This window comes from Xanthomonas sp. CFBP 8151 (genome assembly GCF_011761885.1).
GTDB lineage: Bacteria > Pseudomonadota > Gammaproteobacteria > Xanthomonadales > Xanthomonadaceae > Xanthomonas > Xanthomonas arboricola_B.
The window spans coordinates 1-57,671 of record NZ_JAASQZ010000005.1 but is presented as its reverse complement, the minus strand read 5'-3'; the positions used below and the strand labels follow the sequence as shown (position 1 = coordinate 57,671).

General features: G+C 62.7%; 46 protein-coding genes (1 of these 46 running past the window's edge). 26 read left to right on the top strand and 20 right to left on the bottom strand.

Translation table 11 applies throughout. The annotated features are described in order from the left end of the window. Positions 1-1,469, bottom strand: partial view of an EAL domain-containing protein gene (locus tag FHT08_RS18720; RefSeq protein ID WP_166776325.1) — the 5' portion only. 343 nt of this gene lie to the left of the window's left edge; the window shows 1,469 of its 1,812 coding nt (coding positions 1-1,469); the start codon lies at positions 1,467-1,469; its stop codon lies off the left edge, out of view. A gap of 690 nt (positions 1,470-2,159) precedes the next feature. Between FHT08_RS18720 and FHT08_RS18715 the strand changes: the two genes are divergently transcribed. Further along, entirely contained in the window at positions 2,160-2,435 is a 276-nt protein-coding gene (locus FHT08_RS18715) for a hypothetical protein (RefSeq protein WP_166776323.1), read from the top strand. A gap of 73 nt (positions 2,436-2,508) precedes the next feature. On the opposite strand, the gene FHT08_RS20160 is transcribed toward FHT08_RS18715, so the two are convergent. Next, positions 2,509-2,634, bottom strand: coding sequence for a hypothetical protein (locus FHT08_RS20160; RefSeq protein ID WP_276568212.1), 126 nt, complete (start codon positions 2,632-2,634; stop codon positions 2,509-2,511). Positions 2,635-3,314: 680 nt separating this feature from the next. On the opposite strand from FHT08_RS20160, the gene FHT08_RS18705 reads away from it, so the two are divergent. The 3 genes from FHT08_RS18705 (at position 3,315) to FHT08_RS18695 (ending at position 6,159) form a co-directional block, all read left to right on the top strand. Beyond that, positions 3,315-3,731 carry a hypothetical protein gene (locus FHT08_RS18705; RefSeq protein WP_104537898.1) on the top strand — a complete coding sequence of 139 codons (417 nt, stop codon included), beginning with the start codon at positions 3,315-3,317 and terminating at the stop codon, positions 3,729-3,731. Further along, positions 3,728-5,053, top strand: coding sequence for a sorbosone dehydrogenase family protein (locus FHT08_RS18700; protein WP_166776321.1), 1,326 nt, complete (start codon positions 3,728-3,730; stop codon positions 5,051-5,053). The genes FHT08_RS18705 and FHT08_RS18700 overlap by 4 nt, the downstream gene beginning before the upstream one ends. A 419-nt stretch (positions 5,054-5,472) precedes the next feature. After that, a complete protein-coding gene (locus FHT08_RS18695) occupies positions 5,473-6,159 on the top strand; it encodes a thermonuclease family protein (RefSeq protein ID WP_166776318.1) in 687 nt (228 codons plus the stop codon). A gap of 147 nt (positions 6,160-6,306) precedes the next feature. Here FHT08_RS18695 and FHT08_RS18690 read toward each other — a convergent pair whose 3' ends face one another. The 5 genes from FHT08_RS18690 to FHT08_RS18670 form a co-directional block, all read right to left on the bottom strand. Further along, the gene (locus FHT08_RS18690) at positions 6,307-6,675 is read right to left on the bottom strand and encodes a response regulator (protein WP_166776316.1); all 369 of its coding nucleotides are present in this window, start codon (positions 6,673-6,675) and stop codon (positions 6,307-6,309) included. A gap of 904 nt (positions 6,676-7,579) precedes the next feature. Continuing rightward, positions 7,580-8,266: a glycosyltransferase family 2 protein gene (locus FHT08_RS18685; RefSeq protein WP_166776314.1), complete on the bottom strand. Its 687-nt coding sequence runs from the start codon at positions 8,264-8,266 to the stop codon at positions 7,580-7,582. Beyond that, complete coding sequence (locus FHT08_RS18680) at positions 8,263-8,859, bottom strand: class I SAM-dependent methyltransferase (RefSeq protein ID WP_166776312.1); 597 nt, start codon at positions 8,857-8,859, stop codon at positions 8,263-8,265. The genes FHT08_RS18685 and FHT08_RS18680 overlap by 4 nt, the downstream gene beginning before the upstream one ends. Beyond that, positions 8,856-9,617: a PIG-L deacetylase family protein gene (locus FHT08_RS18675; protein ID WP_208409140.1), complete on the bottom strand. Its 762-nt coding sequence runs from the start codon at positions 9,615-9,617 to the stop codon at positions 8,856-8,858. Before FHT08_RS18675 ends, FHT08_RS18680 begins: the two co-directional genes overlap by 4 nt. Next, positions 9,605-10,600, bottom strand: a complete 996-nt coding sequence (locus FHT08_RS18670; RefSeq protein WP_166776310.1) for an acyl-CoA dehydrogenase — start codon at positions 10,598-10,600, stop codon at positions 9,605-9,607. The genes FHT08_RS18675 and FHT08_RS18670 overlap by 13 nt, the downstream gene beginning before the upstream one ends. A 325-nt stretch (positions 10,601-10,925) precedes the next feature. Between FHT08_RS18670 and FHT08_RS18665 the strand changes: the two genes are divergently transcribed. Next, complete coding sequence (locus tag FHT08_RS18665) at positions 10,926-11,975, top strand: Gfo/Idh/MocA family oxidoreductase (RefSeq protein ID WP_166776308.1); 1,050 nt, start codon at positions 10,926-10,928, stop codon at positions 11,973-11,975. A gap of 192 nt (positions 11,976-12,167) precedes the next feature. On the opposite strand, the gene FHT08_RS18660 is transcribed toward FHT08_RS18665, so the two are convergent. Together FHT08_RS18660 and FHT08_RS18655 are read right to left on the bottom strand one after the other, a co-directional pair. Then, positions 12,168-14,426 (bottom strand): methyl-accepting chemotaxis protein, encoded by a 2,259-nt coding sequence (locus FHT08_RS18660; protein WP_166776306.1) that lies wholly within the window; start codon positions 14,424-14,426, stop codon positions 12,168-12,170. Positions 14,427-14,751: 325 nt separating this feature from the next. After that, positions 14,752-15,684, bottom strand: coding sequence for a LysR family transcriptional regulator (locus FHT08_RS18655; RefSeq protein ID WP_208409147.1), 933 nt, complete (start codon positions 15,682-15,684; stop codon positions 14,752-14,754). A gap of 172 nt (positions 15,685-15,856) precedes the next feature. On the opposite strand from FHT08_RS18655, the gene FHT08_RS18650 reads away from it, so the two are divergent. From FHT08_RS18650 to FHT08_RS18640, 3 genes are all read left to right on the top strand, one after another. Next, positions 15,857-16,978, top strand: a complete 1,122-nt coding sequence (locus FHT08_RS18650; protein WP_343204166.1) for a serine hydrolase domain-containing protein — start codon at positions 15,857-15,859, stop codon at positions 16,976-16,978. Further along, positions 16,975-18,171 carry an MFS transporter gene (locus tag FHT08_RS18645; protein ID WP_343204165.1) on the top strand — a complete coding sequence of 399 codons (1,197 nt, stop codon included), beginning with the start codon at positions 16,975-16,977 and terminating at the stop codon, positions 18,169-18,171. Before FHT08_RS18650 ends, FHT08_RS18645 begins: the two co-directional genes overlap by 4 nt. Positions 18,172-18,397: 226 nt before the next feature. Next, entirely contained in the window at positions 18,398-18,706 is a 309-nt protein-coding gene (locus tag FHT08_RS18640) for a hypothetical protein (RefSeq protein WP_166776454.1), read from the top strand. Positions 18,707-18,847: 141 nt separating this feature from the next. Here the strand turns inward: FHT08_RS18640 and FHT08_RS18635 are convergent, their stop codons facing one another. Both FHT08_RS18635 and FHT08_RS18630 read right to left on the bottom strand, forming a co-directional pair. Continuing rightward, positions 18,848-19,294 (bottom strand): GNAT family N-acetyltransferase, encoded by a 447-nt coding sequence (locus tag FHT08_RS18635; protein WP_208409139.1) that lies wholly within the window; start codon positions 19,292-19,294, stop codon positions 18,848-18,850. A gap of 132 nt (positions 19,295-19,426) precedes the next feature. Continuing rightward, entirely contained in the window at positions 19,427-20,296 is an 870-nt protein-coding gene (locus tag FHT08_RS18630) for an NmrA/HSCARG family protein (protein ID WP_166776300.1), read from the bottom strand. 141 nt (positions 20,297-20,437) lie between these two features. Between FHT08_RS18630 and FHT08_RS18625 the strand changes: the two genes are divergently transcribed. After that, the gene (locus tag FHT08_RS18625; RefSeq protein WP_166776450.1) at positions 20,438-21,313 is read left to right on the top strand and encodes a LysR family transcriptional regulator; all 876 of its coding nucleotides are present in this window, start codon (positions 20,438-20,440) and stop codon (positions 21,311-21,313) included. Between the two features lie 303 nt (positions 21,314-21,616). Here the strand turns inward: FHT08_RS18625 and FHT08_RS18620 are convergent, their stop codons facing one another. Further along, a complete protein-coding gene (locus FHT08_RS18620) occupies positions 21,617-22,531 on the bottom strand; it encodes a universal stress protein (protein WP_166776298.1) in 915 nt (304 codons plus the stop codon). A gap of 14 nt (positions 22,532-22,545) precedes the next feature. After that, positions 22,546-23,454, bottom strand: a complete 909-nt coding sequence (locus FHT08_RS18615) for a bestrophin family ion channel (RefSeq protein WP_166776296.1) — start codon at positions 23,452-23,454, stop codon at positions 22,546-22,548. A gap of 217 nt (positions 23,455-23,671) precedes the next feature. On the opposite strand from FHT08_RS18615, the gene FHT08_RS18610 reads away from it, so the two are divergent. From FHT08_RS18610 to FHT08_RS18560, 11 genes are all read left to right on the top strand, one after another. Beyond that, a complete protein-coding gene (locus FHT08_RS18610; protein WP_166776294.1) occupies positions 23,672-25,111 on the top strand; it encodes a PAS domain-containing sensor histidine kinase in 1,440 nt (479 codons plus the stop codon). Further along, the gene (locus FHT08_RS18605) at positions 25,104-25,748 is read left to right on the top strand and encodes a response regulator transcription factor (protein WP_166776292.1); all 645 of its coding nucleotides are present in this window, start codon (positions 25,104-25,106) and stop codon (positions 25,746-25,748) included. The genes FHT08_RS18610 and FHT08_RS18605 overlap by 8 nt, the downstream gene beginning before the upstream one ends. A 282-nt stretch (positions 25,749-26,030) precedes the next feature. After that, entirely contained in the window at positions 26,031-27,389 is a 1,359-nt protein-coding gene (locus FHT08_RS18600) for an alpha/beta fold hydrolase (protein WP_166776290.1), read from the top strand. Beyond that, a complete protein-coding gene (locus tag FHT08_RS18595; protein ID WP_166776288.1) occupies positions 27,386-28,915 on the top strand; it encodes a GMC family oxidoreductase in 1,530 nt (509 codons plus the stop codon). The genes FHT08_RS18600 and FHT08_RS18595 overlap by 4 nt, the downstream gene beginning before the upstream one ends. Positions 28,916-28,958: 43 nt before the next feature. Next, entirely contained in the window at positions 28,959-29,762 is an 804-nt protein-coding gene (locus FHT08_RS18590; RefSeq protein ID WP_166776286.1) for an SDR family oxidoreductase, read from the top strand. A gap of 382 nt (positions 29,763-30,144) precedes the next feature. Then, positions 30,145-33,261: a TonB-dependent receptor gene (locus FHT08_RS18585; RefSeq protein ID WP_208409138.1), complete on the top strand. Its 3,117-nt coding sequence runs from the start codon at positions 30,145-30,147 to the stop codon at positions 33,259-33,261. Between the two features lie 25 nt (positions 33,262-33,286). Next, complete coding sequence (gene ggt / locus FHT08_RS18580) at positions 33,287-35,035, top strand: gamma-glutamyltransferase (RefSeq protein ID WP_166776284.1); 1,749 nt, start codon at positions 33,287-33,289, stop codon at positions 35,033-35,035. Between the two features lie 333 nt (positions 35,036-35,368). Next, a complete protein-coding gene (locus FHT08_RS18575; protein ID WP_104537365.1) occupies positions 35,369-37,510 on the top strand; it encodes a TonB-dependent siderophore receptor in 2,142 nt (713 codons plus the stop codon). A gap of 29 nt (positions 37,511-37,539) precedes the next feature. Continuing rightward, the gene (locus FHT08_RS18570; RefSeq protein WP_166776282.1) at positions 37,540-38,283 is read left to right on the top strand and encodes a hypothetical protein; all 744 of its coding nucleotides are present in this window, start codon (positions 37,540-37,542) and stop codon (positions 38,281-38,283) included. Positions 38,284-38,302: 19 nt separating this feature from the next. Beyond that, positions 38,303-38,548: a hypothetical protein gene (locus tag FHT08_RS18565; protein ID WP_166776269.1), complete on the top strand. Its 246-nt coding sequence runs from the start codon at positions 38,303-38,305 to the stop codon at positions 38,546-38,548. A 264-nt stretch (positions 38,549-38,812) separates the two neighbouring features. Beyond that, complete coding sequence (locus FHT08_RS18560) at positions 38,813-39,094, top strand: hypothetical protein (protein WP_146096314.1); 282 nt, start codon at positions 38,813-38,815, stop codon at positions 39,092-39,094. Positions 39,095-39,337: 243 nt separating this feature from the next. On the opposite strand, the gene FHT08_RS18555 is transcribed toward FHT08_RS18560, so the two are convergent. Beyond that, positions 39,338-40,591 (bottom strand): LysR family transcriptional regulator, encoded by a 1,254-nt coding sequence (locus FHT08_RS18555; RefSeq protein WP_166776280.1) that lies wholly within the window; start codon positions 40,589-40,591, stop codon positions 39,338-39,340. Positions 40,592-40,694: 103 nt separating this feature from the next. Between FHT08_RS18555 and FHT08_RS18550 the strand changes: the two genes are divergently transcribed. The 6 genes from FHT08_RS18550 to FHT08_RS18525 all read left to right on the top strand — a co-directional run bounded on the left by FHT08_RS18550 (position 40,695) and on the right by FHT08_RS18525 (position 47,100). Beyond that, the gene (locus FHT08_RS18550) at positions 40,695-41,366 is read left to right on the top strand and encodes a 4-carboxy-4-hydroxy-2-oxoadipate aldolase/oxaloacetate decarboxylase (RefSeq protein ID WP_104537891.1); all 672 of its coding nucleotides are present in this window, start codon (positions 40,695-40,697) and stop codon (positions 41,364-41,366) included. Next, on the top strand, positions 41,359-42,414 hold the full coding sequence (locus tag FHT08_RS18545; RefSeq protein WP_104606583.1) for a 4-oxalomesaconate tautomerase: 1,056 nt from the start codon (positions 41,359-41,361) through the stop codon (positions 42,412-42,414). Before FHT08_RS18550 ends, FHT08_RS18545 begins: the two co-directional genes overlap by 8 nt. 42 nt (positions 42,415-42,456) lie before the next feature. Then, positions 42,457-43,767, top strand: coding sequence for a C4-dicarboxylate transporter DctA (dctA, locus tag FHT08_RS18540; protein WP_166776278.1), 1,311 nt, complete (start codon positions 42,457-42,459; stop codon positions 43,765-43,767). Positions 43,768-43,842: 75 nt separating this feature from the next. Next, positions 43,843-45,156 carry a carbohydrate porin gene (locus tag FHT08_RS18535; protein WP_104537359.1) on the top strand — a complete coding sequence of 438 codons (1,314 nt, stop codon included), beginning with the start codon at positions 43,843-43,845 and terminating at the stop codon, positions 45,154-45,156. 34 nt (positions 45,157-45,190) lie between these two features. Continuing rightward, positions 45,191-46,213 (top strand): amidohydrolase family protein, encoded by a 1,023-nt coding sequence (locus FHT08_RS18530; protein ID WP_166776276.1) that lies wholly within the window; start codon positions 45,191-45,193, stop codon positions 46,211-46,213. Next, positions 46,213-47,100, top strand: coding sequence for an amidohydrolase family protein (locus tag FHT08_RS18525; protein WP_166776275.1), 888 nt, complete (start codon positions 46,213-46,215; stop codon positions 47,098-47,100). The genes FHT08_RS18530 and FHT08_RS18525 overlap by 1 nt, the downstream gene beginning before the upstream one ends. A gap of 1,111 nt (positions 47,101-48,211) precedes the next feature. Here FHT08_RS18525 and FHT08_RS18520 read toward each other — a convergent pair. The 6 genes from FHT08_RS18520 to FHT08_RS18495 form a co-directional block, all read right to left on the bottom strand. After that, positions 48,212-50,371 carry an ATP-binding protein gene (locus FHT08_RS18520; protein ID WP_166776273.1) on the bottom strand — a complete coding sequence of 720 codons (2,160 nt, stop codon included), beginning with the start codon at positions 50,369-50,371 and terminating at the stop codon, positions 48,212-48,214. After that, on the bottom strand, positions 50,368-51,780 hold the full coding sequence (locus FHT08_RS18515; RefSeq protein ID WP_029819457.1) for an SIR2 family protein: 1,413 nt from the start codon (positions 51,778-51,780) through the stop codon (positions 50,368-50,370). The genes FHT08_RS18520 and FHT08_RS18515 overlap by 4 nt, the downstream gene beginning before the upstream one ends. Before the next feature lie 70 nt (positions 51,781-51,850). Then, positions 51,851-54,445 (bottom strand): DEAD/DEAH box helicase family protein, encoded by a 2,595-nt coding sequence (locus tag FHT08_RS18510; RefSeq protein WP_166776271.1) that lies wholly within the window; start codon positions 54,443-54,445, stop codon positions 51,851-51,853. A gap of 3 nt (positions 54,446-54,448) precedes the next feature. Continuing rightward, a complete protein-coding gene (locus tag FHT08_RS18505) occupies positions 54,449-56,578 on the bottom strand; it encodes a DNA methyltransferase (protein ID WP_029819459.1) in 2,130 nt (709 codons plus the stop codon). 19 nt (positions 56,579-56,597) lie between these two features. After that, positions 56,598-57,086, bottom strand: coding sequence for a GNAT family N-acetyltransferase (locus FHT08_RS18500; RefSeq protein WP_029819460.1), 489 nt, complete (start codon positions 57,084-57,086; stop codon positions 56,598-56,600). A gap of 3 nt (positions 57,087-57,089) precedes the next feature. Then, a complete protein-coding gene (locus FHT08_RS18495) occupies positions 57,090-57,353 on the bottom strand; it encodes a DUF1778 domain-containing protein (RefSeq protein ID WP_029819461.1) in 264 nt (87 codons plus the stop codon). Between the last annotated feature and the right edge of the window lie 318 nt (positions 57,354-57,671).

Genomic DNA, 57,671 nt, shown 5'->3' with positions numbered 1-57,671 from the left:
CGCAGGGTGCGCAGCCGTGGCACTGCCTCCACATTGCTGCGCAGCCAGCGGCCCTCGGTGATTTCCAGCTCGATCCGGCAAGTGGGAATGGCCAGTTCCTTGCAGCGATGGATGACGTCTGCGGCGAGATTGCGGTTGCCGAAATCGCGCGAAGACAGATTGATCGACATGGAGAAGTCCAGCCCCTGCGCACGCCACCCGGCCAATTGCACCAACGCGTTTTCGATCACCCAGTTGGTGACGGTGCACATCAAGGCGGTCTTTTCGAACAGCGGGATGAATTCATCCGGACCGATCGGGCCGAGGCTGGCATGACGCCAGCGCAACAGCGCCTCGAATCCGGTCACCGACAAGTCTTCAAGATTGATCCGGGGCTGGAAAACCAAACGGAAATCGCCCGCGTCCAGGGCCTTTTCGGCATCCAGCGCCAATCGATACGAACGTTGGATCGCGTCGTCATGAGATGCGCTGTACCAGCACACGATGGCGTGATTGCTGATCGCATCGCCCAGCGCCACCAGTCCCTTGCGCATGACATCGTTGGTGTCCGGCTGCTGTGGTGCAAAGCGGACGACTCCGGCATGAAAGGTCAACGCCATGGGGATGCCGGCCGCATCCATCGGCGCATGCAACATGTCACGCAGGTCGAGCAGCAAGTCCTCCATCTCGTCGGGCGCGGAATTCAATAGGAAAAACGCAAAGCGCATTGGCGCCACGTGATAGACGGTGGCCTTGCCGCGCAGCGCGCGGGTCAGCACATAGCTGGCGTGGCGCACCAGTTCTTCCAGCGGCTGCATGCCCAGCGCCTGACGCGCCTCATTCGCCGCCTGGGTGTCGTAGACCTCGATGAAGGCAGCAATGGTCGGTACGCAATGGCTGCCGAAGGCGAGGGCATCCAGGTCCGATTGCAGCTGGCGTGCATTGAGCAAGCCGCTATGCGGTTCGCGCCGCCCGGCGCCGAATTGCAGTTCCAGCTGCGCCGCAGCCACATTGGCGAACATCAGCAGCTGCTGGTGTTCCTGGCTGGCCAGGCGCCGCTCACGCGTATCGATCACGCACAGGGTGCCGGATACACCGGTCTGCGGTGCGCCTACAGGAACGCAGGCAATGAAACGCGCCGGCAAGCCCGGGAAGGCGGCGTCGCCCAGCTGGATTGGGGCAAGGGCGGCAGGTTCAATCAGCTCTGTCACGCCATTGGGCGCAGCAGAAACATGCAGGCACAATTCGATGGCCTGCTGGACATGGGCGGCGCTGATGCCACGCGCTGCCAGCACGCGCACGCGACCGCCCTCGATGATGGTCAATGCGGCCGCAGGCGCAACCAGTGCATGGCACAGCAGACGCGCGATCTGATCGAGCGGCTCCATGCCACCCAGGTCGATCGGCACCCCCGACCAGTCGGAGTGCTGTTCCTGCCGTTTGGTATCCAAAGCAAGCGTCATGTCGTCATATTCCGTGTTGAAGATCACACACTGCACGGCTACTAGAAACAAACCGAGGTCGTCGACAGGTGACGATCATTTTGCGGTGCCGCCTTTTCGAATAAACCGGCCCATTCCGATGAAAACCCCGCGCCACCATCGAGCACGACAATAAACTGGACTGGCGGCCCGGCTGCAGACGAATACCGTAATCAGTGACGCGCGTCGACAGGTGGCACTGGTTTCAATGGTAAAGGTATTAAACGTGCTCATCCGTATCCGATGTCGTTTGCCGCGGTCCGAGCCGTTTTGAACCAACGCGACAGCAATGGCCCTGCTGCTTTCTCAAAACGCGTGCGTGTATACGTGAGTTTCTGCAGGGCCATACAGGGGGAACAAAATGAGTCGTGCAATTGCGTTTGTCCGGATGGCGCCACTTCCGTGTTCAACTGAAGCGATACGATCGATCCGTCCGTGCTTGGCTTGCTGTGGGTATTGAGCACAAGCGACATTCAAAAATGCGGTGTGCTCCTACAGCAGATCGCTGATGCCTGCCTCGTCGGTGGCGCGACGTGCGCCACGCAGGGCGGAACATCGGTGCCATCTCGGCACGGCGCGGCTTGGTCAGGTCGCATCCGTGACATCGGGGGTGCGCTGCAGTCGCAGCGCTAGCGCCTGTCTAAATTGTTCAAGTTCCGTTGCCACCGAATTTGGGCATCACAGCTATGCTCGAATCCGATGAGCACTTCTTGCACCGACAGAATGTCCACGGAAGGCACCGACCGGGGCCTGCCATACCGCGTGGTCGCTCGACAGCTCGGGCACCGGCGCATCGTGCTTGAGACCTTGCACGTCTGTGGTCATCCTGTTCCGCTGCCGGCTGCGCCTACCTTTGGCTCGCTGCAGACCGCGCTGGAGATCGGCACCAGGCTGGCCGAGCAGTACATCGGCCAGTTGATCGTCAAGCAGGTCGGCGTGCGGTCTGCGCTGGCGGCTGGCCCGACGCCGCTTTAGCGGGGTCCAATCGGTTTCGACCTGGTGCCGCCATCGGCAGCCGCATGCGCACCGGCAGCATGCGCCGCGGTCATCAAGCCTTGTCCAGGCTTATTGGGCCCTGGCTTTGGCCGGTGCCGCCCTTGGCGCGTGTGCCCGCGGCCGCACCGACGCGCTTGTCCAGCACCTGGGCCAGTTCGTGAAGCAGCGCCTCGGTCACACCGACGTCCAAGCCGATCTTTCAAATGCGATTGCAGCTGCGCCTCCACGCTTTCCAGTACGGCGAGCACGTTGATCGTGGCCAGTTCACGGCTCACCCAGTCCAGGTCGTCATGGACATGACCTCGGAAGGATGTGCTGCGGGGGAGGGACAACAGAGAGCAGGACAGCTGCGCCCAACCGCATCCGACGCCAAGCTTTGCAGCGCTGATGACGCCCCGGCTGCGCGTATACCATGCGGAGTCGGACGCATTGAGGCTGCGCTTCCCATCGCTGTCTCCTTGTCATGAAGACAGGCAACGAGCATGAGACGGATGCAGCGCCGCTCCATCCATCCAGATTGCATGATCCTATGACCGGTGCTCGTCACTGCAGATGCGCATTGGAACTCAAGCTCTCAAGGATGCGTGCTGCTGACGACACCGGCGGGTCGGGGAGCCGACGCTGATCCTGGCCACGCAGCTCGTGCAGTCGCACCGGTGCGGTCCTATTCTGTGCCCTGCTTGGAGCGGCATTCGCTGTGGCCATGGCGGCGGTCCAGCGGTCGCTCGGCAGGATGAGTGGGGTTCCGACTCTTGCCGGCCAGTCCATCGCGCGGAAACGACCCAGCATCACCGCGCTCATCACGTGGCAGCTGGCAGCATCGGGGCACGTTTCACCAACGCGCCCAATGAGTCCGCCATGAATCCGACTGCCATGCCCGCCCGATCCTGGGCCATCCATCCGTTCCACGCAGCCGTGCTCGGCGGTGTGTGGCCGCTGTTCCTCGGTGCCTTGCTGAGCGACTACGCGTACTGGAGCAGTCATCAGATCCAGTGGGCCAACTTTGCCGCGTGGTTGTTGATCGGCGCGATGGTGTTGGCGACCATTGCATTGCTTTGCGCGATCGTCGGCTTCGCTCGCGGAAGCCGCAATGTCATCTATGTGATCGCACTGGGTGCGGCATGGATCGTCGGCTTCTTCGACGCCTTGCATCATGCCCGCGATGCCTGGGCGATCATGCCGGCAGCGTTGGTGTTTTCAGCCATTGCGACTGCATTCGCGCTGGTTGCGACATGGTCGGGATTATCCAGTCTGCGTGTGGGAGGTGCCCGATGAAACGTCATGCCCTTACTGTCGTGTCGGTTTCGGTGCTCGCTGCCGCGCTCGCTTCCTGCGGCAAGGCACCGGAGCTCAAACAACACGGGGCCGGCCCCGAGCTGCCAGCGCCCGATCGGGGCCTGTTGCCCGACATGACCATCGCCAAGCCGGCAGCGTGGGGCGAGCGCAAGCCCACTGTGCCTGCGGGTTACCGGATCACCGCGATCGCCACCGGTCTGGGCATTCCACGCCAGACGCTGGTGTTGCCCAACGGCGACATCCTGGTTGCCGAAGGCCGCGGCGGCAGCGCGCCCAACCTCAAACCCAAGGACGTGATTGCCGGCGCGATCAAGGCCAAGGGCAACACCTCGGTCAAAAGTGGCAACCGTCTGACGCTGCTGCGCGATGCCGATGGCGACGGCACGTATGAGCTGAAGACCGTCTTTGCCGACAAGCTCAACGCACCGTATGGCTTGGCGCTGATCGGCAACGCCTTGTACGTGGCAAATCAGGACGCACTGGTGCGATTTGACTATCAGCAAGGGCAGACCAAGGCCAGTGCTGCGCCCAGCAAGGTCACCGACTTGCCGTCAGCGATCAACCATCACTGGACCAAGGCTCTTACCGCCAGTGCCGACGGGCGTTATCTGTATGTTGCGATCGGCTCCAATAGCAACATCACCGAGCGCGGCATGATTGCCGAGGTTGACCGCGCGCAGGTCTGGCAGGTGGATCCGGCCACCGGCGCCCACAAGAGCTACGCCACCGGCCTGCGCAATCCCACTGCATTGGCGATCCAGCCCGGCAATGGCGCCCTGTGGGCGGTGGTGAACGAGCGCGACGAGATCGGCCCGAACCTGGTGCCCGATTACCTCACGTCTGTGCGCGAAGGTGGCTTCTACGGCTGGCCGTACAGCTACTGGGGCAAGAATGTGGACACGCGGGTCATGCCGCAGGATCCGCAGAAGGTCGCCTCGGCCATCGTTCCGGATTACGCGCTGGGCTCGCATGTGGCCGCACTCGGTGTCGCGTTTTCGTCCACCGCGATGGGGACGCGGTTCGCCGACGGCGTGTTCGTCGGTGAGCACGGCAGCTGGAATCGTGATCCGCCGGTGGGCTACAAGGTGGTGTTCGTGCCGTTTCGCGATGGCCGCCCGGCGGGCGACCCCATCGACTTCGTCGCCGGCTTCCACGGCGACGATGGCCTGACCCGCGGTCGTCCGGTCGGCGTCACGCTCGACCCGCGTGGCGCGTTGATCGTGGCGGACGATCTGGCCAATACGATCTGGCGAGTGACGCCGGATGCGGCGCCTGTCGCGCCGCAAGCGGCTGCGCAGTAAGCCTGCCTCCATGCCCGGTTCTGCAAAGAACCGGGCAGTATGTGGGGGGTTACTTGCGCCGGTGTGCAATGGGGCAGGGGCCGCCTGTAGGTCTCATCAGGAATAATCCAAGTTTTCATAGGCGCCAGTCTTCAAGGCACGCGCCTTTAGTTGGCCGTCTATCAATACCGCGATTGATCGGCCCCCAATGCAGCCGTGGTGACTGTGCGTCGATGAACACCGAGCGCAACACCGTCTTCGCGGACCACCGCAAGGGATAGGCATTGCCGTCCCGTTGGCATACAGTGCCGGCCCCGCGTCTGCCCTGGCTGACGCAGGCATCGGTGCGATGGATCTCTGGTGAGCCAATCGGCTAGACGCTATCACCAAGGCAAGAACAGACGGACCACGCTCTGCCGATCATCCGAGGCTTGTTGTTGATGTTGTTCAGATGTTCGGTGGTTGTTGTCGTCGCGCTGTTCGCCTCACCCCTTGTCGCAGCAGAGCTGGTCGGCCGCGCAACCGTGACCGATGGCGACACCATCACTGTCGCGCACAAACGCATCCGCCTGTGGGGCGTCGATGCACCCGAAAGTGCGCAGCAATGCACCAGCAACGCGGGTAGCGCGTGGCCGTGCGGCCGACGTTCCGCCGCAGCACTGGATGGCTACCTGCGCGACAAGACGGTTCGCTGCCAACCCAAGGACACCGACCGCTACGGACGGATCGTTGCCGAGTGCTACGTGCAGGGGCAGTCGGTCAACCGCTGGATGGTGCAATCCGGTTGGGCAGTGGCCTACCGCGAGTACGCCACCGCATTCGTCGCCGACGAACGCAACGCGCAGCAGCAACGGCACAACCTCTGGGCCGGCACCTTTCAGATGCCCGCCGATTACCGGCGCAGCAAACGCAAGCAATCGGCACAGCGTGCTCGGGCGGCAACGCAGACGCAGGCGCCTGCGCATTGCGCCATCAAGGGCAATATTTCGAGCAAGGGCAGCAAGATCTTTCACATGCCAGGGCAACGCGATTACACGCGCACCAGCATCTCACCTGCCAAGGGCGAGCGGTTCTTCTGCACCAGTCAGGAAGCGATCAATGCCGGCTGGCGGCGTGCGGCACGCTGATACCCGGTAGCGATGCGCAGCAGTCTTACGGCGCCCCTAGCGATTCTTCCTGGAGTGTTCTGATCAATCGATCCAGGGCGCTACGGTCACTCCGACCAAAACGTGCACTGGCATCGTCCGGTGTGCGGCTGCGCTCTCACGGTGTCGCTAATGCCCGACAAATGCCTCGATATTCTGTACAAGGCTGCGGCGGGTGTAGGGCTTGCTTAAAAACGTCGTCCGGGTCGGCAATCCATTCGGGGAATGCCCCAAACCCGATGTGAGGATTGCCGGCAGATTATTGCCGTCCGCACGCAGGTACGAAATCAGGCCGTAGCCATCCAGTAAGCCCGGCATCTGCAGGTCCGTGAAAACGAGCGCGATCGCCGGAAAATTATCGATATGTTCCAGCGCGCCTTGTGCATCGATTGCGGTCACCACTGCATATCCACTTGCGGTCAGCAACAGCATGGCGAGCTCGAGAGTGTCAGCATCGTCCTCGACGACAAGAATCAGTTTTTCGTTTGTAGAGCGCATAAAGCAGATTTTCTGAGGATGCATTGATCACACTACGTTTCCTGCGCGAAAAATACGTGATCGATGTAAGCACTGCGAACTAACACCACGTCACCCTCTCCATTGACGACAATGGTAGCGGCATTGCATCGGCAAGCTGCGGTCAATTGTCCGATGCCTGATTCACGACAAAATCGGCGGGAAAGCGCGGGGCTGGGCGTGGTGCAAGCAGATGGCGGCGGTCAGCCAGGGCGGCGGATATATGGAGGTACAGTCGGTGACTGGTCAGCGCGCCTGCTTCACCTGCGCTTTCCGGGAGCGGAGATGTCCGGGGCCTTAAATTGAACATGCCGGCGATGCTTATGCGCTCTCAAGGATGCCCGTCGAGGTGATGGTGCATCTGCTCATCCATTGCCTGGCGTAATGGTGCGCCGCAAGTTGCGTGTCGAATCGCATGTCACGCCTATTTCCATACAGGGTGATTCCATCATTGAGCGACACCAGAATCTCCGGGGCGAAGACACCGTCCACCGGAGCCGTATGTGCAGTCAATCGATACCGGCCAATGTGTCGAAACATCGTGGATTCCATCATAACCTCGGTAGCGGCAGTGGCCGGCTCGAACCGGTTGCGGCACGTGGGGGAAGTTGCGAACTGATCGTTTTTCCAACGTGGAAGCGATTCGGATGAGGATCTGCAGGTAGCGATGGAATCGGAGGAGTGCGGCTGCAGCGGATTATGTGCAGCTCGACCATATGCATAATCGAGCTGTCCAGTGTCGAGACAGCCCACCGTGATCGAATCGTCGATCAACGCAATGAATCGGGTTACCTGCGATGTTTCCAACGGCGAGCCCATCCAAATGCCGGCAATCGATGCTCCCGCTTGCTGCCGAACAACACCCGCTGACGCACCGGGCGCTAAACTACACCTGATTGCCCAGTACTGCCTCGCCTGCCAGCACGGCCATTTCCAGGCGGGCCAGGTGATCGCTGAATCCGCCGGTCGCACGCGCAACGCGGCGGGCACTGGTATTAACGACCGGCTTCACCAGGCGGGCAATCTGCATGCCGGCGCGCTCCAATGCCGAAACCAGCACCACATCTTCGCTGCATTTCAGCGAAGAGAAGCCACCGGCTGCCATATACGCGGCCACGCTCATGCCGAGATTGGCACCATGCACATGCGGGTGCCCATCTCGACGGATTTCCTTGGCAAGAAAGGCTTGTCGTGTTTCGGGACGGAAATCGTGCCAATCGGTCACCTCCACCACGCCACAGAACACATCCGCAGCGCAATCGAGCTGTGCCGACAGCCAATCCGGAGGCACGCAGGTGTCCGCATCGGTGAAGGCAAGCCAGCGCGCCCCACGCGCGATGGCGGCCGATGCCGCCGCTGCACGTGCAATGCCAACACCCCCAGAGGTGTTGATGGTTCTTGCGCCGTGCGCGCGTGCGATGGGGCCAGTACCGTCGGTGCAGCGATCGAGTGCGACATGGATTTCCACGCGCTCCCCAAACAGGTGTGGATGCGCGGCTGCCACCAGAATGGATTGCAGGCACTTGCCGATCAGATCCGCTTCGTTATGTGCCGGGATGGTGACCGCGATCATCGCAGCTGCTCCTGTTGCGCAATCGACGGCCCTGACATCCAAGCCTGCAACACGAAGTCCGCGTCCTGATAGGAGCACAGCGTGTCCATTACCAGTTCCTGGTCCAGCGCGCCATGGACCTGCTCGGCACTGCGCAATGCGCCGCTGAAATCATGCCGCCAGTGACAAGCCACAAGACAGCCCCTGGCAGTGAGCGAGCGGGCGAACAGCGCGACGGTTTTTTTAAAATCCGGATCGTCCAGGTAATAGCCCACCTCACTGAAAACGATCAGGTCGAACAGACCTTGCGGCCAGTCCAACGGATGTGCGGCCTGCTGCAGCGAGACCGAAGGCAGTGCCTGGACGCGCGCGCTCGCCAAATCTACCGCCTGCTGCGATAGATCCGTCGCCAGCAGCATGTCGCAACGCAGCGCCAATTGCGCGGTCAATTCGCCGTTGGAACATCCAAATTCCCAGCCGCGCGCAAATCTGGGGTAGGGCAGGGCGCCGAGCAGGATGTCGCGCTTGCGCTGCTCGTACCAGCGCGAGCGATAGCCGAACGGATCTTCATCGGCATATATCTGCTCAAAATGCTCAACGTTCAGCGCGGTCATCGGATGAATACCTCAAACGGCCGAGCGAAGCGCTCCAGCACCGACGGCGGCAGAATCGGTTCTGCGACAGCCGGCATGCAATCGCCCAACTGCGTCGAAAAGCACGTGATGGCGCGTTGCTTGGCGCTCTGCACCGCAGGCGATAGATCAAGGCGCAGGGCAGTACCATCGGCAAACACCCCATCGTCCGGATGCGACCAATGCCACGCCCATACCGGATATTGCAGGCACCGCGCAGACTGCGCCTTGCATGCGGCAGAGGTCGCACGCGCCGCCGCCTCGTGATCCGGATGACCATCGCGCTCCCAGGTCACCAGCACCGTGTCCTGCGCAGTGATCAGATCACCGAGGGCCTGTGCCATATGCGCTTCGCATGCCGCCAGCGCGCCATCGCCCAATGCGAGATGGGTCAATGCACCAGGCAATACACCCAACTGCTGCGCGGCGGCTTCCAGTTCCAGGCGCCGCGCCGGACCCAGCACCTGTGGATACCAGCCGGGTTCGTCCGGATAAGCCTGCTCCCCGTCGGTCAGCGCAATGATCAGCACCGGTACACCTGCGACACGCGCGGCGGCAATCAAACCGCCACATCCAAGCACCTCATCGTCCGGGTGCGGGGCCACTACCACCAGGCGCTGGCTGCCTTGCAGCAGTTGCGACAGCGTGGCGCGTGGCAACTCCATAAGACACGGTGCAGCGCGCCAAGTGGCTTCCGTCGTCCCTATGCCCTGGATGGGCTGTCCGGCTAGATCCTCCAAGACAGCGCCTCCTGCTGGCATAACTCGCCCAACGCTTGCAGGTCGCGTTCTGCATGATGCTGCCGAATGAACACCGACAAGTCGGCACATCGCTGCGCGTGTGCGCGGTTGCCGCATAGAGGCCCCGGTCCCAGGGCGCGGGCGACCCGATCCAGCGTGTCGCGTGCGACCGCTTCGACCACGCTGCGCACCTGCAGTACGCCACGCACATGCGCCTGCTCCGGCTGTGCATCGATGCGCAAGGCCAGCTGACGCAACAACGCAGCCGCAGATGCCAGACCTGCATCGATGGCACCCAGATGCGCCGCGGCATGCGGATCTTTGCTCAGGCGTGCAGAGGCGCGTAGCACATCGGCGACCGCAACGCTTGCACCGAACCAGCACGCGGCGATGCCAGCACCTCCGTGCCAGAAGCCAGGCCGGGTCAGATACGCATCACCCGCACCAATCTGCCGCGCCGGCGTACCGCAGAAGCGGACATTGGCTGTCTCGATGCCTTGCATGCCCACCGCCTGCCACGCACTGCTGTCGATCTTGATGCCGGGTTGATCCAGGGCCACGGCAAACAGGCAACTGGCGCCTGCATGACGCGTTGTTACCAGGGCATGCGTCACTTGCGTGGCACCGGAACACCATGCCTTGGTGCCGTCGAGCGCCTGCCCGGAAAAACGCATGTCGGAGCCGGGAGGCTCAGCCGCCCACACGGCCCAACGCTGGGGCGGCGTCATGATGTCCACGCCAAGATCGGCGCAGATGGCTTGCGCGTCGTAGTGTGCTTCCAGAAACTTCGCCACGCATAGATCTTCTGCGCCGATATCGGCAAGCGTCTGCCAGCGTTCTATTGTGTGACCGCGCCCGGGGAGCGGCAGGGTCGGGTGTGTCCTGAGCCATCTTTCCGCAATCGAATGCTTGAGTCCGTCGCCCAGGACTGAAGCCGTGTTCGATGCCAAGGCAACGGTGTTCGATGAAATACGTGCGCTCATCGGAACAAACTAAGCAGCGCACGGTGCATGGCGTGTGACGCGTCAGGCGGGCAAAGCGGACAGAAGTGCACGCGCATTGCGGACACCAGGGTGCCGATCGTGGCGCGGCCGGATGGCCCATGTCGCCCTCCGCAGCCATGCCGATGCGCCGGAGCTTCTGCGTGCGTACTCTAAGCGCGTCTTCGGCTGCGCCGTAGAAAGGGCTGCACGCCGAGCCTGCCGCGATCCACCCGAACCGTTCTATAGGCTGCGCAAGCTGGCATCATCAGGAACGCCATTCCCGCTTTGCTAGGATGCGCGCACATGCTACCCAGGAGGCAAGCGCATGGCGCCAACCGTGTTTCCCGAGCCCGAGCTGTTTCTGCCGGGGCGCGGCGAGCCGTCGTTGCGATGGGGTGTACTTGGGCCTGGATCGATCGCCTCCGCGTTCGTGAGCGCATTGCGCAGCCATACCAGGCAACAGCCGTTCGCAGTGGCTTCGCGTACGCGTGCGCATGCCGAAGCCTTTGCAGGCACTTGGGCGATGCAGCGCGCCTATGGCAGCTACGAGGCGCTGGTCGAGGACCGCGATGTCGATATCGTCTATATCGCCACACCGCACAGCGCACATCTGCAGCAGGGCCTGCTGGCACTGCGCGCGGGCAAACATGTGCTGATCGAAAAGCCCATGACCACGCGCGCCGACGACGCGCGCGTGCTGGTACAGGAAGCGCGGCAGCGCGGTCTGTTCCTGATGGAGGCCATGTGGAGCCGCTACCTGCCGCATACCTCGGTGCTGCGGCGACTGCTGGCCGATGGCGTGCTGGGCGAGCTTCGCCATGTATTTGCCGATCTGAGTCAACGTGGCCCTGACGATGCGGCGCACCGCCAGCGCAATCCCGCGCTCGGCGGTGGCGCGCTGCTCGATCTGGGCGTGTATACGGTGCAGTTTTCCTCGATGATCCTGGGCGCGCCAACCGCGATCGCGACGACCGGCGCGCTGACCGACACCGGCGTGGATGCGTTTTCGACCATGGTGCTGTCGCATGGCGGCACCGCGCAATCCACCCTGATCAGTTCTATCGTGGCCCGCAGCAGCTCCCTGGCCTATGTCACCGGCGGCCGGGGCCGCATCGATCTGGCTGGCGAATTCCACAATCCGACCGCGCTGAGCCTGGTCGGCAACGACAATGCCGGCACGCCCGCAGTGTGGACGGATCCAACCGGCATCAGCGGCTACGCGGGCCTGTCGTGGCAAGCGACAGCCGCCGCGCGTTATATCGGGGAAGGGCGCAAGGAATCTCCGCTCCATCCACTTGATGAAGTGATCCAGATCATGACCACTCTGGATACGGCGCGGGCGCAGCTGGATACGGCGCGGGCGCAGCTGGGCTAGCGGGCAGGGTGCCTGCAATCTGCCAAGGCGCGTCGACGGACAATGCAGCGCCCGATAGTCAGTCAGAGGCACGCAGTACGTTCGCTCGCACATCCAGTGACAGATCGCTTTGGCGCGCGGGTCAACTGCAGAGTCCATCGCTTCTCAAAAGCAAACGGCCCGGACTAGCCGGGCCGTTTGCGATGCGGGAGATCAGAACTCCTGCCAGTCGGCTGCATCGTGCGAAGCGCCTGCGGCCACCGCCCGGTTCGTTGCAGGTGCCTGGGGTAGCGGGCGTTTGACCGCGACAGGTCGGCCCGCAATCTGGCTGAGCCTTGCTGCAACCGGCGTTGCCGAACGCGTGGGGTGCGTGCTGCCCTCGCTGATCTTGAACACCGACACTGCCTGCGTCAGCTGCACGGCCTGTTCTTCCATCGAGCGTGCAGCGGCAGTGGCTTCTTCCACCAGCGCTGCGTTTTGCTGCGTGGTTTCGTCCATCTGCGTCACGGTGGTATTGACCTGTTCGATGCCGGCCGACTGTTCCTGCGATGCCGCAGAAATCTCGCCCATGATGTCGGTCACGCGCTGCACGCTGGCCACGATCTCGGCCATCGTGGAACCCGCCGTATGCACCAGCGTCGAGCCTTCGGCGACCCGCTCGACCGAATCGTCGATCAGGCTCTTGATCTCCTTCGCCGCAGCGGTGGAGCGTTGGGCGAGAGTGCGAACTTCCGACGCGACCACCGCAAAGCCGCGGCCTTGTTCGCCGGCACGTGCCGCTTCCACTGCCGCGTTCAAGGCCAGGATGTTGGTCTGGAACGAGATCCCGTCGATGACGGAGATGATGTCGGCGATCTTCTTGGACGAGGCTTCGATACCGGCCATGGTGCCCACGACCTTGCTCACGATCTCGCCGCCTTGCGATGCCACACCCGCCGCACCGATCGCCAACTGATTGGCTTGACGGGCGTGTTCGGCATTCTGGCGCACGGTGGAGGTCAGCTCTTCCATCGACGCGGCGGTTTCTTCCAGATTGGCGGCCTGCTGCTCGGTACGCTGCGACAGGTCCTGATTGCCTGCAGCGATTTCGCTGGCTGCAGAATTGATCGATACCGCCGAGTGCTGGATGCGGCCGACGATCTCTGCCAGCTGCGCGGCAGTGGCGTTGGCGTCGTCACGCATCTGCGCGAACACGCCTTTGAACTCGCCAGTCATCCGCGCGGTGAGATCGCCTGCGGCGATGGATTGCAGCAGCGACGACAACGATTGCAGGTTGCCGTCGGCAGTGGCCATGAGCTGGTTGAGGCTATCGACCATCACAAGAAAATCGTACTGGAAACGCTCGGCATCGCCGCGTGCGCTGAAGTCGCCATTGGCTGCGGATTGCGCCAGTTGCTTGATCTCGCGGTTCATTGCAGACAGGTTGGCCTTGACCTCGTCCATGGTTTGCGTGAGCACGGCCTTCTCGCCGGGCAGGCGGTCCATGCTCTCGCTGAGGTCGCCGATGGCGTAGCGCCCCATGATACGTGCCAGGTTGGTCTGCACCGCCAGATGCGATGCCACCAGCGTATTGATGTCCTCGGCCATGCGGGCATAGTCGCCAGGAAACGCCGTAGCATCGATGCGGAAACTGGTCTGGCCATCATCATGGCGCCTGGCCATGTCGCTCTGCGCGTCGAGCAAGGATTGCAGCTGCCTCTGCATGCCGCGCATGGCGCGCAGCAGACGGCCGGTTTCATCCTTGGCATCACTTTCCACGTCGTTGTCCAGCCGGCCGTTGGCAATCGCCTCGGCCACCCGGGTCGCGCGTGCGAGCGGTTGGGTCAGGCTGCGGGTGATGAGCCAGGCAAGCAAGCTGCTGATCACCACCACGGCAATGCCGCCGGAGATGATCAGCAGCTTGCCCCGATTCATCGACGCCACTGCATCGGCATAGGCTTGCTGGCTCTGACCTTCCTGACGCGCCACCAGTTCGCGGATCTTGTCCTGCCATGCCATCGTCGCCGGGCGCGCCTTTTCACTGAGCAAGGTCTGCGCCGGCGCATTCTCGTTTTGAGCGGCGAGTGCCATGACCTGCTCGTTGATCTTGCTTGAGATTGCGCGTCGCTCGTCCATCTCGGCGCGAATCTGGCGGCCTTCTTCGGAGCTGGATAACGTATCGAGCTTGGCACGCAGCTCGTTATAGCGCTGACGCTGCGCCTTGATGGTAGTGAGCGCTTCGTTGTTGAGTTCATCGCTGGTGGCCATGGCATAGGTGCCCAGTGCGATGAGGAGAGATGAGTTGGCATCCAGCATGCCGTTGCCGATCTGGATCTTGGCCATGCGATCGAGCACGATGAAATCCAATTGCTGTCTTGCGTTGGCCAGCGTGACCAGGCCGGTCGCCACCAGCAGGCTCGACAGCAGAATCAGGATGCTGAAGGCGAGGCCGAGACGGCGCCCGACGTTATAGCGTTGCAAATAGGAACTCATGCGGGTCGTCCTCATGTCCAGTGGGTAGCACCGGCTGGCAGGCCGCACGATGTTCGCGTGAATGCCTCGGCAACGTGATAACGACGCCGGGGTCGGAAACTTAAACAGCCCGCTTCGGGCTACGTTTAGCTCGCTGTTTCGTTCACGCAGGTCAGGAAAAAACCGACTGGCCGCGCAGTGGCGATTAACGTGATAGTGCTGATGTTGTGTGCGTCGGCATGGCCCTTGGCTCATGGTCACGCAACCCATCCGAGATCCGGTCCCCTGGTTCACCGCGCTCCGCACAGCGCGCAGGGCACCATTCACTGCAGTGTCGGTGCGCGTCTCATTGCCTGGCTCGCTTGCGCGGCGTGTCTGCGTTGTCGGGGAACACGCGGCAGCAGAGAAAGTCGACAAACGCGCGCACCTTCGGTGACGGATGCTTGCTTGCGGGCCACAGTACATTGAATACGCCTGTCCGCTCGACGTGATCCGCCAGCACCGGCAGCAGGCGTCCGTCTGCAAGCAGATCACCAATGGCAAAGTCCGGCAGGCAGGCGATGCCCAGCCCCTGTGTCGCGAAATGCACCCGGGTCTCGATGTTGTTGCAGATCATCGCAGTGGGCAGCACCAGTTCGGTGTCATGACGTCGCATGCGCAGCGGCCAGGTTTCCAGCTTTCCCGAGTTTGGAGAGCGGTAGTGCAGGCAGACATGCTGCAGCAGATCGCCGGGCACGCGCGGCACCCCACGTTGCGCCAGATAGTGAGGCGAGGCGACCAGCATCATCTGGAAGCGGCCAAGGCGCCTTGCCGACAGGCGCGAATCGCTGGGCTTGCCGGTGCGCACCACCGCGTCAAAGCCGTCCTCGATCACATCGACCATGCGTTCGCTGAAATCGAGGTCCAGTTCGATCTCGGGGTGCTGCCGCATGAATTCGGCGAGCACCGGCAGCATCAGCGAGCTAACCAGCGGCAGGCTGACGCGCAGGCGTCCACGCGGTGTCGCGGTCGCTTGCGACAGCTCCAATTCCGCAGCCTCGATCTCGGCAAGGATGCGGCGGCTGCGCTCCAGAAGCAGCACGCCTTCGGCAGTCAGCGTGACGCTGCGCGTACTGCGATGGAAGAGACGCACGCCTAGCTTTTCTTCCAGCCGCGCCACGCGTTTGCCGACCGCCGATGCGGAGACGCCCAGCTGCCGGCCCGCTGCCACGAAGCTGCGCGTTTCGGCGACCTGCACGAACACCACGAACCCGCTGAGACTGTCCACTGCATCCCTCATTGCGGACATCAGCGTCCGCACAATCAGGAACTGTACCCCGGTTTTTCTGCAGTCAAAGGCTGTCTAACCTGCACGGATCAGTCACCGGTAATGCACTCCCATGAGCACGCCTCCATCATCGCGGCATCCGGACCTGGGCACTTCCGTGTCATCCAATCGAATCGAGGCTGTCGTGCAGCATGCACTGGACGATCAGCGTCTGGTCGGGGCGGTGGTGCTGGTTGCACGCAACGGCGAGCTGGTGCATCGCCAGGCGGCCGGCTGGGCGGACCGGGAAAGCCGCCGTGCGATGCGCGTGGATGCGCTGTTTCGTCTTGCCTCGGTCAGCAAGCCCATCGTGTCGACGGCTGCGTTGGTAATGGTCGCGCAAGGTCGCCTGGACCTCGACGCGGACATCGCGCGTTGGTTGCCCGACTTCCAGCCACGGCTGGCCGATGGCCGCCGCGCGCGCATGACCGCGCGGCAGTTGCTGAGCCATACCGCCGGGCTGGGCTACCGTTTCCTCGAGCCCGACGCAAACGGGCCTTATGCCTTGGCCGGCGTGTCCGACGGTATGGATGCCTCCGGCGTCAGCCTGGAGGAAAACCTGCGCCGTATCGCCAGCGTGCCCTTGCTCTATGTTCCAGGCACGGCCTGGGGCTACTCGCTGGCCAGCGACGTGCTGGGTGCATTGATCGAGCGGGTGCTCGATGCCCCGTTGAACGAGGCGGTGCGCACCCTGGTCACCGGACCACTCGCAATGTCGGACACCGACTTTTCCACCTCCGATGTGGCGCGGATGACCACCGCATACGTCAGTGATCGGCCGCGGCCGCATCGCCTGGAGGAAGGAGAAACCGTCTCCGCCTTCGAGGGTGCAGTCGGCATCGCCTACAGCCCGGCGCGTGGTTTCGATCCGGGTGCGTTTGCTTCCGGTGGGGCGGGCATGGTGGGGACCGCCGGTGACTTCCTGCGGCTGCTGGAAGCCTTGCGCACCGGTGGCGGCCGATTGCTGCCTGACAGGCTGATCCAGGAGGCGGCGCGCGACCACACGGGTGGCGCCGCCCTGCCGGATCTTCCCGGGCTTGGCTTCGGGCTGGGTTTCTCGGTCTTGCGTGACCCCGCGCTTGCCGCATCGCCCGAGTCCGCAGGGACTTGGCGTTGGGGTGGAGCCTACGGTCATTCCTGGTGCGTGGACCGAGCGGCAGGATTGAGTGTGGTCGCCTTCACCAATACGCTCTACGAAGGCATGTCGGGCCGCTTCGTCACCGATCTGCGTGATGCGGTGTATGCCGCAGTGAGGGCAGGGCAGTGAGGTCGCCTCGTAACGATCGTCTGCCGCTGGCATCACTGCTGGCACTGGCCATGGCGGCGTTCATCACCATCCTCACCGAAGCGCTGCCCGCAGGCTTGCTGCCGCAGATGGCAAACGGCTTGCGGGTCTCCGAAGCCTGGGTGGGGCAGACGGTGACGATCTATGCGATCGGCTCGTTGATGGCCGCGATCCCCCTGACCGTCGCCACACAGGGCGTTGCTCGCCGTCCGCTGTTGCTGGCCGCCATCGCCGGCTTCGCCATCGCCAATACGGTCACCACCGTGTCCACCAGCTATGCACTGACGATGCTGGCACGCTTTCTGGCCGGCGTCTCGGCCGGGCTGCTGTGGGCGCTGCTGGCGGGTTATGCCGCGCGGCTGGTACCGGCACATCAGAAGGGGCGTGCCATTGCGGTGGCAATGGTCGGCACACCATTGGCACTGTCGCTGGGCGTGCCTGCTGGCGCGTTTCTCGGCACATTGGTGGACTGGCGTGTGTGCTTCGGCATCCTGAGTATGCTGGCCCTGCTGCTGATGGTCTGGGTGCGCCTGCAGCTGGCAGATTTTGCAGGCCAGCCCAAAGGCGGGCAGCAACGTCTCGGGAGCGTGTTGATGCTGCCCGGCATCCGGTCGGTGCTGGTGGTCGTGCTGGCCTTCGTGCTGGCGCACAACATGCTCTACACCTACATCGCCGCGTTTCTGGCGCAAGCCGGCATGGCAGGCCGTATCGACCTGGTGTTGCTGGTATTCGGCGGCGCGTCCGTGCTCGGCATCTGGTTGGTGGGCGTTCTGATCGACCGCCATCTGCGCGTGCTGACGCTGAGCAGCACGGCGCTGTTCGGCGCTGCGGCATTGGCGCTGGGCCTGGCCGGCGACATGCCGGCCATCGTCTACGCAGCGGTCGGGGCGTGGGGGCTGGCCTTCGGCGGCAGCGCGACTCTGTTCCAGACGGCGCTGGTCACTTCGGCCGGTGCCGATGCCGATGTCGCCCAATCGATGCTGGTCACCGCCTGGAATACCGCCATTGCCGGTGGCGGTCTTGTGGGCGGCATCCTGCTCGACCAGTTCGGCGTGCGTGCGTTTGCGCCCGTCCTGCTGGTGCTGCTTGGTGCCACGCTGGCGGTGGCATGGGCCGCCAAACGGCAAGGCTTTGCCGCATCGCGCGGCACTGCCGCAGTCGGCAGGCAAGCCTGAGCATCGCCGCATGGATGGCGCTGGTGCGGCCGAAACGGCCTCAGGTTCCCCCCACCGCGGCCACACCGGGCGTCAGTGCGATGACGGTGCGGACACCGAGCCGTTGGCGGGCCACTCCTCCCATGCCCGAGCCGAAGCGCCGGCACCGCGCCGCCGCTCCGAGGCGATGTCGCAGGCCATCGCCAACTCACTCCGCCACCACGCCTCAGGCGTGATCATGTTCGCCATGAACAGCAGTCACCAGATCACCGCGCGAACGATCACGGTCACTCCGGCAGGCACAGCATCTGCCGGCAGCGAGGTCGTTGTGCAGTTGTCGGCCAGCCCGGATCCGCGCTGGCAGGCTTGTTTCCATTTCGTCGTGCAAGGCCGCGACGGTTTCTTCCTACAGGGCAGGCCGGTGTTCGACAACACAAGCCTTCACGGGGTGCTGCAGGCGGGGCAAGCCGAGGCCTTCCGCCAGGAGTTGCCGGACCTGCTGGTATCGGCGAGCGTGCTTGCGCGTGCCCAGGTCAAAAAGGACGCAGCGCGCTAGGGATGCTGCATCGCTCGTAGGAAGTGCCCATAGAGTAGTGTCCGATAGGCGCGCTCGGTGACCAGCCTGAAAAAGCGGCGTTATGGCAAGGCTCGGTGTCTGCAAGACTGCTCGGGCGTCGGTCCGCGGTGGACAAGGCCGCTACCTTGCCTGCCGGGCGCGGCCTGCACGCGGCACACAGGACGACAGATCGAGCGCCATGTCCCACCGCTCCAGCCCGGGCGCATAGCCATCCACCGTCACGTGTTGCACGACAAAGCCGAAGCGGGCATAGAACTGCCGGGTGTGTTGACTCGTATCCAGTATGACGCGCCGGACAGCCGGCATCTGACGCAATGCGTCGAGCCGGGCCAGGAGCAACTGCGTCCCCAGGCCGCAACGGTGCAGGCGCGGGTGGACCATGCCCCAGCACAAGCTCGCCGTTGTGCCATCGGCGCCGATCGCGTAGCCGGCGCAACCAGCGATGGCGTGGTCGCGCTCGAGCAGCTGGTAGTGCCACGCCGCGGCGTGATGGGTCAGGAAGCCGGCGAAGTCGGCACGCTCCCCGGCACTGAAGAACGCCGGCACATTTGCATCGAACAGCGCCATGCACCCATCGAAGTCCTGAGATTGATACCGCCGAATCCTGTCCATCTGCATAGTCTGCCTCAGGCGCGCAGGTGCCATGCAGCGGCATGACAACCTGCGCCGTAATCGCCGCGCCTGTCGCGCCAGCTGCGCTCAGGCCCGGGCTGTCGCCTCGCGCACGAAGTCTTCGTAGGTGCGCAGCGGACGTCCCAGCATGGCCTGCAGTTTTTCCACCGTGCCATCGGTCGCCCGCATGCCGTATGTCTGGATGCCGGCCATCATCAGGCGCATGTCGTAGGCCAGCCAGGATGGGCCATGGGCAGCCATCTGCGCTTCGAAAGCGGCCAGGTCATCGCCCGCGTAGGCGATCTCGCGTCCAAGCACCGTACTCCAGACCTTCGTGGCGGAGCTACCCGTCACCGCATGCGGGCCAACCAGTTCGAGCGTGACACGCTCAAGTGCGGCGGGCGCGCGGTCGCGTCGCAGCAACTCGGCAACCGCGATGTCTGCGATATCACGCGCATCGATCATCCCCACACCTGTCGAACCGATCGGCATCGGGTAGACAGCGTACTGTTGAATCGTCTGCTGGATCATCGCCTCGTTCTGCATGAAATACGCCGGGCGCAGAATCGTTGCAGCAATGTCGCAGCTTTCGATCATGCGCTCGACCGTGTGCTTGCCGGTAAAGTGCGGCACGTTGGTGAACTTGTCGGCATGGATCACCGACAGGTACACGACGCGTTCGATCCCTGCTTCTTTGGCAAGGTTCAGCGCGATCAGCGCCTGCGTCACTTCGTCGGGAGTGACCGCATTCAACAGGAACAGGGTGCGCACCGACGCCAGCGCGGCACGCATCGACGCGACGTCGGTGAGGTCGGCAACCACTTCGGTGACGCCGGCCGGGAAGGCGCGCTTGCCGGGTTGGCGCACCAGTGCCCTGACCTCGGCGCCTGCGTCGGCCAGGCCCTGGGTGATGAGGGAACCGATGGTGCCGGTGGCACCGGTAACGAGAATGCTCATGTGAATCTCCTGCTGTGGATGGAAGGGCGTCAGCGCGACACCTGCGCCACAACTGACGTTGCGGTGACGAGACGATAGGCCGTTGCATGGCTAATACGAAGACGCCAAGATGTAGACGCCTGGTTTCAAATGTGGAACACCATGGATCTCAATGCATTGATCGACTTCGCCCTGGTCGCAGCGAACCAGGGCCTGGGAAAGGCAAGCCGTGCCAGTGGCAGATCGAAGGCGACCTTGTCGCGCCGCATCGCCGAGCTGGAGGAGCAGCTGGGAGTGCGACTGGTCGAGCGCAGCGCACGTGGCCTCAGGCTTACCAACGCCGGGCAGCTGCTGATGGACCGCACCGAAGTGCCGTTGAGCGAGGTGGCCGAGGCCATGGCAGCTGCACGCGAGGGGCTCTCGAGCCCACGCGGACGCTTGCGTGTGGCATCGCCGGTGCTGTTCTCGCAACTGGCGATGGGACGCATCGGCGCAGAGTTCTGCGCGGCCTATCCGGAGATCACGCTCGAGGTGGTGGCAGAAGACCGCACGGTCGATCTGGTGGAAGAGCAGTTCGATGTGGCCATCCGGATCAACCCCAGCCCGGACAGCAGCCTGGTCGGGCGCTGTTTTGCCAGGGATCGGCTGGTTGTGGTGGCCGCACCCGGCATCGCCATGCCAACCGCCAACGCGGTCGCACCGATTTCCGCGGTGGTGACGTCGAGCTTCCAACCGACGACATGGACGCTCGATGACGGACGCCTGATCCTGGAACCCATTCCAAGACTGCGGTTTTCCTCGTTTTTGATGGTCCGCGACGCAGCGATTGCAGGCGGTGGCGTTGCGCTTCTTCCGCAGTCGATCGCATGGAACCAGCTCGCGCGCGGCGAACTGGTGCAATGGGGCACGATCGCTGGCGTGGAACCGGCGCTGTGGGTGCTGCACACGTCCAGGCGTCTGGCTGCGCCGAAGGTGCGCGCGTTCGTGGACTTCATGGGCGACAGGTATCCGGATGGGTCGCTTGTGTTGACGGGGTAGGGCGCTGGATTCTGCGGGTGCGGGCCAGCCTGCGTAGCGGCCAGCTGACGCACTATCGCCCGCGAAGATCCGCCGCAGAGTTCCAGGCGCAGCTGCTAACGCACTCGATCGATAGACTGGTCGACGCACCGCTGATAAGTGCAGGTGCGCGTCCTCAAATACGGCCTGGGGAACGAGCCGCTTGGTCATGATTGCGCGGTACCGCCTCGCGATCAGCGGTGCGTCGGGGCGCGGAACGTATTCCCTCGCGTAGCTGACAACTTCAGAGACCTGGCCAGACGCTCGCCCAGCGCTCGGCTCGGCTCACACGCGCAATAGCCGTCTTGCGAGACTGCGGCTGGGCGTGGTGGTTGCGTGATCGCCACCGTTGCCCAGGATCGGGCGGCGCAGATGGGGCGGCGGTAGGCAGATCAGCACGCACGGCGTTTTTGCCAAAGCGGACTGCAGCGACGAACGCCAGACGCCGCGGCGGACGACGGCGTCGTGTTCGACCACCAGCACGTCGGCGCAAGCGCGTTTGAGCAGGCCGGCGATTTCGCGCCGCGGGTTGCCGACGGCCACGTGGATGCGCACGCGCAGGTCCTCGTCGGGCAGTTGCTGGACCAGGTCGCCGAGCCAGCTGGCGGCCGCGTCTTCGCTCAGCGGCTTGTCGTTGAACAGGCTGTCGACCAACAGGCCTTCGCTGATCTCCGGCACAACGTGCAGCAGGTGCAGGTCGGCGCCGCGGCGGCGTGCCAGTGCGGCGGCATCGCGCAGCGATTCCAGGCTGGTTTCGCGGCCGGTGATCCAGCAGGCGACGTGACCGCCGACGGCGCCATCGCGCGGGATCGCATCGGCATAGGGCAGGGTGAGCATGGGCGTGGCCACGCGCTGCAGCACCCGCGCGCGCAGCGACACATGCAGCGGGCGCGGCAGGCCGGTGCGCTCGGACGGCGGCATGATCAGCAGCGCGTCGTCGCGGCTGCGGCAGAACGAGACGATGCCGGCAGCGGCGGGGCCGCCGGCAAGTGCACGCTCGCAGCCCGGGTAGTTGGAGGCCTCGGCAAAGAACGCATCCAGCGACTGCTGGGCCTGCGCACGCTTGCCCTTGGCGTGCACGTGCAGGATGGTCAGGCGTGCGCGCAGGCGGTCCACCAGTTGCGCCACGGTCGGGATGGCGGCATGGCAGGTCTCGGAAAAATTGGTGGCGAAGATCAGGTGGGTGGGGGTGGTTTGCATGGCTGTCTCCAAGATCAGTAGATGAAACCGTCGATGGCACGCACTTCACGCAGCGGTACGCGTTGGCCCAGCATCTCGCGCAGGGTCAGTTCGATGCCGCGCGACAGCGCGGTCATCGGGGTGTCGTGCACGGTGTTCTCGAACGGGTCTTCGATGGCACTGCTGGCGCTGTCGATGGCGATCAGGGTGAAGCTGATCAGCACCGAGGCGATCGGCATGGCCAGGCCCATGCCGGCGATCAGGCCCAGCGGCACCAGCCAGCAATACATGTTCACCAGCGTGCGCGGCAGCGAAGAGAACTGCCGCGGCAGGGGGGTGTTCTTGATGCGTTCGCAGGCGCCCTGGATGTTGGCCAGTGTGGTGAGGTTGGCGTCCAGCGAGGACCAGCGCAGGCTGTCGAGCATGCCCCAGTCGCGCGCCTGCTGCAGTTGCTGGCCCAGCCGCAGGGTCAGCGCGTTGGGGATGTTGGCGTAGCCGCGCAGGTCGTCCGCGCGTGCCTGGCCGAGCAGCCCGGCCAGCTCCGGAAACGGATTCTGCCGGCGCAGATGGCAGCGCAAGGCGTGCACGAAGGCGATCTGGTGCACCACGATGTCGTCGCGCAGCCCGGCCCGACGTGGGTCGGCCGGATCCACATCCAGCGCGGTCAGGGCCTGGCGCGCGATGGCGCGCGAGGTGTTCACCAGCGCGCCCCAGAGTTGGCGCGCCTCCCACCAGCGGCCGTAGGCCGCATTGGCGCGAAACGCCAGGAAGATGGTGAGCGCCGAGCCGAGCTGGGCCAGCGGCAATGCTTCGATCGACAGCCACTGCCAGTCGAAGAAGGTATAGAGCACGGCCACGGCGCAGTCGAACGCCAGCAATACCAGCAGGCGTTTATAGGTCTTGGGCCAGATGCGTCGCAGCGGAAACGTATCGCGGGTGATCATGGGAGAGACAACATGGACGTGGGGTGGATGCATTACACCCAGCCTCCACGGTCGTGTCTGCCATCCTTGCGCCAGCGTTGGACAGTGCAAGCACCGTCCGAACGATGCGGGCAGGCTATCTTTCGATAGGGTGAAATCCACACGCCCGGCCACGATGCTGTGGCTTCGACCACAGCCACAGAGGAGCGGCATTGCAACGCACGTGCATGGGTAGGCAATGGACAGACTGAGACTGCCATTCAAGTGGCGCGGGCAGGTGGTCAAGCTCAATCGCGGCCCGACGCTGTGGGCGTCGCTGGCGATGCTGGCCTTGCTGGTGTGGGCGGAATGGTACTCGCACCTGGGCGTGTCGCTGGGCCTGCTCTATATCCTGCCGGTGGTGCTGGCGGCCACGGTATTGTCGCGGCGCGACATCGTCATCGCCGCGATCGCCTGTGCGGTGCTGCGTGGTTTGTTCGTGACCGACGAAATAGTGGTCGAACAGGCGCTACGCTTCTTCATGGCGACGATTGCCTATGCCGGCTGTGGTCTGCTCGTGGCCGAAATCAGCCGCACTCGGCGGGTGATCCTGGCCCATTACGTGCAGCTGCGCGCCGAACAGCGGCTGCGTCGGCGGCTGGAGCGGCAACTGTGGCTGCTCGCCGAAAGCAGTCCGGCGGCGTTGCTGACGGTGGCCGGCGACGGCCGTATCGTGGCGGCCAACCGCGCCGCGCACGAGATCCTGGACATGGCCGAGGACGGCGGGCTGGAGGGCCGCGCGGTGCGCGAGTTCCTGCCGCTGCTGGACGATGCGCTGAGTATGAGCGCCAATCTGGACGGCATGCGCACTTCGGCCAGCACCTGGGGCTGCCGCAGCGACGGCACCCGCTTTCCGGCCACCACCTGGTTCTCGGTCTACGAAGACAGCGCCGAGCGTCACCTGGCTGCGATCCTGGTCGACACCAGCGAGGAAGTGCGCGCGCGCGAGTCGGCGCACTTCGACGATGTGCTGAAGAACAATCGCCTGCTGGCCGGCGCGGTGTCGCACGAGATCCGCAACCTGTGTTCGGCGGCGGGCGTGGTCACCTCCAACCTTGCGCGGCATCCTGGCATTGGCGCAGATCCGGATCTGGCCGCGCTGCGCAGCCTGGTGGCGGCATTGATGGAGCTGGCGTCCTTCAACCTGCGTCGGCAGCTGCCCGACGAAGCGCATGAAACGCGGCTGCAGACGCTGTGCAGCGAGTTGGATGTGATCATCCGCTCGGACTGGGAGGACGTCGATGGCCAGCTGGTGATCCAGGTCCCGGCCGAGTTCCCGTCGGTGCACGGCGACCGCCACGCGCTGCTGCAGGTGCTGCTCAATCTGGCGCGCAATTCGTTGCGCGCGGCGCAGGCGCTGCCACCGCAACGCCGCCAGTTGATCGTCAGTGCGCGCCTGGAACAGCAGCGCGCAGTGTTGAGTGTGCGCGACACCGGACCGGGCATCGCCGATCCGGGCCGCCTGTTCCAGCCGTTCCGTAGCGACAGCGACGGCTCCGGCCTGGGGCTGTACATCTCGCGTGCGCTGATGGCCAACCAGGGCGGCCTGCTGCGCTATGCGCCCGGTGGCGAGGGCGCCTGCTTCGAGTTGCATCTGCCGTTGGCGCATGCACCGTCTGTGGAGGCGCGGGATGGATGAGTCACGGCGTGAACCGGTTCGCCTCTACCTGCTGGACGACCACACGCTGTTCCGCGAAGGCCTGTTGCGCCTGCTCGGTGCCGACGCCCGCTTCCAGGTGGTCGGGCAGTCCGGCGCATTGGCGCAGGCCATCGTACAGATCGCGTCGCTGACGCCGGACGTGGTCATCCTCGACTACGACATGGGCGAGTACAACGCACTGGACTACATGCGGCGTCAGGCCGAACAGGCGAGCCGCCCCGCCACGCTGATCGTCACCGCCGGTCTGCCCGAGCGCGACGCGCTGGCCTTGATCCGGCTCGGGGTGTCCGGCATCTGCCGCAAGGATGTTTCCACCGATGAACTGATCGACAGCATCCATGCGGTGGCGATGGGCCGGGTGCTGATCGACCAGCGTTATCTGCAATCGCTGGTCGCACAGGGTACCCAGGAAAGCCGGCCCAGTTTCACCGACCGTGAGCGCGAAGTGCTGCGTGGCTTGCTGCGTGGGCAGTCCAACAAGTTGATCGCACGCCAGCTGGGCAGTTCGGAGAGTGCCATCAAGGCGACCTTCCAGCAGCTGTTCAACAAGCTCGACGTGCGTTCTCGCAGCCAGTTGGTGATGGTGATCCTGCAGGATTATCGCGATCTGGTGTGAGGGGGACTGTCGCTTCAAGAGGTGCCGGACGAGCCATGCAGGTGCCGATGCTCATCGGTTGGACCCGATGCGGTCGCGGTGGTACGGGAACGTACCGGGCCGTGCAACCGGGCCGCACGTGTGACGCCGATCTGCCGCTTTGCAAGCACGCCAATCAGGGTGCAGCGGGCGGTTTTGGGGGACAGGCGTGAGGTATTGGGCCACCACAAGGCGTCGGACTCATCTGCACGAGCCGTGGACGAAACGCCGGTCATCATGTGCGCTGGCGGATAGAGGTGTTACATGGCGAAACCGACGCTGTTCTTCCTGCACGCCCTTGGGTCCAGCAGCAACGAGTGGTCTGGTGTGATCCAGCGATTGGAAGCGCGTTTTGATTGTGTGGCGCTCGATATTCCCGGCTTTGGAGAGGCGCCGCCGATCGAGCATGTCGACACCGCCGCACTGGTTGCCTGGTTTGTCGAAGAGGTGATTCGGCGGCAACCGACGTGCTGGTTCGCGATCGGGCACAGCATGGGCGGAAAGATCGCCACCCTGGCAGCAGCGCAGGCGCGCGATGGCCTGGCCGGGCTTGCCGGCCTGGCCGGCGTGATCCTGGTCGCTGCGTCGCCACCGGCGCCCGAGCCGATGGATGAGTCTCGCCGACGTACGATGCTTGCCTGGTTCGAAAACGGCCATCCCACGCGGCAAGAGGCGGAGCAGTTCATCGACGATAACTGTGCGATGGCGCTGCCAGCACCGGTCAGGGACGCAGCTGTCGACGATGTGCTGCGAACCAGTGCGAGAGCATGGATCGCCTGGCTCGCGCATGCCAGTCGCGAGAACTTAAGCGCGCAGGCAGGCTGCGTGGAGGTGCCCGCGATGATCATCGCCGGCAATGAAGATGGCGACCTGGGCGAAGCCGCGCAAACAGCGCTGAACGCGCCGCACTATCACCATGCGCGTATCGCCGTCGTGGCTGATGCGGCGCATCTGATCCCGTACGAGCAACCGCAACACCTGGCCCAGCTGATCGCAGCGCATGTGGATCGCAGCGTGGGCAAATGCCTGCCCGATGACTTCGTCACGCTGCTCAATATGGAGCGGGTTGCCCCGCGCATGCGCAAGCTGCTGCTCAGTCGGCATGCCGGCCCACCCGCCGGTGCGCAAGGCGTGCTGAGCCAGCATCAACTGGGAACACTCGGCGCAGTCGTCGCACGTGTCCTGGATGGGGCTAGCGATGCGGGCGAGATTGCACGACGAATCGATATCCAGCTTGCCGAAGGTGCGGGAGATGGTTGGCGCCATGCAGCGTTGCCACCCGATCGGCTTGCGGTGCCGTTGGGCCTGGACGCGCTCGACGCGCTGACGACCGGCTTTGCTGGTCTACCCGTAGAGATGCAGGATAAATGGCTGCGTCAGGTGTCGCGATCGATGGCCGGCGATCCTTCGGCGCACGGGCTGGATGCAGCGCAGCTGGCGCACTGGTTCGAGGACGTGCGCGCCGAAGCCGTGCGGACCTGGGTCAGCCTTCCCGCCACGATGGCTGCACTGGGATACGACGGCTTCGCGGTTGGCGGTGCCGGTCTCGACAGCCCGGGCTATCAGCACACCGCAGCCGACCGGCAGGAAGCCTGGCAGCTTCCTGCCGAAGGCTTGCGATGAGCCCGGGCGTGCACGACGCCGCAGTCGATGTGGTGGTGGTAGGCAGCGGGGCAGGCGGCGGCCCGCTGGCCGCACGGCTCGCGCAACGAGGTCTCTCGGTGGTGGTGCTGGAGGCGGGTGCGGCCTTCAGTCCCACGTCCCATCTGCCCGATGAGCTGACGGCCGGCATCTACTGGATGGAGGAGCGCCTGAGCGGCGGGCAGACGCCAACCGCGTTTGGCGCCAATAATTCCGGTTCGGGCATGGGCGGTTCGACCCTGCATTGGGGCGCCTTTTGCCCGCGTCCGGACAAGCGCGATCTGAGCCTGTCGACGCACACCGGGCAGCACGGCATGGACTGGCCGATCGCGCATGAAGAGCTGCTGTCCTATATCCACCGCGTCGAGGAGTTCATCGGCGTCTCCGGGCCGGCGCACTATCCGTGGGATCCCGAGCGCAGCTACGCCTATCCGCCGCCGCAACGCAATGCGTCGGCCAACGCGATGGAGCGCGGTTGCCGCACGCTTGGCATCACCGCCACCGATGCGCCTGCCGCGTTGGTGACCAGGGCGCACGCGCAGCCGCACCACGGCAGGCGCGCGGCCTGCAACAACTGCGGCGCCTGCCATCAGGGGTGCAGCAACGGCGCCAAGGTGAGCGTCGATACCACCTGGCTGCCGCTGGCGCGCGCGCACGGCGCCCAATTGCGACCCGATTGCCGGGTCATCGACATCGAGCGCGGCGCCCGGGGCATGGTCAGCGCGGTGGTCTATCAACAGAACGGACGCGAACTGCGCCAGCGTTGCACGAGCTTGTTCCTGTGCGCAGGCGGCGTGGAAACACCGCGCTTGCTGCTCAACCTGGGGCTGGCCAACTCAAGCGGCCAGGTGGGGCGCAACTTCATGGCGCATGTGGCCACCCAGGTGTGGGGAGAGTTCGATGCAGACATGCGCATGAACCGTGGCTACCCCTCGTCGCTGATCACCGAGGACATGCTGCGCCCGGCCAATGCCGATTTCATCGGGGGCTATCTGGTGCAGAGCCTGGGCGTGCAGCCGATCACCCTGGCCAACACCCTGGCACGTGGCGCAGGCATGTGGGGGAGGGAGCTCGTAACGACCATGGCGCGCTACAACCGCCTGGCCGGCATCGGCATCAATGGCGACTGCCTGCCGCAGGACGGCAACCGGCTGACCCTGTCCGACGAGCGCGATGCCTTCGGCCAGCGCAAGGCGCGTATCGACTTCAGCTACGGGCCCAACGAACGTGCGATTGATGCCCACGCGCGCGCATCGCTGCACGCAATCTGGGAGGCAGCCGGTGCCCAACGCATCTTCGCCGCCGCTCGCTCCGCACACACGCTGGGCACCTGCCGCATGGGCACGGACCCGGAGCAGGCCGTGGTGGACCCGGACGGCCGCGCATTCGATATCGCCAACCTCTACATCTGCGACAACTCGATTTTTCCAAGTGCACTGGCAGCCAATCCCGCGCTGACGCAGATGGCACTTGGCCTGCGCTCCGCGGAGCGCTTTCTCGCCCGCTAATTGCACGCTTATCCCCACCTCTCTCTACCACCAGGAGTTCAGCATGGATCTCGGAATCAACAATCGGATCGCCCTCATCAGTGGCGGCGACTCGGGAATGGGCAAGGAAACCGCGCGGCAGCTGCTCGAAGCCGGCGTGCGCGTGGCGATCACCGATCTTGCGGACGGCACGCTCGACCAGGCAGTGGCGGAACTGTCGGGCCTGGGGCAGATCATCGCCATCGAAGGCGACGTCACCCGCGAGCAGGACGTCACCGCCATCTGGGCGCAGGTGCGCGAACAACTGGGCGACCCCGACATCTACATCAACGCAGCAGGCGTCACCGGCGCAACCGGCGACTTTCTGGAGGTCAGCGACGCCGGCTGGCTCGAGACGCTGGACATCAACCTGATGGGCGCGGTGCGCATGTGTCGCCAGGCCATTCCCGCGATGCGCCGCAAGCAATGGGGCCGGATCGTGCTGTTCGCGTCGGAAGACGCCGTGCAGCCCTACGTGGACGAGCTGGCCTATTGCGCATCGAAGGCAGCAATCCTGAGCCTGGCCAAGGGCCTGTCCAAGGCCTACGGAGCGGACAACGTGCTGGTCAATACGGTGTCGCCCGCCTTCATCGCAACCCCGATGACCGACAAGATGATGCAAAAGCGCGCACGCGAGAATGGGACCACGTTCGAGCAGGCAATCGAATCGTTCCTGGACGAAGAACGTCCCGGCATGGTGCTCAAGCGACGTGGCCGCCCGGAGGAAGTGGCTTCGGCGGTTGCCTTCCTGTGCTCCGAGCGCGCCAGCTTCATCAACGGCGCCGGTATCAGAGTGGATTCGGGATCGGTTTTTACGATCGCTGGCTGACACGTTTGCTGATTGCATCCATACAGCACTCGTCAATGAATCAGCGAGAGCGCCTGCTCGATCGCAGGTCGCATTCTGCGATCGAGCAACGTGGAGGCTGATCTTTAGCGGATCGAGTGGCGCTAGAGCTAGAAACTATCGATAAGACGAGAAGCGGTGTTTCAGCCAAGAGAAGTTCAATAGTCTGCTGCGCGACGCACTAGCGAGTGTGGCGACCATGGATATGGAGAGAATCCAGGTGCCCGACCAAAGAAGATGTCGGAGGAAAGTCCGTTCGAAAACGCTCTGATGGGCATCCGGTGGCAGGCCACTAACTCATATCGACATCACTATCGGCAATGATCGGAAACTGAAGAAAGCACGCATGGGCTACTAAGATCCAATGACGCGTCGCAGCAGATCGACGCATCTGGATGTGGGGACCTTTTTGATGTTGCACACGCGCTTGTCGCTCGCCGCTGCCGTTTCAGCTGCTCTTTCGTTAGCCGCACATGCCCAGGGGCCGGCAACCGATCTTTCCGGAATACAAACTCCTAGCGCCAAGACCCTGGACAGCGTCAGCGTTGTTGGCAGCCAGATCCAAGGTGGTTCGGCCGCAGCCGCACTCCAGGTCACTTCGCTCGATCGTCAGCAGGTGGATGCCACCGGTGCCACAGGCGGTGATGAGCTGTACCGCACTATTCCGCAAATGGGCGATGTGTCGTTCAACCCCACAAATGGTGCGACCAGCAGCAACTTTTCGCGCGGCGACGTGGGTTCGGTCGACTTGCGAGGTCTTGGTGTGGGTAACACGCTGATGTTGTTGAACGGCCGCCGCACCGTGGTGCACCCAGGCAGCCAGGCCGATGACAACCTGGTTCCGGTCCTGACCTACAACGCCAATGCTATTCCGGTGGCCGGCGTGTCCCGCGTCGAAGTGCTACGCGACGGTGCCTCGGCCATTTATGGCTCCGATGCGGTAGGCGGCGTCGTGAACAATGTGCTGCAGAACAACCTGCTGGGCGGCTGGCTGGAACTGCGGTACGGCGGCGCTGAGGGCACCAGCCTGCGCCAGAGCGACATCAGCGGTGCCTACGGCTGGGACTTCCGCGACGGAAGGGGCAATGTATCGGTATTCCTCAACCAGACCCGCCGCAGCGACTTGCCCGCCGGTGATTTGGACTACGCCGCGTCCAGTGACAAGCGGCCACTGTTCGAGGGCACGCGGTTTGAAGGAGTCAGCAGCCTCGACATGCGCAACACGTTGAGTGCGTGGGCAGACCTGGCCGTGCCATCGTCGTTCGGTCGCGTCACCCGCAACGGCAACGCGTTGACCAGTGCGGCCGGCGCATTCCATATCCAGCCGAGCACGAATGGCGGCTGCGCTGCACCACTGGCCCAGGGACTATGCGTAGATGATGGCGCACGTGCCACCGCCGGAGCCGATCGCAACCTGCGATACGACAGCGCTACGTATCCGCTTTCGCTGCTGCCTTCGCTTGTGCGCCGTAACGTCTTTGTGACCGGTCACTACGCACTCAACGACGACGTGGAAGCCTACGGTGAATTGGGCTGGTACCAAGCAGATACCCGCGCCCTGCAAAGCCCAGTGTTCACCATCGGGTCCACCAAGGTCACCATTCCCGCCAGTAACTACTGGAACCCGTTCGGAGCTATTACGTTGCCCGACGGCAGTCCGAATCCGAACCGGATTTCCGGCTTGAACATCCCTGCATCGGGGTTGCCTGTCACGCTCAATAACTACCGTTTCATGGACCTTGGCCCGACCCTGGTCAAGGTGGAGAACACCCAGGCGCGCATACTCGGCGGCCTGCGTGGACACTGGAACGGCTGGGACTGGGACAGCGCGTTGCTTTATTCCCAAGCGCAAGTCGTGGATCGCCAGGACGGCATCAGCTCTACGGCGCTACAGCGTCAATTGGCATTGTCCACCCCGGACGCCTACAACCCGTTCAACGGCGGCGACTTGCTGTTTCCTGCCACGGGCGGGGATGCCACGCCGAGTAGTCAAGCCGCGCAGGAGGCGATTCGCGTAGCGTCTACCCGACGCAGCCGCACCACCCTTGCCCTGGGTGACTTCAAGCTCTCTCGCACCGATCTGCTGCAGCTCCCAGGCGGCGACGTCGGTGCCGCAGCGGGTATCGAGTTTCGACGCGAGAGCCAGTTGGATGACCGCGACGCACGCGTGGACGGCAGTCTCGGTTTCGTCGATGCGGTGACCGGCGAGGTACAGACCGCCGACTTGTTCGGCGTCAGCCCCACGCCCGATACCCGCGGTTCGCGCAACGTATGGTCGGCCTATGTGGAATTAGCCGCGCCGCTGGTATCCCCGGAAATGGAGGTGCCATTGGTTCGCTCGCTTGACGTGCAACTGGCCGGCCGCTTCGAGCGCTACAGTGATTTCGGCAATGTGGCTAAGCCGAAGATTGCGGCCGCCTGGGAAGTGTTCGACGATTTTCGCGTGCGCGGTTCGTGGTCCGAGGGGTTTCGTGCGCCCAATCTGGAGCAGGTCAATGCCAGTTTGGTCACCCGTGGGAACACCCGCACCGATTGGGTGCTATGCGAGGCCGACCTGCGCGCCGGGCGCATCAGCTCTTTCGCCAACTGCTCGCGCAGCGGTGTGGCCACCGCTCAGCGCAGCGGCAATCCAGACTTGGACCCGGAAGAGTCCACGTCGTGGACCGCCGGGCTGCTGTGGACACCCGGCAATGCGCGTCTGGGCCGCTTCAGCTTCAGCGCCGATTACTGGAGCGTTGAGCAGACCGGGATCATCGGCCTGTTTGGAGAGGGCAACGCGCTCATCCTCGACTACCTGCTGCGCACCCAAGGCAGCAGCAACCCCAACGTCATTCGCGCCGCACCCACCGCTGACGACGCCGCAGCTGTAGCCGGCACGGGACTGGCACCTGTTGGCACCGTGATCTACGTCAAGGACCAGTATGTCAACCTGCGCCCGCAGACCGTCCGTGGGCTTGACTTCAACGCCAGCTGGCAGAAGGGCACCGATCGCGCAGGCACGTTCAAGGTCGATTTGTCGGCCACGCGCCTGTTGGAGTTTTACCGCGACCCGTCACCTGAAATCGCGGCGCTGATCGCCGCTCGCGATGCCGATCAACTGAATGCTGGAACAAGCATCTCCGGCGGCGGTGACCTGATCGGCCAGAACGGTACTCCCGAGTGGAAGGGGTCGGGATCGCTGACCTGGCAGTACGGCAAGTTCACCACCGGCGCGTTCGTGCAATACGTTGGAGCAGTAGACGATACCGGCCTGATCGACAGCAGCGGCCGCCCGTGGCGGGTGGACGCGACGACGACGGGAAGCTTGTACGTGCAGTACGCGTTTGGCCGCGACCAGGCCGCCGGCACCCGCGTGCGTCTCGGAGTGCGCAATCTCACCGACGAAACGCCACCGCTGGCGGCTACGGCATCCGGTTATTTAGGCAGTTTGTACGAGCCTTACGGCCGCTACTGGTACGCCAGTGTCCGTCATGCCTTCTGATCGTCTCGCAAACCAAGGATCACCGATGCCCCGCAACGCCTCCACGCCTTTCCCGTCTGCTTGCCGCCGTGCACCGTGGATTGCGCTGCTTCTGCTTGTACTTCCCTCGGCATTCGCCGATGTACCCAACACCGTCACACGCAAGGGCAACGTCGACGACGCACGCGGCTACCAGCCGATCCACCATCCGCTGCACGCCCGAGGGGGCGTGGTGGTCAGCCAGAGCCGACCGGCGTCTGAGGTGGGTGCCCGGATCTTGCGCGAGGGTGGTAACGCAATCGATGCAGCCATCGCCGTTGGCCTTGCCGAGGCGGTGACCTTGCCACGCGCTGGCAACCTGGGTGGCGGCGGAGCGCTGGTCATCTACGTGGCGAAGGACTGTCGCACTACTGCGTTTGATTACTATGGCTCGGCGCCGGCAGCGACCACCGCCAAGCTTCTGCTGGGTCGCGACGGCAAACCCGAACGAGGCGCGTCGATCTCCTGGAAAGGCGTGGCCGTTCCAGGCACGGTCGCGGCATTCTATGCGGCACACCAAAAGTACGGCAGGTTGCCGTGGGCGAGTCTGGTACAACCAGCCATCGAGCTCGCCGAACAGGGCGTGCGCCTGTCCGACGACGAGGCGATGATCCTGGATTGGGCCAAGCCCACGCTTTGGCGCACGCCGGAAACCCGTGCGCAGTTCTTCAAGCCTGATGGAAGCAGCTACGTCGCCGGCGAGCTCCTGCGCCAGCCGGACCTGGCTTGGTCGCTGCGTGAGATTGCACGCGATGGTGCCGACGCGTTCTATCGGGGGGAAATCGCCAAGCGCATCGTCGCTGCTAGCCGCAAGCACGGCGGAATCTTGAGCGCCAAGGACTTGACCAACTATCGCGTGCGCGAGCTGGAACCGGTGCGTTCCACTTATCGCGGCGTGGAGCTGGCGTTGGCGCCGTCGCCCTCGTCAGGTACCACGCTGGCGCAACTGCTCAACCTGATCGAGCCATTTCCGTTGCAACCGGCCGACGCCGGCAGCGCGAAAGCATACCACCTCATTGCCGAGGCAACACGCCTGGCCGGTGCTGATCGCAGTGCCTTCTCCGGTGGCCCCCCGCAGCACAACACGCCTAATGAAAGGCTGCTCGACAAGAAGTATGCATACCAGCGCGCCGCGCTGATTTCGCCTGAGCGCACACTGCCAGCCGAGGAGATCAAGGCGGGGGAGCTGCTTCAGCAAAGCCCTGATACCACGCATTACTCGGTGGTGGACGCTGAAGGCAACGCGGTAAGCAATACCTATACGCTGAGCAACAATTTCGGCGCGGCGGTGATCGCTCCCGGTACCGGTATCCTGCTCAACAACTCGTTGGGCAACTTCGCCTGGGGTGGTCCCAAGAACTCGCCCAACGCGCCGGCACCGGGTAAACGCCTGGCGACCACCATCACTCCGTTCATTGCCTTCAAGGATGGCAAGCCATGGATCGTGGCGGGCACCCCAGGTGGTGGCTCTATCATCTCGGCGTTGGCGCAGTTCATCGTGAATGTGGTCGACTTCAGACTCAACATCGCCGAGGCCACTGCGCGCCCGCGCATCAACGCTGCGCGCGATGGCACCATTTCCTACGAGCTGGCGCTGTCGCCGGACACGTTGGACAGGCTGGAGGCATTGGGCCATCGGGTCGAGCCATTCATCACCCAGACCAGCATTCAATCCATCGAGATCGCGCCGGATGGATCCGCGTTCGGCTCCGCCGATCCGCGCCGGCCGGATTCGGCTGCAATAGGTGTGGAGTAGCGGTGCGAACCTAGTAGCGGGGGAGAAATTTCCGGTTGGCCATTCCAAACTCTCGTGGGAGCTGCCACGCCATGACAGGCTTAGGCTGAGCACGACGGGGCGACCGGTTCATCACCGAACTCGAACGCGCATGAATCAAGGGCACCAAGCGTTCGATGATCTTTTTTTCCTGTTCTGCGAGCGTCTGAGGCGGGAGGCGGTCAACCTGACTGACGAAGCGACACGAACAGATCCGTCTCTGGATTGGCAGGCGACCCGCTTGAGGGTACAATAATGCGAACCATTCGCATTTATGGGCTGGATTCTCTTTCCTGTCCTCCCCGCAAGGCAGCCATGTTTCCGCGTCTTTCATTACTTGCGCTAGCGCTGCTGGCAGCAACGCCTGCGTCTGCTTCCGAATCGCCAATTTCCGAACTTGAGCCTGAGCGCTCGACCCAGTCAGTCCAGGCCGATCTGGACACCGTCAGGGTGGTTGGCCTGCGCCAGAACGGATTCACCGTTCCCGACAGCCAGACCGGGCCGTATCGCGGCCTGGACATGCTGGATGTGCCCGCCAATATCAATGTGGTCTCGCGCGATCTGCTGGATGCACAGGGCGCCACCGGTCTTTACGACGCGCTTCGCAACGTTGCCGGCGTCGTGCGCCAGCAGCAGAGTGGGGTGGCTTACGACCAGATTTCGATCCGCGGCATCAACCTTGACAACCGTTCCAGCTATCTGTTCAACGGTGTGCTGCCGTTCGACAACAATGTGCCGATCCCGATGGAAAACAAGGAACGGGTGGAAGTGCTCAAGGGCGCGGCTGCGCTGTACTACGGCTTCGTCACCCCGGGCGGGGTGGTCAACCTGGTCACCAAACGCGCCACTGTCGCGCCGGTGACCTCGCTGTCGCTGTCCGGCGACAACCAAGGCTCGGCGCAGCTGCACGTGGACCTCGGCCGTCGCTTCGGCAGCCATCAACAGTTCGGTGTCCGGGTCAATGCGTTGAGCCAGAACATCCACCTGCCGATCGAGGACGACAACGGTTACCGCCGCATGCTCAGCGCTGCGCTGGATTGGGACGTCAGCAGCGATTTCAGCCTGCACTACGACGTCGAGCGCATCCGCGCTCGCATCACCGAGCAGGCCGCGGTGGTTCCGCCTGCGGCCGTCGGCGGCGTGATCACGCTCCCCGGCATGCCCGATCCCAGCATCCTGCTGTCGATGAAGGGCAAGGACACCTTGTCGGACGCCACCACGCATCTGCTCAGCGGCGAGTACGCGCTCAACAGTGCCTGGACGGCGCGTTTCAGCGTGGGCGAATCGGTCACCCGGCGCGACCGCTGGCTGTGGATCTTCGACAACTACTCGCTACGAACCGGCCAGGGCAGCGTCTATGGAGCCGACCAGAAAGGGCAGGAGTACACCAACAGCAATGCGCGGGCAAACGTGGAAGGCAGCTTCCGCACGGGCAGCGTGACCCACGACCTGCAGATCGGTGTCGATGCCAACAAGCTGTATCAACCCAGTTTCAACACCTTCATGTATCGCGCAGCGCAGAACCTGTACGACCCTATGGAGATTGTCGACCTGATCCGCGCGCCCACCGGATCCAAGACGACGCTGCGCGATCGCGGCTTCCTGGAGCAGACCATCCGCAACAGTGGCGTGTATGCAATGGATCGGATCGGCATCGGCGACCGCTGGCAGCTGATCGGCGCGTTGCGCTATGCGCGCTACGGCACGCGACAATTGGAGACTGCCGATTACGACGTCAGTGCCACCACACCGTCGGCTAGCGTGACCTACAGGCTATCGCCCAAGGCATCTGTGTATGCGAGCTATGTGGAAGGGTTGGAGTCGGGTGGTACGGCGCGGTCGGCCGCCGTCAACGCAGGCCAGGCGTTGCCGGCGGCGGTGAGCCGCCAGAAGGAAGTGGGCGCGCGCTATCGCATGGACAATGGAACGCTGTTTTCCGCTTCGCTGTTCCGCCTGGACCAGGCCTCGGCCGATACCGACGACAACGGCGTCTATGCGCTCAACGGACGCTCGCGTTATCGGGGGCTGGAATTTTCGGTTCAAGGCAACCTGACCGAGAACCTGTCGGCGGCGGTGTCGGGCATGCTGCTGGATGCCCAGATCGTGCAGGCGACCACTGCCAGCCTGGAAGGCAATACGCCCAACAACACGCCCGAGCGCACCGCCAGCCTGTTCTTCAACTATCGCGTGCCCATGCTGGAAGGCTTGTCGGTGAGCGCAGGCGGATTCGCACTGGCATCGCGGCCGATCGATGACCAGAACCGCGCCAGCATTCCCGGCTATACGACCTACGTCGCCGGCGCTGCCTACGCGACCCGGCTGCATGGCGTGCCGACCACGTTCAAGTTCAATGTGGAAAACCTGACCGACAAACGTTACTGGAGCGCGGCTGGCAGCGGGCAATTGGCGATGGGCTTGCCACGTACGATCAGTTTCAACGCCACCTTCGACTTCTGATGCGAGAGGCTGTCTCGATGCGAGTGCGCATGAAATCCATCGCGGTATCGATGGTGCTGGTGGGTCTTTGCAGCCAGTCAGTAGTGGTCCAGGCGGCAAGTCCGAACCTGGCTGGCAAACGCGTGTTCTATGTGACGCGTCTGGACGAGGTACCAGGCGCCACCGAGCGCCAGCGCGACGTCCAGCAACACGGTCTGAGCGCCGACAGAACCGTTGCCACCCATCTGCAGCGGCTTGGCTGCAAGGTGAGTTTCTTCGATCAGACCGTCGACCCTTCCAAGGCGCAGGGCTTCGATCTGGTGGTGCTGTCCTCGGTGGTGCAGTCTCGCGAGATGGCCGACACCGGCTTCAGAAACGTCGCGGTGCCGCTGCTGACCTGGGAGAACGATCTGATGGATTCGCTGCGCCTGACCGGACGACGGAAGGGCGTGGACTACGGTGAGGTGGAGAAAGAGCACTACATCCGCATCATCAATGCACCGCATCCGCTTGCAGGTGGCCTGCGGAATGGCAAGACCTATGTCTATCCGCGCGACGTGATGATGGGTTGGGGCGTACCTGCCAGGGCCGCCAGCGTGATCGCAACGCTACCGGGGGAACCCGACAAGGCGGTGGTCTTCGGCTACGAGAAGGGCGCCACGATGGATTACGACTTCGTCGCGCCCGCGCGCCGTGCGGCGCTGTTTCTGGACAACGACACCTTTTCGAATCTGAGTCCGGACGGACTCGCGCTGTTCGATGCGGCCGTCGACTGGTCGATGCGCAGGCCCTGAGTTCGCCGGACGATGGTACGTGCCGAACGTCGAGCTTTACCCGGTCAAAACGTGGCCTGATCTCGAACGCCTCGATTTCGGAGATGCGCAAGAGGCGTCGAATAATGCCTGCAGACAGGGCGATGTTTCCGCGCTTTGCCAAGATATCGCGTTTCAGCAGGCAAGCGCAGATGCACTTGAGCCACAGCTGGTCAAGTCGAACGATCTTACGGCAGCCCAAGCGAAAGCAAAGGGACACGAATCGAGAAAACTGACACATGCCTGACGACCTGAAATCGCCCCGTTCGTAGGTACTTGATGGTGAAGAAATATTTATCCCAAGGCGGCAAGTTGAGGGCGGCAATCTAAGCCAAGAAATCGCCCCACGCTCAACGAAGAATCAGCAATCACTCCACAAGTTCAGGAAGTGCCAACTAACTTCCTTGCGGTAGATGGCGCTATCTTTCTTCGTGGGTGGGGGGGCGCGTCGCTGCCGCGCTGCTCTTGCCGTACTCAGCCACCGATTAGGGCGGCGAACAACTCCAGCAAGATGAATCCCGGACTCGTTCTTGCTGTAGAAGGCTCTGTGGCAACTAGAAATTCTTTGAAGGATTACTTCCGGGCTACCGCCAGTACTTCTCGTCTGTCGCTGGACAAGGCAATGAGCGGGGTGGCGCGGCAAGGCCAAGATCGGCCATTTGTGGCAGAGGCGTTTCAACACCTTGGGCTGTATCTCATGGCGACCATGAGCAATGATGAGTTGAGCATGGGCAAGCAACTGGCACTCAAGGCAGTGAGTCAAAGTGGTGGCCTGCCTTTTGCCTTGGCGTAGTGGATTGTCATGTAGCGCGTGCAGCTAACCGAGCAGATCTGATACCCACATCCGATCGGGGAATTTACCTAAGGGCGCACTCCATGGAGGTAACCGAGAAAGGGGGTTGACTCGTCAATAACGCAGAAGATCACGAAGGCCTATCGGGGGTAAGGAGCATGGCAGCTTCCGATCCAAAGCAGACGCTCGCTTTTGGTCAATAGCGAAAGGATGAAGCTGCTTTGAGTCCTGACGCGGCGTCTGTCAGTTAGCTATACCTAAGTGGCGGAACGGCCAGGCCGGGACTCCATCTCGTCGCTGCGCGCAGGCCTGGCGGAAGTTCTCCACGAAGGCGCGCTGCACCGTGGTCGGGTGCCAGTCCGAGCGCATCGTCAGGCCGATCTGACGACGCCCACCGGCGACGTGGAAGGGCAGCTCGCACAGCAGGCCGGCGCGTTGCTCGAACAGGAACTGGTCGCGCGACATCATCGTCAGCCAGTCGTCCTCGAGCAGCAGCCCGCGCATGACCAGGACCGAGCCCGACTCGACGCGCAGCGGCGGCGGGGAGTATCCATGCTGGTTGAACATGCGCTCCCAACGCTCGCGCATCGGCGCGCCGCGCGCGGGCATAACCCATGGATAGGTCAGTAGCGCATCGATGGAACATTCGGCCTGCACCAGTGGATGCCCGCATCGCGCCACCAGCACCGGTTCGTCGTCGAACAGCACCTCTTGCACGATGTCGGTCACCGGCGGCGGGTGACGGGTCGCGCCGATCAGCACATCCAGGCTGCCCTCGCGCAGGTGAGCCAGCAGTTCGGCGTAGGATCCTTCCGCGACATTGACCGAAGCCGCCGGAAACGCCCGCGCGAACCGGGCCAATACCTGGGGCAGCAGCACCGCACGCGCCAGCGGCAAGGTGCCCACGGCGATGCGGCCGGCGCCCTGCGCGCGTAGCGCATGCAGCTCATCCATCGCCGCCGACAATTCGGCCAGCGCCAGGCGCACGAAGCGCAGTAAGCGTGTGGCGGCCAGCGTGGGCTGCACGGTCTTGCCCTGGCGGTTGAACAGGGTGACGCCGATCAGCGTGGATAGTTCCTGCACGGCGCGATAGACCGCAGGCTGCGACACGCCGCTGCGCACGGCAGCCAGGGAATAACTGCCTGCCGCTTCCACTGCGATCAGCGCACGCAGCTGCGGCAGCGTGACGCGGCGCTCGACCGCGGGCAGGCCCGGCAGGCGCGCCAGGCGTCGCGCGCGTTGCACGCCTTGCGCCAGGTATGCCAGGGCGCGCTCGATGCGCGCCACCAGCAGCTGGCCCGCCGGGGTGGCGACCATGCCGCCGGGGTGGCGGTCGAACAACGGCTGATCGACCAACCGTTCCAGCCGCGCCAAAGCCTGGGTCAGCGCCGGCTGCGACAGGTTCACCTCGTCCAGCGCGGCCGCAATGCTCCCGCGACGATGAATCGTCGGCACGGCCGCTAGATGCCGCAGGTTGAACTCGGGAATGGCCTCCATCGAGACAAACTATAACCAAATTGAATGGATAAGTCGCAAAACGAAATTGGATAGGACGGCTTGCCGGAACAAACTCGCCCATCGCTAACGGAGGATGGATGCAATGACGAGAGTCGTGACCCGGATCGAACGTGCCGCAGGGCCCGCCGTGGAGGGCCTGTCACAGGCCGGCGTGGCCACCGCGCACGAGGCCCAGGGGCGCAGCGGGCTGATGCATCCGCGGCTGCGGCCGATCTACAGCGGGGCGCGCATCGCCGGCACCGCGGTGACCGTATCGGTGCCGCCGGGCGACAACTGGATGATGCACGTGGCCATCGAGCAACTGCAGCCGGGCGACGTTCTGGTGGTGGCGCCGACCAGCGAATGCACCGATGGCTATTTCGGCGACTTGTTGGCTACATCGGCCCAGGCGCATGGTTGCCGCGGGCTGGTGATCGATGGCGGCGTGCGCGACGTGCGCGACTTGACGCAGATGCAGTTCCCCGTGTGGAGCCGCGCCATCCATGCGCAGGGCACCATCAAAGAAACCTTGGGCTCGGTTAACGTGCCGGTGGTATGCGGGGGCACGCTGGTCCACCCGGGCGATGTCGTGATCGCCGACGACGATGGGGTCTGCGTGGTGCAGCGGGTCGAGGCCGAACGGGTGCTGGCAGAGTCGCAGGCACGCGAAGCGCGCGAGGCCGACAAGCGCGCGCGCCTGGCCGCTGGCGAGTTGGGCCTGGACATTTACAGGATGCGCGAGCGCCTGGCGGCCAAGGGGTTGGACTATGTCTGAGGGCGTGCGTGCGATGTGGATGCGCGGAGGGACGTCCAAGGGCGGTTACTTTCTCGCAGATGATCTGCCCGCCGACCGCGACGCGCGCGATGCTTTCCTGCTGCGCGCCTATGGCTCTCCGGACGCGCGCCAGATCGACGGGATGGGCGGGGCCGATCCGCTGACCTCCAAGGTGGCCATCGTCTCGCGCTCCCAGCGCGCCGATGCCGACGTGGACTATCTGTTCCTGCAGGTCATCGTCGATAGGGCACTGGTCAGCGATGCGCAGAACTGCGGCAACCTGCTGGCCGGCGTGGGCCCCTTCGCGATTGAGCGTGGCCTGCTGCCGGCCACCGGCGATGAAACTGTCGTGCGGATCTTCATGGTCAACACTGGCAAGCTGGCCACCGCGACGGTCGCCACGGCGGGTGGCCAGGTCACCTATGCAGGTCAGGCGCGCATCGATGGCGTGCCGGGGACGGCGGCGGCCGTGCCGCTGGCCTTCGCCGATATCGCAGGGTCAAGCTGCGGTGCGCTGTTGCCCACGGGCAACGTGGTCGATGAGATCGATGGCCTGCAGGTGACGCTGATCGACAACGGCATGCCCTGCGTGATCCTGCGGGCACAGGACCTTAACCTGCGTGGCGATGAGGGCCGCGGCACCCTGGATGCCGACACCGCCCTCAAGGCCCGTCTTGAGCACATCCGGCTGCAGGCCGGCCCGTTGATGCGGCTTGGCGATGTCACCGACAAGTCGGTACCCAAGATGACGCTGGTCTCCGCGCCGCTGCAGGGCGGTGCGATCAACACGCGCTCCTTCATTCCGCATCGCTGCCACGCCTCCATCGGCGTGCTCGCCGCGGTGAGCGTGGCCACCGCCTGCCTGCTGGAGGGGTCTGCCGCGGCAACGCTGGCGCAGGTGCCCGCTGGTGTGCACAAGACGCTTGCCGTCGAACACCCCAGCGGGGCAATGGACTGCGTGATCGAACTGGACCAGGACGGGACCGTAATCAGTGCCGGCCTGCTGCGCACGGCGCGCAAGCTTTTCGATGGCGTGCTGTACGGCTGATCCGTGCACGTCCGGATAATCACTTCTGGGAGGAAGTCTGCAATGACCGCAACAGGCAACACCGGCCGCTTCGGCGTGCTGGGGCAACTCTGGTTCCAGGTGCTGGCCGGCACGGTGATCGGCATCGTGCTGGGCTGGCTGGCGCCGGAGGCTGGCGCGGCGATGAAGCCGCTGGGCGATGCCTTCATCCAGCTGATCCGCATGATGATCGGGCCGATCATCTTCGTCACCGTCGTGCACGGCATCGCCGGCATGAACGACATGAAGAGCGTCGGCCGCGTCGCATTGAAGTCGATCATCTACTTCGAGGTGATCACCATCCTAGCGCTGGTGATCGGGCTGATCGGCGTGGACCTGTGGCAGCCTGGTGTGGGCATGAACATCGACCCGGCCAGTATCGACACCGGTTCGATCCAGGGCTACGTGCATACCGCACACGACCAAACGGTCACGGCGTACCTGATGAACATCATTCCGACCACGCTGGTCAGCGCGTTGACCGAGCCACACGTCCTACAGGTGTTGTTTGTGGCAGTGTTGTTCGGTGTGGCGCTGGCGGCCATCGGTGAGCGTGGCAAGCCGGTGATGACGGTGATCGAAGGCACCTCGCTGGCGCTTTTCAAGATCGTCGGCTACATCATGTACTTCGCACCGATTGGGGCCTTCGGCGCCATCGCCTTCACGGTCGGAAAGTTCGGCGCTGGCTCACTGGCTTCGCTGGGTGAGTTGATCCTGGAGTTTTTCGTGGTCTGCGCGGTGTTCACCGTGGTGGTGCTGGGCAGCGTGGCTTGGTGGTGTGGGGTGAGCTTGTGGCGCCTGCTGTATTACATCCGCGACGAGATCATCGTGGTCGCCGCCACTACCTCTACTGAGACTGTGCTGCCGCGCTTGATCCAGAAGATGAAGGGTGCTGGCTGCGAGGAAAGCGTCGTTGGCTTCGTCATTCCCGCCGGCTACTCGTTCAACCTCGATGGCACCTGCTTGTACCTGACCACTGTGGCGGTGTTTCTGGCCCAGGCTACCAATACGCCGCTGACCTTCTGGCATGAGCTGGGCCTGATCGGCGTGCTGCTGTTGACTTCCAAGGGCGCTGCGGGCGTGGCAGGCGCCGCTTTCGTGGTGCTGGCGGCTACCTTGTCCACGACCGGCACGATTCCCGTGGCCAGCATCGCGTTGATCCTCGGGATCCACCGCATCCTTGCAGAAGGCCTGACCTTCGTGAACCTGGTCGGCAATGCACTGGCCACCGTGGTCATCGCCAAGTGGGAAGGCAAGCTCGATCGGACCATGCTTGCCCAGACCATCGGCAATCGGGCCACGCGCCAGCGTCATCTGGCCGCGAACGACGCCTGACCTAACTCACGCGGCGCCACGCCACACGTCCATCACACGATCACCTGGCCGCGACGCGGCCGGCTCGGAGGGATCATGTCCACTTTCCATCACCATCTTTGCGTCATCGCGCTCGGCGCGGCCCTCGCAGCACCCGCACTGGCGCAGTCGCCGACCGGCAGTACCACGCCATCCACACAACGCACACTGCCCGATGGCGTGCAACTGTCACTGGACTTCGTCGGCAACGTGGCAGGCAACCCGGTGGGTGGCATCGCGCATGGCGCCGAAGCGTCCTACTGGGTCATGACGCAGGGACGCTTCGATCTGGACAAGCTCTGGGGCTGGAAGGGTACCGAGCTGGATACCCAGGCCGCATACTTCAACGGCGACAACCTCGCGCGGGAAAAGATCGGCAACTCGATCAGCCCACAGCAGACCTGGCGCCCGGTGGGTGGGGCGCGCCTGACCCGGCTGACCTTGAGCAAGAAATTCGACAACGGCCTGACCCTGACGGCCGGCCGCGCGCCGGTGAACAGCTACTTCAACAATTCGCCGCTCAACTGCGTGTTCATGAGCAACGTAATGTGCCTGACCACCTACGGGCCCATCGCGGATATCGGCATCACCGCGTTCCCGAATTCCTCATGGGCCGGCCTGGTGCGATGGGACGTAGATGACCGCTGGTACATGCAGGCCGGCGCCTTCGATTACAACAACACACTCAACTTGGCTGACAAGCATGGCCTGGATTTCTCGTGGAACGAGGGGACCGGTACCGTGGTGTCGGGCGAGGTGGGCTATGAAACCAGCCTGGCCAAGGACCGCTATGCGCGCCGCTACAAGCTGGGCTTCTACCGCAATGACGACGGTGGCCGCAGCCCCTACTTCGATGCCGATGGCAACTCCGCGGCGCTGACCGGCAAGCCTACTGTCGCGCTGGACGGCGCGCGCATGGGTTGGTACGTGATGGGCGACCAGACAGTGCAGCGCGGGCAGGGCACGCGCAACCTGACGGTGTTCGGGCGCTACTTCGTCAACACTGGCAATGTTGCATCGATCAAATGGCATGCAGCGACGGGGTTCGTGAAGACCGGCACGTTCGAAGGCCGCGATCGCGATACGTTTTCCGCTTTCATCTCCAACACGCATTTCGACGACGAGCAGATCGCCTATTTGCGCGACCGCCGGGCCAAGGCCGGCGGCACCGGGGCGCCGTCGGCCGACGAAATCGTCGGCGAGATCAACTATGGCTGGCAGGTTCGCCCGGGTCTTCGCGTCCTGCCGAACATCCAGTATGTGATCAACCCCGACCCCATCTATGCACCCACCCGCATCACCGACATTCCCGACGCATTGATCGTTGGGCTGCGCGTGGACGTGCAGGTCGCCCATCTGATGGGCTGGTAGCACCGTTCTTTCGTTTCTGTCTCGAGGTTCCCCCATGATCATTGACTGCCACGGCCACTACACCACCGCGCCCGCCGGCCACGACGCTTTCCGCAAGGCGCAGGTGGCGCACTTCAAGAATCCTTCGCTGCCTGCGGCGAAGTACCCGGACATCTCCGACGACGAGCTGCGTGAGAGCGTCGAGCAGAACCAGTTGCGGCTGCTGCGCGAACGCGGCGCGGACATGACGATCTTCTCGCCGCGCGCCAGCACGATGGCGCATCACGTCGGCGACGAAGCGGTGAGCCAGGCATGGACGCGCCACTGCAACGACCTGGTCGCACGGGTGGTCGGTCTGTATCCGGAGACCTTCATCGGTGTGTGCCAGCTGCCGCAGTCGCCGGGCGTGCCGATCGACCATTCGATCGCCGAGTTGGAGCGCAGCGTCAACGAACTCGGCTTCGTCGGCTGCAACCTCAACCCCGATCCATCCGGCGGCCACTGGACCGGCGTGCCGCTGACCGATAAGGCTTGGTATCCGTTCTTCGAGAAGATGGTCGAACTGGACGTGCCGGCGATGGTGCATGTCTCGGGCAGCTGCAATCACAACTTCCACGCTACCGGCGCGCACTACCTCAATGCCGACACCACCGCGTTCATGCAGTTCCTGCAGGGCGATCTGTTCAAGAATTTCCCGCAGTTGCGATTCATCATCCCGCACGGGGGCGGCGCGGTGCCGTATCACTGGGGCAGATTCCGCGGGTTGGCCGACATGCTGGGCAAGCCGCCGCTGGGCGAGCACGTGATGAAGAACGTGTTCTTCGATACATGCGTCTACCATCAGCCGGGCATCGACCTGCTCTTCGAGGTGATCGACGTGGACAACATCTTGTTCGGATCGGAGATGGTCGGCGCGGTGCGCGGGATCGACCCGCAGACCGGGCAGTATTTTGACGACACCAAGCGCTACATCGACGCGCTGTCCATTTCCGATGCGGACAAGCAGAAGGTGTTCTCCGGCAATGCGCGCCGCGTCTATCCGCGCCTGGATGCGCAGCTGAAGGCAAGGGGCCAATGATGAGCATTTTCCAGAAAGATGCGAACTGGATCGACTTCCATCCGAATCCGAGCAAGCCACTCTTCGTGCCGCCGTCTGGCGCGGTGGATGCGCATTGCCACGTATTCGGTCCGGGCGATGTGTTTCCGTACGCGCCAGAGCGCAAGTACACGCCCTGCGATGCCGGCAAGGAAAAGCTGTTCGCGCTGCGCGATTTCCTCGGCTTCGAGCGCAACGTGATCGTGCAGGCGACCTGCCATGGCGCTGACAATCGTGCGTTGGTCGACGCGCTGCGGGCAAGTGCGGGCTGCGCGCGTGGCATCGCCACGGTGCGCGATACGGTGAGCGATGCCGAGCTGCGCGAACTGCACGATGCCGGCGTGCGTGGCGTGCGTTTCAATTTCGTTCGCCGCCTGGTGGATCCCAAACCGGATGCCTACTACCAGGCGATCATCGAGCGCATCGCGCCACTGGGCTGGCACGTGGTGATCTATTTCGAGGCCGCGGACCTGGCCGAACGCTGGGACTTTTTCACATCGCTGCCGACCACCTTGATAGTCGACCACATGGGCCGACCGGATGTCACTAAGCCGGTCGAAGGCGAGGATTTCCAGCGATTCGTGCGCCTCATGGAGCATGATAACGTCTGGAGCAAGGTCAGCTGCCCCGAGCGGCTCTCGAAGATCGGGCCTGATGGCTATGACGACGTAGTGCCTTACGCCAAGCATCTGGTCGAGCGCTTTCCCGACCGCGTGCTGTGGGGCACCGATTGGCCGCATCCCAACATGACCACGCACGCGCCAGACGACGGCAAGTTGGTGGATTTCATCCCCAAGATCGCTCTGACCGCCGAACTGCAGCGCAAGCTGCTGGTCGGCAACCCGATGCGGCTCTATTGGGCCAATTGATCACGACTGCGCATGCTTCGGCCGGTGTAGGGGAATGTCGCTTCTGACCGGAAGCGGACAGTTGCAGGGTAGGGATCAGGAGGATTTATCGAGGGTAGGGAAGGGCCGCTTCCGACCTTTTGCGGACCTTGAGATTCGCAGAAGGTCCGACACCTGAGTCGGACTAGCTAGCCTGGGGGAACACTCTTGATGCCAGACCATTCCTCACTAGTTGGACCGACTCGGGGACGCCGAATATCGACGCCGCGTGGCGGATCAGCTGTGGGAGTTCGATCAGGTACCGGGACACCGGCACTGGCCGAACTGCACCCCAAACTGATGCGAATCGCCGACAAATGTGCCTTCCAGCGCCGGGATGGATGCGAACTGCATCCGCATGAGGCCGGCCAAGAGCAGGCACGACCTGATCTGCTCTAGCTCATTGATGACATGCTGCTGAAATCGCTCAAGGATCGAACATCCTCACGGAAAGCTTCGTAGCTTCTGAACTGAATGTGCAGACTTTGAGCTGAAATTGCGAGCCAACGGGCTGGAGGCAGTTTTTCTCTAGTGTGGTGATCAGATCGTCCAGAACTGCGTTACGCGCAGAACACTCGAAGCAGCCTGGCAGCAACATGTTGGACGGAGTCAGTCCAGGCATCCTCTGCGGAGAGCACCCAGGCCTTATTTAGGATCGCGTCCCGCGGGAGAAAAAAAGTCCTTACAAATCAATGAGGGGCACGATCCGAGCAAAAAGGACACGGAATCCAATGGAGTCGTGCCCGCATCGCCCGGTACGCAATTTCGCAATCTTGGTATATATCTATATTGTTGCGTAGCGATAACTCGATAAGACGTGGCAATTATAGCCTTCTATAGGTCATTTGGTGTTGCGTTGCCCAGTGAACGGGGCCGTTGCGGGGCAGGGCGACGGGTTGCGCAACAGGCATCGCCGTCGTTTCAGCCATCGTCGCCCGAAGTGTTGCGCTGAGATGCCCGGCGGTCCTCTTAATCGGACAGGAAATCGTCGCATTCAGCCACCAGCTTCTCAATCACCTCGTCCTGGGCGTCTGCACACGCCAGTAGGATCGTCTTCACCTCTGCGATCTGCACATGTTGGGGATTAGTCGTCTCAGAACGGAATGGTGTCCTCGTCGTCCTCAGCACCTTCAGCCGGAGCAGGCGCAGGCGCAGGCGGTTGAGGTTGCTCGGAAGTAGTCTGCTGCCAGTCGGCAGCAATGGCTTGCCAATCGACTGTTCTTTCGACTGGCTGTCCGTTTTCGCCGGTCTCAAGACCTTCCCCTGACCAAACCGCCCAGAAGTCAGGATCATTTGACCGTGGTTGTTGGTCAGCCGGCAGGTTGTTCATCTGCACAAGAACTGGAAGTTCGGAAGACCAGCCCAGCAAGATGGCGTAGCGTGACGGCAGGGACGGCAGGTCGCGGAGCAGGCCACGCAGGTTGTCGGGTACTAGCTTGTGCACCAGCTCCTGGTCACGGTCATTGCTGATGCGATGAAGCAGGTAGCTGTTGCACTGCGAGAGCACGGTAGGCGAAAGCTCGCTTGGCCGTTGTGATGACAAGACCAGTCCCAGCCCGAACTTGCGACCTTCGCGGGCGATCTTCTCGAAGACCTGGCAGCAGATAGCGGCGGAGTTCTGATTCTCCGCATCATCTGCGTAGCGACGAATGAAGGTATGCGCCTCTTCCATCACCAATACGGTCGGCAGAGTCTTGCCGTTGTTGAGCTTGCGGTAACGCTGCAAGGCTTCCAACGTCATGCGGGCAATGACGGCGGTGATGATATGGACGACTTCCGCTGGCACCAGTGAAAGGTCGATCACCGTGACTGAACCGTTGGAAGCTAGGTCGTCGCCGATAGTCTTGCTCAGCCAATCATTGAGATTGACTCCGTTGGCACTTGAAATAGTCGATCGCATCCGCGCATCGGATAAAATGGTGCGAATTCGAGAAACAAGAAAATCAACGTATTGACTGGATCTTTCTTGCTCAGCAAGAATTTCCAAGTGATCTGGAAGCTGAGTGCCGTCAAAGGGGATCGGAACATCTTCATCAGGGCCATCCTGGAAAGTGATACCTCCGACGGTATCAACCGAACCTTCAAGCGCCGTTACAATTGCTTGAACGCTGGCCTCATTGAATGCTCGATAGTATTCAATTGTCTTTCCGTCCTTGACGAAGCTGTTATGAGCAACAGTCAGTGCGCCGTTGATTGCTGCAATGGTCTCACCAAGCTTGTGTTGGTCGTCAGTGGAAACCTTGGTCTGAAGGTCAGCGGCTATTGCCTTCAGGCGAAAGCCAAATTTTGTTTCATCGGTTTGAATTTCTCCTGATCGAATATCCCTGCGGATGGATATCAACCGTGATGACAGATATCGACGCAAGGCTAGTTCTTCTTCCTCCGGTGACGAAGCCGATAGTGCTCGACCAGCTTTAACATCACGCAATGCCTTTCTCAGCAATGGCCGCTGCGTTTTACCGCTGGCTTGGGTGAACGAACTCCACTCTGAACTGTTCCAGAACCACAGCGGAACCTGAAGCTGTTCAATGCCTTCGGAGGCTTCAACAGCGAAAATGCGGACTTTGCTCATATCCTTGAATGTATTGGCGTACTCTCCGTTGGGATCGAGCACGATGAAACGAGCATTTGGGTCACCCCCTTTTCGAGCTTTGCGGGCTGCATCCATCGACCAGCGAATCAATCCTGCAACCGAGCACGACTTCCCGCTGCCGGTGTTGCCCAAGACAGCCAAGTGGCGACCGAAGATGCGATCAGGATCAACCTTGACCTCGGCATTGGCTGCCAAGGGGCTTACGCCGATCTTGATGCGTCGGTTCTCACCCGACTCGACAATGGCGCGCAGCTGCTCCTGGGTGGGCAGGATGATGGGGTCGCCCACCGAGGGGTACGCTTCCACGCCGCGGCGAAATTCGTATTTACCTTCCGAGTAGAACAGGCAGCCCAAGGGATTGAGGCTCATCTTCCGCAACGGGTACGGTAAGTCTACCAAGCCGAAGTCCTGCATCCCCTTGCGTTTCGGGTATTGGGAACGCTCGATGGTGATCCACTCCACCTGGGCTACAAGGTAGCCCTGGTCGCTAGGAGCCAGCACATAGCCATTGACGCGCGGAAACGGGCGTGGAACTCCGGTATTCAATGCCACCCCGTCGGGAGCCTCAATGTCCAGCAGAACCTTGATGCCGTCGGGTGAGACGTAATCAATGGTGCCGATGCGCAGCGAGTCGGCGTAAGCCAACGGAGACATGGTCATATCAGCTCGTCTCCGTCACTAGAGGAAGCCTTGCCAGATGGCTTGGAAGACTGCTGAGTCTTCCAGCGTTGATTCAGAAGTTCGCCCATGCGGAACGTCGTCTTGTCGATGGCAGCCTTGGGCATGTAGTGCTCGGTCAAGGCGGTCAGGTCGGCCAAGGCGGGGCCGATCAAAAGACTGATCTGAGAAGGCCTACCCATCTCCTTGTAGGTCTGCATGATTCGACCCAGCGGGTCGTTGTAGGCGATCACCACCAAATGCGTGGATGGAATAGTGAGCATGTCCCGAATGACGCGGTTGATATGCTCATCGCCGAAGCTGTAACCATAGGTCACCAGTGTGCTGTTGGGTCGGCAAACTGCCGCCGCGAAGTCACGGAACAGTTCGACGTAAGGGTAGTCGGCGGTTTCCCTGTCCTTGGCTGCATTGGGGTAGATCATCAACGTGTGGGCTGTTGCTCCATCAATGCCGGGAGCTTTGAGGAATGGATCAAAGTCATTCGCCCCGAAGGGCAGGCCAATGCGCCGAATGTCCTTATCAACCTGTACCCAGTCCACGGAGCCATGAAGCTTGGTGAAGCGAGCTACGCCCTCAAGATAACGAGGCTCGCCCCGGATGCCAGGCGGGTTGTAGTGCATGTCAAGATCAAGACGCGAAGAGCGGAAGATCGGCATCAAGGTACCGAGGAAACGATCCAGAAGGTGCAAGCCAGCAAGTTCTGCACCAGCCTCGATCAGGCGGTCGTAGTTGGTGGTGAAAATGTTCAGACGGTCACGAATGCCAGTTCGGCTGGCAAAACTCATCAGAAAGGTGACAAGCGTATTGAAAGCATCCTCGCGCTTGGTGTCATTGGCGGAGACAATTCCTTTCTCGCTGGCCAAAATGGATTTGGCAAACTCGCTCATGCCTTCCGCAATCTCATTGCGAAGTGCGCCCTCACTGCTGTCACCCAAAATTTCCAGCCCTCGCAGAAGCTCGTTGGCAACACGCAACTGGTCTTCCAGATTGTTTGCCTTTCGCCCTGCTGCTTCAGCTGAAACTTTCGCTGAGGCACTGATTTTTTCTTTGTGATTGCTAAGGTTAAGTGCGTCCATGCCAGCCGCAAGATTCCCGGTGGCCAACTGATGAACTGCATGGGTCAAGCCGGAGCCGGCAAGCAGGGACAGATGCTCGGACTGAAACAGCGAAGTTAGCCAAGGCTCAATGCGGGTTCGCAGATCCTTCTGGTTAAACTCTTTGGAATCGCCGTCCGCCCAAGAGGCATCGTCTCCATCAACAACTCTAAACTTGCCAACCTCGGTGGAATTGAACGAAATCGGGCTCCGATCGTCTCGAACTTTGATTACGTTCTGCCCCGCACTCTTGGTGACTTTATCGTCAGCATTCAAGCTATCGCTGCTCGCGTTCATTGGCAATTCCCCTTACACCACTTTTTTTCATCAGCAAATAGGTACTGACGCCCCTGATAAATCCCCACGTTCAATAGTCCACCGCTAACGTCCCGCAAAAGAGACTCGTGGCATCTTTTGCAATAGAAATGGCCTTGCGTACTTCTTCGCTCGTCAAATCCAAGGCTCTCAGCTTGTCCTTCACTTCGGCGACGGATTCGATTCGTCGATAGGCTTTAGCGTGCGTTTCTGCGTAAGCAGCCAATCCCTGCAACTTGGGCAGCGCATCGGCCAAGTGCAGGCCATGGGGGTCAACAAGGTCAACCACCACGTTCCCATCCTGCTCGGCGAAGAAAACGAAGTCGGGGCGAACGATCTTGTATTGGTCGCCATCGAGGTAGGCAATGCCCAGCGACGACTGCCCAGGTTGTCCTGGGTTGCGATACCAGAAGGCAAAGCCTTTGCGCTTGCACTCGGTCTCTACAACCGCACGCTCCCAACCCTTCAACTCGGACGGATAGTTGCCGGCATCGTCGCAAAGCAAGTGCTTCTTCCAAGTTGGGAGCACGGTCACCTGGTCGTTCTCCCTTGCCTTGGTTGCCTCGTAACGGGCCTCCGGCTTGACCAGCTCCAGGTTCTGCGGCTCGGTGCTCATCTCGATGATCTGCCGGTATGACTCCCTGCGGTCGTCGCTGAGCACCTTGATCTGCGGCCCGTACTGCACCAGCCATGCCTTCGCCAGCTTGTCGGCTTCGGTATCAAAGTAGTCCTGAACCTCCATCACCAGGCCCAGCCCGGCGACGGTCACACGCGCCTCGACAATGGCTTCCAGGAATTCTTCCGCGTCGTCATCCGGGTCTGCCACCTTGTAGGCCAAGTGATCAACGTAGGTGCGCGAAATGTCCGGGCTGAAAACGCGAGCCGCTCGCCGGTAGGCGTCGTCGATCACCGCCATGTCGGCGTCTTCCCAGAACTCGTCCAGGCTCTTTGCCTTGCCCTTCATGTCGGCGACTACGGTCTTGCCGTCCACGGTCATGACCGCCTTTCGCTTAGCCTCGATCTTCTCCTTCTGGCTTTCCTGGAAGTCGTCCAGCGCCTTATGCATGTGGGCGTGAGCCTTCTTGCCCGCGCCGGGGAGGATGTCATCGGAAGCCAGCTCGTGCGCTAGCGCGGTCAGTCGCTTCGCCGGCTTCGCGCCACGCTGTGGCCGGGTCTGCGACGGCAATGCCTCGAAAGCCTCCCACACGCCCGCTGAAGCGGCGGGGTTGGGCTTCACCTCCACGTAATCGATGAGGATGCGCCCAGGCGTTGCCGGCAGCGTGTCATCGCCCTTCATCAAGGCATCGACCACTTCCTCGACCGTCTTGCGATTGAACTTCGGCAGCAGGCAGTCCACCGCGTTCAAGCGGTCGTTGCCGGGGATGCGGCGAGCCAGCGGCGAGCGCACCATGCGGCCCAGCAGCTGGGTGATGTGGGTGCGGTCGCTGGCGGCGCGGAAGGACACCATGACCTCGGCGCGGGGGCAGTCCCAGCCGGTGCTGATGGCGTCCTTGGCGATCAATATCCGCACCCAGGTCGATTCCTGGACGCGCTGCGGCTCGATGTGGGGCACGTCGCGGTTGCCGAACCTCTGCGTGGTGTGCTCGCCCAAGACGTGCGCCACACTGGCGACGGGCAACTCAGGATACCGCTCGAAAATAGTGTCAAGGGCGCGACCAATCTCGTTTGGATCGGGCGTGTTGGGAACCTGCAACACCATCAGCGGGACGACGACGTGCGCCTCTTCCTGCTGCCTGGCGTATTCGGCCCAGGCCGCAGTGGACTCCTTCAGCTTGTCGGTTGCACGGCGCACCAGCACCGTATCGAAGTCGCCGGTTTCGTCGGGGATATCGAGCAGGATGGTGTCCTTGATGAGGCCGGATTCCTGCACTTTGGTCGAATCCACAACCACGTTCGGCAGCTTGATGTGCTTGCCTGCGAACTCAATGGCCTTGTTGAAGCGCTCTACCGTGGCCGAGATGCCCCAGACCACCGGGATGCCCGGCACGCCACCGGAACCGTTGATGAGCCGCTGGACGATGGTGTTCTTCGCGTTCTGGTTGGCAGTGGTTGGCGCGCCCATGCCGCGGTGCGCTTCATCCAGCACCAGATACAGGGTCAGGTCTGGATCTTCGATGGTGTTCTGTATCGTGTCCCACATCGTGTATGACCGCAGATCGGGGCGGGTTTCCGGCAACAATTCACCGGCCTTGGCTTCCAACTCTTCCTGGTCGTGGCCGCGCACCAGCAGGCTGTTCTTGCCAAGCTTCTGGGTGTTGAGGAAGTAGATTTTACCGGCCTCGAACTTTGGCCGGTTGAAGCTGTTTTCCACCACCACCAGATCGGTGTGGTTGATGCGATCGCTGGCTTCCATCAGGCGAAAGCGGGTCTGTTCGTTCAACGATGGGTCGTCGCTAAACCAGATCACCACCGCGCTAGGGTCGGCATCGAAATCAAACTCGTCGTCGCCATGGAATAGCGCCTCGAACGCGGCAGCGGCCATGACGGTCTTGCCCGCGCCCGTAACGGCGGTCAGGGAGAATGCGGTCTTGTCGGACTCGCTATGCCATAGCCGGCGCGCCTTCCTAAGATTGGCCAGGGCATCGCGGACAGCATCGCGCTGGTAGTCCTTGAGAGTGAACTTCATCCGTTATTCCCCGTTGGCGAAGCTGAAGTTGGTGAGGTAGGACTCGTACAGGCGCACCGGCTCTACGCCATCCGGCAGGCGCTTGGCAATGGCCTGGAAGCGACGGTCGTCGTCGGTAACGATGTAGGCGATACGCAGTCCATCGACCTTCTTCACTGCCTTGATGAAGGGCGTGGCCATGTCCACTTCGGTCAGTAGGCCGTAGGCATCTACTACAGCCCATCCATCGGCGGGTAGCTTGTCAATGCGCTTACCGCGCGAGCCGGCTCGCAGCCACAGCAGCGGCGCGATGCGGGCGAAGGCCAGGTTGTGGCTGACCGAAACCGGGGTTTCGTAGGTCAGGGTGAAGAACTCGGCGTTTTCCTCGAAGCCTTCGGCCATCGGGAATTCGTCGGTGAATTTGTAGTCACCACGGATGGGCTCACCATCGGGTGTCTTGCCAGTAATCGCGGCGTCGACGCGCGGCTTGGTGATGTAGTCGCAGATGCCCCATTGCTCCCATTCGAGATCACCGGGTCGCAAGCCTCGCTCACGCAATGCCTTCTGCTCATCCGCCGCGACTTCGTTGTTGGTAACGGAGATACATTGGCGGCGACCACCATCCTGACGGTTCAGGCGCATCACGGCATGGGCGGTTGTGCCCGAGCCAGAGAAGAAATCTAAGATGACGGCAGCAGGCTTGTCCGCAACAAAAAACCGAAGCGCATCCTCAACTGCGTATAGCGACTTAGGGAAGGGGAAGCGACGATCTGGAACCAACTTGGACAAAATCAGTGAACCACCATTCTCTGCGTTGTGCGATGCCATATTCCATACGCGTTTAGGAATCACACCCTTGCGTTCGCGGTGAATGGCTTGGACAGCACCATCCGGATCACGGCCAACTACATCAATTCGCCCATCCTGTATCGCATCTACCGTTCCGCTTGGCAGATAGTGAATTGCTACCTGATTTTTCTCTGGTTTGTAGTTGCGAGCACGTATGAATCCCTCCTTGAGGTAACGTTTAGCCGTGTCAGGCGTGATTCCCCAAAGCCCCTCGCCACCGTTCGGCCTCAATGGCCAAACGGAAAAAGTTCCGGTCGGAGCCTTTATCTTCAATCGATCAACATCATCGGTGATTGGTTCTCCGATGGATTCAATGAAACCTGACTTCGTATCAACGAAGATCGGGTAAAACTGGTTTGGCCGTGCTCCTCGCTTCGCGGTTGGTTCACGCCGACGAAGCCCAAGCCACTCAATAGCACGTCCGATTTGCGCAATGGCCGAGCGAGAATCATCCAGCATGTTTTGCTCACCAAGCTGGACGGTGGACTTGCCGAGCCTTGCGAAATAGATGAATTCCTCGACGCGCGAGAATTGACCGAATCGCGCCACTCCTTTCGCGCTAATTACCGATGTGACCATTTCAATTTGCGCTTCAGGAAACACCTGCTCCAGCAGCAAGCCAAGCCGCAGGTATTCCTTTTCATCGATGGTGACAATCAGCACCGAATCAACAGGGTTCAGAAGCTCCTTGGCGGCCAACAAGCGACGCTCCATCATCGCCAGCCATTTGCTGTGGCGATATAGATCATCGCCCTCGACGTAATCGTTGTTGTACTTCCAGTCCTTTGCCCCCGTGTTGTACGGAGGATCGATGTAAATGGCATCGGCCTTGCCCCGGTGCGTATAGGTCAGCGCCTTGAGGACGTGGTAGTTCTCGCCGTTGATGACCGTCTGGAACGGCTTGTCGCCGCCGCACTGCACCTTGCCGGTACTAACCAGGCCCGGATAGATCGTGTCGCGGAACTCGGCCACCACAACCAAGTCATCCAGTGCCACCGACTGCGTTTCTGCCGTGGTCGCGCCGGGCAATTCCAGATCAGCAACCTGCTTCGCCTTGTGGATGGCCTTTATCTGCCAAAGTCGCTGGTCGCCCTTCCTGGTGGAACCACGTTCTGGCAGTACGCGCACCTTGTCGCCCTTGCGGATGGCGCGCTGCGGCAGTTCAACTGCTTCGGGGCTATGACGCTCAAAGTTCAGACCAAACGGCAACCTCGCCGACAGCACCTTGAACTCTCGGTCCAAATCCGCACCCAACTTCGAGTCTTTGGACTTGGCTTGGGCAATCAAGTCGGTCAGTCGTGACACAGTGCCCCCTGTAGCGTGTTCATACATTCCCCAACGGCAAATACAACGTATGCGAATTCGCCGTGGCTTCGCGGAAGCCATAGGCGCGATAGAAACGGGCCGCCTTCTCGTGCAGCGCATCCACCAGCAGAACGCGCACCCCAAGCTGGTTGCGTAGCCCCAGGCAGCGCGCCACGGCATGCGCCAGCACGTAGTCACCATGCCCCTTGCTCTGCTCACTGGCCGAGACGGCTAGTCGTCCCATGCGGATGGCCGGCACCGGGTAGGTGGGCAGGTGCTTTCGATCCGCCTCCTGCAAGTCGGTGAGTAGGAGCTGGGCAGCGGACAGGCTGTAGTAGCCGAGGATGCGGGCCGGATCGCCGTCATCCACGAGGACGTGCGTGGTGCTGATGCCGGCGCGATGGTGCTGGGCGGCCTGCTGCCGCAGGTAGGCATCCAGCGTGGGCTCGCCACACGCAAACCCCTCGCGGTCATGCCGCTTGGGTTTGAGTTGCTCGACAACGAGCACGTATTAGGCCTGCGCGACGCGGGCGAGGGCTTTCTTCAGCTTGGCATTGGGCTGGAAAGGAGCATCCAGCGCCTTGAGGAAACGTCGGGACTCTTCCGCTGACAGGGTAACAGTCAGTTCCGCGGCCATGACGTTCTCAGCTTCGCGCAGTACCGCATCACGCACGAAAGCGGACAGCGGCACGCCTCGCAGGTCGGCGGCACGGGTAATACGCGCCTTGTCCGTGGGGTTCAGGCGCAGATCGAGACGGGCGGCAGCAGTGGTCATGGCGGTTCTCCTTGTACGGAATAATACCGTACAATGGCCGCAAGTCAAATACCGGTTCGGGGCTGCGTCGCAGATCGCTGGCCGTTGCGGCCCGCAGAGAGATGGTGCGCCAGCGTGCGGGGTTCTAAGCTCTTTAACGGATACCTGATCGACGGCGTCGCTGACTCGCCTCGAACTTCGCACTGACGCCACCAAGGATGCTGTGGCTGCGTGTGCAATTGTAGGGCACCTCGAACAACCTCGATTCTGCCGTTTGAGATGTTCGGTAAGGCGACAGGCCCCCCTCGCACCTGCCGGTCGAAGGGGCGCGAAGAGCCG

Bases quoted from the DNA above. Each gene is read 5' to 3' on its own strand.
- FHT08_RS18715 (WP_166776323.1), top strand. From the start codon at position 2,160: ATGAGCACTTCTTGCACCGACAGAATGTCCACGGAAGGCACCGACCGG.
- FHT08_RS18705 (WP_104537898.1), top strand. From the start codon at position 3,315: ATGAATCCGACTGCCATGCCCGCCCGATCCTGGGCCATCCATCCGTTC.
- FHT08_RS18700 (WP_166776321.1), top strand. From the start codon at position 3,728: ATGAAACGTCATGCCCTTACTGTCGTGTCGGTTTCGGTGCTCGCTGCC.
- FHT08_RS18695 (WP_166776318.1), top strand. From the start codon at position 5,473: ATGTTGTTCAGATGTTCGGTGGTTGTTGTCGTCGCGCTGTTCGCCTCA.
- FHT08_RS18690 (WP_166776316.1), bottom strand. From the start codon at position 6,675: ATGCGCTCTACAAACGAAAAACTGATTCTTGTCGTCGAGGACGATGCT.
- FHT08_RS18685 (WP_166776314.1), bottom strand. From the start codon at position 8,266: ATGATCGCGGTCACCATCCCGGCACATAACGAAGCGGATCTGATCGGC.
- FHT08_RS18680 (WP_166776312.1), bottom strand. From the start codon at position 8,859: ATGACCGCGCTGAACGTTGAGCATTTTGAGCAGATATATGCCGATGAA.
- FHT08_RS18670 (WP_166776310.1), bottom strand. From the start codon at position 10,600: ATGAGCGCACGTATTTCATCGAACACCGTTGCCTTGGCATCGAACACG.
- FHT08_RS18665 (WP_166776308.1), top strand. From the start codon at position 10,926: ATGGCGCCAACCGTGTTTCCCGAGCCCGAGCTGTTTCTGCCGGGGCGC.
- FHT08_RS18660 (WP_166776306.1), bottom strand. From the start codon at position 14,426: ATGAGTTCCTATTTGCAACGCTATAACGTCGGGCGCCGTCTCGGCCTC.
- FHT08_RS18655 (WP_208409147.1), bottom strand. From the start codon at position 15,684: ATGAGGGATGCAGTGGACAGTCTCAGCGGGTTCGTGGTGTTCGTGCAG.
- FHT08_RS18640 (WP_166776454.1), top strand. From the start codon at position 18,398: ATGAACAGCAGTCACCAGATCACCGCGCGAACGATCACGGTCACTCCG.
- FHT08_RS18635 (WP_208409139.1), bottom strand. From the start codon at position 19,294: ATGGCGCTGTTCGATGCAAATGTGCCGGCGTTCTTCAGTGCCGGGGAG.
- FHT08_RS18630 (WP_166776300.1), bottom strand. From the start codon at position 20,296: ATGAGCATTCTCGTTACCGGTGCCACCGGCACCATCGGTTCCCTCATC.
- FHT08_RS18625 (WP_166776450.1), top strand. From the start codon at position 20,438: ATGGATCTCAATGCATTGATCGACTTCGCCCTGGTCGCAGCGAACCAG.
- FHT08_RS18620 (WP_166776298.1), bottom strand. From the start codon at position 22,531: ATGCAAACCACCCCCACCCACCTGATCTTCGCCACCAATTTTTCCGAG.
- FHT08_RS18615 (WP_166776296.1), bottom strand. From the start codon at position 23,454: ATGATCACCCGCGATACGTTTCCGCTGCGACGCATCTGGCCCAAGACC.
- FHT08_RS18610 (WP_166776294.1), top strand. From the start codon at position 23,672: ATGGACAGACTGAGACTGCCATTCAAGTGGCGCGGGCAGGTGGTCAAG.
- FHT08_RS18605 (WP_166776292.1), top strand. From the start codon at position 25,104: ATGGATGAGTCACGGCGTGAACCGGTTCGCCTCTACCTGCTGGACGAC.
- FHT08_RS18600 (WP_166776290.1), top strand. From the start codon at position 26,031: ATGGCGAAACCGACGCTGTTCTTCCTGCACGCCCTTGGGTCCAGCAGC.
- FHT08_RS18595 (WP_166776288.1), top strand. From the start codon at position 27,386: ATGAGCCCGGGCGTGCACGACGCCGCAGTCGATGTGGTGGTGGTAGGC.
- FHT08_RS18590 (WP_166776286.1), top strand. From the start codon at position 28,959: ATGGATCTCGGAATCAACAATCGGATCGCCCTCATCAGTGGCGGCGAC.
- FHT08_RS18585 (WP_208409138.1), top strand. From the start codon at position 30,145: ATGACGCGTCGCAGCAGATCGACGCATCTGGATGTGGGGACCTTTTTG.
- ggt (WP_166776284.1), top strand. From the start codon at position 33,287: ATGCCCCGCAACGCCTCCACGCCTTTCCCGTCTGCTTGCCGCCGTGCA.
- FHT08_RS18575 (WP_104537365.1), top strand. From the start codon at position 35,369: ATGTTTCCGCGTCTTTCATTACTTGCGCTAGCGCTGCTGGCAGCAACG.
- FHT08_RS18570 (WP_166776282.1), top strand. From the start codon at position 37,540: ATGAAATCCATCGCGGTATCGATGGTGCTGGTGGGTCTTTGCAGCCAG.
- FHT08_RS18560 (WP_146096314.1), top strand. From the start codon at position 38,813: ATGAATCCCGGACTCGTTCTTGCTGTAGAAGGCTCTGTGGCAACTAGA.
- FHT08_RS18555 (WP_166776280.1), bottom strand. From the start codon at position 40,591: ATGGAGGCCATTCCCGAGTTCAACCTGCGGCATCTAGCGGCCGTGCCG.
- FHT08_RS18550 (WP_104537891.1), top strand. From the start codon at position 40,695: ATGACGAGAGTCGTGACCCGGATCGAACGTGCCGCAGGGCCCGCCGTG.
- FHT08_RS18545 (WP_104606583.1), top strand. From the start codon at position 41,359: ATGTCTGAGGGCGTGCGTGCGATGTGGATGCGCGGAGGGACGTCCAAG.
- dctA (WP_166776278.1), top strand. From the start codon at position 42,457: ATGACCGCAACAGGCAACACCGGCCGCTTCGGCGTGCTGGGGCAACTC.
- FHT08_RS18535 (WP_104537359.1), top strand. From the start codon at position 43,843: ATGTCCACTTTCCATCACCATCTTTGCGTCATCGCGCTCGGCGCGGCC.
- FHT08_RS18530 (WP_166776276.1), top strand. From the start codon at position 45,191: ATGATCATTGACTGCCACGGCCACTACACCACCGCGCCCGCCGGCCAC.
- FHT08_RS18525 (WP_166776275.1), top strand. From the start codon at position 46,213: ATGAGCATTTTCCAGAAAGATGCGAACTGGATCGACTTCCATCCGAAT.
- FHT08_RS18520 (WP_166776273.1), bottom strand. From the start codon at position 50,371: ATGACCATGTCTCCGTTGGCTTACGCCGACTCGCTGCGCATCGGCACC.
- FHT08_RS18515 (WP_029819457.1), bottom strand. From the start codon at position 51,780: ATGAACGCGAGCAGCGATAGCTTGAATGCTGACGATAAAGTCACCAAG.
- FHT08_RS18510 (WP_166776271.1), bottom strand. From the start codon at position 54,445: ATGAAGTTCACTCTCAAGGACTACCAGCGCGATGCTGTCCGCGATGCC.
- FHT08_RS18495 (WP_029819461.1), bottom strand. From the start codon at position 57,353: ATGACCACTGCTGCCGCCCGTCTCGATCTGCGCCTGAACCCCACGGAC.